This window comes from Agrobacterium sp. CCNWLW155, assembly GCF_036888815.1.
In the GTDB taxonomy this organism is placed as follows: Bacteria; Pseudomonadota; Alphaproteobacteria; order Rhizobiales; family Rhizobiaceae; genus Agrobacterium; species Agrobacterium radiobacter.
This window is the reverse complement of the sequence record NZ_JBAKFW010000008.1, coordinates 56,248-112,323: the sequence shown is the minus strand read 5'-3', so window position 1 is coordinate 112,323 and position 56,076 is coordinate 56,248. Positions and strand designations below refer to the sequence as shown.

Below are 56,076 nucleotides of genomic sequence, written 5' to 3'. Positions count from 1 at the left end.
TGACCGCGAAGGCCTCAATGAACTGCTCGGCGGTCTCTCCGTCCCGGCTCAGGGTTATCTGCCACCCGGGCATCAATGGTTCGGCAAGCCGACTTTCAAGCTTGAGTATAATGTCGAGGAAGCAAAAAAGCTGATGGCCGAAGCTGGATACGGCCCGGACAAGCCCATCACCACAAAGGTTGTGATCTCTTCATCCGGTTCGGGTCAGATGCTGCCGCTCGCCATGAACGAATACATCCAGCAGACCCTGTCGGAAATCGGCATCAATGTCGAATATGAGGTTGCCGACTGGAACACGGTTATCAACATCTGGCGCGCCGGTGCCAAAGACCCGAGCGCAAAGGGTGCCAGCGCCATCAACTACAGCTACTTCATCCAGGACCCTTTTACGGCATTGATCCGCCAGTCACAGTGCAATCTGGCGCCGCCAAACGGCACCAACTGGGGTTTTTACTGTGACCAGGAAATGGATGCCCTGTTCAGTCAGGTGCGCAACACCTTCGATGCGGCTGAGCAAGACAAGGTACTCCAGAAGATTCATGAGAAATATGTCAATGACGCGCTCTTCCTGATGGTGACGCATGACGTCAACCCGCGCGCCATGTCCACCAAGGTCAAGGGCTTTGTTCAGGCACAGAACTGGTTCCAGGACTTTTCGACGATCTCCATGGATCCCTGATTTTTGCACAGCGACAGGGCGGGAATGACCCCGCCCTGTCATTGCCGATGCCCGATCTGACTCTCACGAGGACATCATGCTGCTCTACGCCATAAAACGACTGTTGCATGTCATTCCCGTCGCGATCGGCGTGAGCATTGTGTGCTTCATGCTGATCCATATCGCCCCTGGTGATCCGCTTGCCGCGATTTTGCCCTCGGATGCCTCTGCGGAAATGCAGGCCCAGATGCGGGCGTTTTACGGCCTCGACCGTCCCTTGCCGGCGCAATATGCCCTTTGGGTGTGGCATGCCGTGCAGGGTGATCTTGGGACGTCGATAGCGACAGGGCGTCCCGTTCTCGCCGATATCATTGATGCGTCGATCAATTCGATCATTCTTGCCCTGTCTGCGGCGGTGATCGGTTTTGTTGGCGGAGCAACATTGGGATTTCTTGCCGGTGTCTTTCGCGGTGGATGGGTCGATCGTCTGTCATCGGGAATATCGATGCTTGGCGTCAGCGTGCCGCATTACTGGCTCGGCATGGTGCTGGTCATCACCTTTTCGGTCACGCTGGGCTGGTTGCCGGCGATGGGGGGCGGCCCTGGAGGGTCTTCCGGTCGAAGCTTCGGCTGGGAATATCTCCAGTATCTTGTTCTGCCGGCAGTCACGATGTCGGTCATTCCGATGGGGATTATCGCCCGCACGATCCGTTCGCTGGTAGCAGACATTCTTGCCCAGGATTTCACCCAGGCGCTTGCGGCCAAGGGGCTGATGCGAGGTCATATCCTGCGCCATGTCGTGCGCAACGCCGCGCCCACTGCACTTTCCGTCATGGGCCTGCAACTGGGATATCTTCTCGGCGGGTCAATTCTGATCGAGACGGTATTTTCCTGGCCCGGTACCGGCTTTCTTCTGAACGGTGCAATCTTCACCCGTGATTTGCCGATCCTGCAAGGCACCATCCTGGTGCTCGCGATGTTCTTCGTTGTCCTCAATCTTTTGGTCGACGTGTTGCAGAGCGCCATCGATCCCCGCATCCAGAGGAGCTGACAATGGCTGCCATCACCATAGCGTCCGAAATTCCCATCGAGAAAATTACCAAGTCTCCCGGCTTCTGGAGCGGCGTTTTGAGACGTCTCAGTCGCGATCCGGTCGCGATGGTGGCGCTGGCACTCCTCGTTCTTCTCATCCTTATTGCCATTTTCGCCCCTTATCTTGCGCCTTACGACCCGGCAAAGGGCAGTGTGATCCGCCGCCTGAAACCGATTGGAACGGAAGGATATATTCTCGGAACCGACGAACTCGGTCGCGATATGCTGTCACGTTTGATCTATGGGGCACGGCTGTCGCTGATCATGGGGGTCGTGCCGGTGCCTATCGCGTTTGTTATCGGCTCGGCAATCGGCATCATTGCCGGTTATACCGGCGGCTTAATCAACACCCTGATTATGCGCACGGTCGATGTTTTCTACGCTTTTCCGTCGGTTCTGCTTGCCGTCGCGCTGTCAGGAGCACTTGGGTCCGGCCTCACCAACGCGCTGGTGTCTTTGACGGTGGTGTTCATTCCGCAGATCGCCCGTATCGCCGAAAGCGTGACAACGCAGGTGCGAAAGCTGGATTACGTTGATGCGGCACGCGCATCGGGTGCCCCGGCCTTCACCATCATTCGTGTTCATATCCTTGGAAACGTGCTTGGCCCGATTTTTGTCTTCGCCACAAGCCTGATTTCGGTGTCGATGATCCTTGCATCAGGCCTGTCGTTCCTGGGGCTGGGTGTACGCCCGCCCGACGCAGAATGGGGGCTGATGCTCAATACGCTGCGCACGGCGATTTACACCAATCCCTTCGTCGCGGCTCTGCCCGGCGCGATGATCTTCATCACTTCGATCTGCTTCAACCTTTTCTCAGACGGGCTGCGCACAGCCATGGACGTGAAGTCATGATCAACATCGTTGGAAAACCGGCTTTCGAACTGCCTGTTGGTGAACGGGGTGGCCCTGCCCAGCCGTTGATCTCCGCTCGCGGGCTGCTCAAGCATTTCCCGGTCAAGGGCAGCGGCTTTCTCAAGCCGAAGAAAGTGGTGCGCGCTGTAGACGGGGTCGATTTCGATATTCTGAAAGGAGAGACGTTGGGTGTGGTCGGTGAAAGCGGCTGCGGCAAGTCGACGACGGCACGACTTTTGATGCAACTGATCGAACCGGACCAGGGCGAAATTCTCTTCGACGGTGAAACGGTTGGAAGCGCACTGCCGCTTTCGGCCTATCGCCGTCAGGTGCAGATGGTTTTTCAGGATAGTTATGCTTCCCTCAATCCGAGACTGACGATCGAGCAATCCATAGCATTTGCTCCACAGGTTCATGGAACGCCAGCCGCAAAGGCCATTGCGAGAGCACATGATCTGCTTCAACGCGTAGGTCTGGAGCCGTCGCGTTTTGCAGGCCGTTATCCTCATGAATTGTCCGGCGGCCAGAGGCAGCGCGTCAATATTGCCCGGGCGCTGGCGCTTGAGCCAAGGCTGGTCATTCTGGACGAGGCGGTCTCGGCCCTCGACAAGTCTGTGGAGGCGCAGGTTCTCAACCTGCTTCTCGACCTCAAACGCGATTTCGGCCTGACCTATCTGTTCATCTCACACGATCTCAATGTCGTGCGCTTCATGTGCGACAGGGTCATGGTCATGTATCTCGGCAAGGTAGCGGAAGTGGGCAGTCGCGATGCGATTTACGGCAATACGATTCACCCCTATTCGGCGGCACTTTTGGCCTCTATGCCGAAGATGGACCCGGCCGAGCGAACCGAAGCGCCGCCGTTGACGGGTGATCCGCCAAACCCGATCGATCCGCCCTCCGGTTGTCGCTTCCACACCCGCTGCAGTTTTGCGGAGGATGTCTGCCACCGGACATTGCCACCGTTGACCGGCATTTCCAGTGATCAGGCCGCAGCCTGTCTCATGGCGGTACCTGGTTCCGGCCATAGCCGCGCCCCTGTAATGATGGAGGCATGACCATGCAGAATGATGCGATGATCGATATCAGCAATCTTTCGGTAACGTTTCGGCGTGGCGGAAAGGCGGTAAAGGCCGTCAACGGTGTCAGCCTTTCCGTGAAGCCTGGAGAAGTGGTCGCCCTGCTCGGTGAATCCGGTTCGGGCAAAAGCGTGACGATGCGCTCATTGTTGCGGCTTCACCCCAAGGGAACCTTGATCGAAGGCGGCATGACGGTTGACGGGCATGATATCATGTCGCTTTCCAACCGTGCGCTTTCCGATCTGCGCGGGGCTGTCGTCTCCATGGTTTTTCAGGAGCCGCGTCTGGCGCTTGATCCCGTCTATACCGTTGGTCGGCAAATCGAGGAAACCATCATGCGGCATGAAAAGGTGTCGCGCGGTTTAGCTGCCGAACGGGCGCTTGCCTTGTTCCAGAAAGTCCGTATTCCCTCGCCAGAGCGACGCCTTTCCAATTATCCTCACGAAATGTCGGGCGGTATGCTTCAGCGCGCCATGATCGCGATGGCGCTTGCGTGCAATCCCAAAGTTTTATTGGCCGACGAACCGACGACAGCACTGGATGCCACAGTCCAGATTCAGATCCTGCTGCTCATTCGCGAGCTGCAGCGGGAATATGGTCTGTCAGTCATCTTTATCACCCATGACATCGGCGTGGCGGCCGAGGTGGCTGACCGTATTGCAGTCATGTATGCAGGTCGTATCGTCGAGGAGGGGCTGGTTGGCGATATCATCCGGAATCCGCGTCATCCCTATACAAAAGGCTTGCTTGGCGCGCGCGTCGAACTGGCCGAAGGACGCGACCGACTGGTCACCATTCCAGGCGCCCCACCCGATCTGGCGGCAATGCCACCGGGTTGCGCTTTCGCGCCGCGATGCGTGCAGGTGAGCGATCTTTGCCAAAAGCAAATCCCGCCACTCCTTCCGCTTTCCGGCGGTGCGGGTGTTGCCTGCCTTTTTCCCGATTGAACACCCTTGAATCCAGGCGCTACCCATAACAACCGAGCAGGACAAACAAACCCTCGTGGTCATGCAGGAACGATGAAACGCATAGGATTGATCAACCCGAATACCTCGCAAGCGACGACCGCGATGATGACAGATATCGCCCGTAGCTACCTTCCGGAGGGGTTTGCAATCGAAGGGCACACCGCGGCACATGGTGTACCCATGATCCTCAACGACGTCGAACTGGCCGCTGCCGCCGACAGCGTCGTGGAGACAGGGCGCAAGCTGGCCCGCCGGAACGACGGCCTCATTGTCTGCGCTTTCGGCGATCCAGGGCTGGAGCGCCTCGCTGTTACATCCGGCGTTCCCACCGTCGGCATCTGTCAGGCCAGCATGATGGAAGCCGCGGCCGGTGATCGTCGTTTCGGGATCGCCACCGTGACCCCCGATTTGGTGGGTAGTTTTGCTGCAAAGGCGCAAACACTCGGCGTGGTGTCGCTTTTTACCGGTACACGACTAACCAGGGGAGATCCACAGCACCTGGCTTCAGACCCGGCAGCATTGCAGACAGCGCTGGAAATCGCTGTTCGGGAGTGTTTCGAGCGAGACGGCGCCGATGTCGTCATCATAGGTGGTGGCCCACTGGGACAAGCGGCTGACAACCTGCAGCGTATCGTGTCCATGCCAATTATTGCACCAATCCGGTCAGCTGTGGAGCTGCTCATCCGCACAATGGAGCTTGATGGAGGGACAAACCCCGCGCAACGGTAACGCATATCGGCTTGCCAGTCATGCAAACTGTCGCTTTTTCTATTGCAAGCCGCACCAGGGCGACTGAAGATTGTGGCGTTGAGATTTCACCGGAGCATCGTGTGCCCAAGGAAAGATCATTCCTGTTCCGCGTTAGGCAATCCCTGCCGGATCTTCACCCCGCAGAAAAGCGGATTGGAGAATTCGTTTGCGATTTTCCCGGCGAACTCGCCAGTTATTCTGCCCAGGAGCTTGCAGCACTGGCGCATGTTTCCAAGGCAACCGTGACACGTTTCATCCGGCGGCTTGGCTACGAAAATTATGAGGAAGCCAGACGACACGCCAGGGCGGAGAAGCAGACGGGTTCGAGGCTCTTTCTGGCGCGGGCTGCCGATGCTGGAGCCAGACAATCGATCAAGGCGCATGTCGCACAGGCTCTCCTCAATATCGAAGCCACATTTTTCGGAATTTCGGAAAACCAGATCGACGGTGCCGTCACAGCACTACTTCTTGCACGCAAGGTCTGGGTGATAGGCTTCCGCAGCAGCTACCCCTTTGCAGCCTATCTCCAATGGCAGCTTACTCAGGTCATCGAAAGCATTATCGTTATCCCGGGTGCCGGGCAGACCATGGGCGAGCATCTGGTCAGCATTGGTGAAAATGACGTCGTGATTTTCTTCGGACTGCGTCGAAGAACCAGCCAATCCGATGGGATCGTCGATCAGGTGAGACACTCGAAGGCAAAGCTTCTTTACGTGACCGACGAGGGCGCTCCCTTTGAGACGAAGGCGACGTGGCACTTTCAGTGCCAGACGCTCGCGCCAGGACCGCTCTTTAATCATACGGCGGTGATGGCTCTCTGCCATCTTCTCATAACCCGTTGCCTTGAAAAGGCGGGGGCGACCGGTCGCACCCGCCTGCGCAATATAGAGGCCCTTAACGAAACACTGGACGAACTGTGAGTGACTTGCCTCTTGGCACAGATCGAACAGGCGTGGCTATCCGTCACCGACTTGGTCGGTGGCGTCGCCACCTACCGCACGTTTGGATTTTTGTCGCGAGGCTTCCTGAATGCAACAAGAGAATTGCAGTCAGGGGCAAGTAGGTCATGTTTCTCGGCAAAAGCGACAAAAAGGCTCCGCGCGGTCTCGGCTTCAATTTCATCGGACAACGCTGCCCGGCACGCGTTGACAGCGACAGCGTGCGCTCTGTCTCTGAGGGCCTGCGGCCACTCGCACAGATGCCGGTACGCCTCCGTCACCCCGCGTATCTCGACCGGAAAACCCAGCCCCACAAGAACGGTGACCGGTTCATGAAACATTCCTGGTTTCATTTTTCTCTCCTTCCCAATCCTGACACATTATGGAGAGCCGTCTGAGCGGCTCTCCTGGACAAGGTCCGTTTAAGCTGCCTCCTGCGCGTCGATCTGGACTGATGCAGGCGATGCAAGCGCGGGTGAGTCCGCTCGGATCTCGATTTTTCGCGGCTTGAGCGCTTCCGGTATCTCCCTGACAAGACTGATTGTCAGGAGACCGTTTCGGAGATCGGCGCTGCTGACCCTGACATGGTCGGCAAGCTCAAAGCGATGCTCGAACGGACGGCCTGCGATGCCGCGGTGCAGATAGCCGTTCCCGGCGTTTTCCTGCCTCCTCCCGCTGACCTTCAAGAGATTTGACTGAAAGGTAATTTCGAGCTCATCGGGTGAAAAACCGGCTACCGCAAGTGCGATGCTGTAGGTTTCTTCGCCAGTCTTTAGAATGTCGTAGGGCGGCCAGTCGTTGAGCTGGCGCGCGCGCTGTGCATTTTCAAGCAGATTGAACACCCTGTCGAAGCCGATCGTCGACCGGAATAACGGTGCATAGTCAAAAGAGGTCGTCATAGCCATATTCTCCTTGAAGCAACATGGGCATGGAAGCGCCGTAAGACAGCGCCTCCATTCGGCCGGTCCAACTTTCAGCAACCGGCGCATAACGATTTGGTTTTCAGATCCCGTTGTTCAAGAGGGAAAATAAAAAAATCCGAGCCGGGCGAATGAGCGCGCATCTCGGCGTCATAAAGCGCTCGAAAAATGACGACTAGCGGCCAGCGGGCTGTGAGGTTTCCGTTCCCAAGAGAGGGAATGGCGTAGAATCGAAGCGCCGGCGCGCGGTAATCTGGGACACTTAACTTCTTCCAGGTGTTGGTAGAGCCCGTCGTATCAGTGAGACGGACGGAATGGAGCATGCACGGTTCACGGACGAGCAGATCATCGGGATACTGAAACACCAAGAGCGGCCTGAGGACGGCCGTGATCGCGACCTCAGAGCCTCCGCAATGGCTACGACGCAACGGGAAGCACGTTCTCGCTCGGCCCTTGTCATTCCCACGGAGCTTTCCCGACCGTATGATGACCTATTTTTTGTGGTTGCCCGAAAGAGCAGCCGTCATGCCAAGACCGATATACACGAAACCACTGACCCAGCGTTCAGCTTTCAGGTAGACAGGACTACGCTTCAGCCAGTTGCCCGCCGTGCCGGCAGCAAGTGCATAGGCGCCATCCGTGAGCACGCCGATCGCTGTGTAGAGAATCCCGAGGAATGCGACCTGCATTGCCACATGGCCACGGTCGACCTCAACGAACTGCGGCAGGAATGCCAGAAAGAACAGCGCGGTCTTCGGATTGAGGAGGTTGACTATGAAACCCTCACGAAAGATGCGCATGCGGCTACGCGCTGGCACCATCCCTTCTATGTCCGGAAGATCCGATGGGCCGAAGAGCTTCTTGAGACCAAGCCAGATCAGATAGGCCGCGCCCGCATACTTTACCACGCTGAAGGCGAGAGCAGACGACGCCAGAAGCGCCGACAGCCCCACAGCGGCTGCGACGACATGAACCAGCGTGGCCGAATGTATGCCGAGAATCGAAACGAGACCGGCGGAACGACCTTGCTCGACGGAGCGCGCGAAGATGTAAAGAACCGCCGGTCCCGGCACGAGAAGCAGCACCAGCGTGGCGCTGACGAACAGGCTGAGATTGGCGGTGCTGGGAATTATCAAGTCCATGGTTGTCCTACTCCCCTCTTTGCTACAATAGAGATAGCATCGGACCGTGTCCGATGCGAGATCAGCTTGCTGTGTCGTCGCCGGGAATTTCCGCGATCGAGCCGCCTGGATTTTTTCACTGTAGCTGGGTCTCGCCAACCCCGTCCAGAGAATTGTCCGGATCTTCCGGCGCGTTGGCGGGACCTGGCGCTATGGCGCCCAGGCCTTCGCGGATGGAACGTCCCGCTTCCTTATCCGGAGGAACGCACCATCCCTTTTAATGGAGCTGATGGGTTCGACACGCTACTGGCAACGTCTCGCTGCAACATCAGCGTGAGGATCCACAACGACGTATCGGTGTGCCGCCGGCGTCAAATACCGGTCTCGCGGCATATCACCACACGCCAGCCGTCAGGATCCTGATAGGTGAAGCTGCGCTCGAGCCAGTATGGATTTTCCGGTTCCAGGGGCGCATAACCCATTCCTTGCATCCGCTCGTTGAGGCGATCATAAGCATCAGGCTCGGTGATGTATAGCACCAGCAGATTATCGAAGCTTGGAGCGGGACACGAACTGCCCTCTGCGTGTCGGGTAAATTCAAGATGCACAGACTTGCCGGGTAGGCCGAGCATGATGCCATCGTAGCCGGCGTGAGCTTCGAATCGGGCGAGCTCCGGCAGGCCCAGGCCACCGCGATAAAACGCGACTACGTCCTCAAGCTTGTCGGTCGGCCTGGCAATGCGCACCTGCACCGGTACAGCGTCACCGCCCAGCGAATATACGCTCGGGAAGGTTCTGTCGTGATTATCCATGGTATTTCTCCTGCTGGTCAGGATTGAGTGGGAAGTTGCGACACCTGGCACACCGTTCGCCAAAGAACTGGGCTCTGCATGACCAGGACACCGGCGACAACCAGCAGCGCTCCTGCGAGACGATATCCGGAAATCGGCCTTGCCGTAAAACCGACAATACCGAAATAGTCGATCGTGATCGAAGCGAGGATCTGGCCCGCAATGACTGCCGTCATGAAGCCCGCAGCCCCGAGCTTCGTGGCAAGAAGGAGCGCCACCGTGATGTAGGTCACTCCGGCAATGCCTCCGATCCAGATCCACTTCGGCTGGACGGAGAGATTTGCGATCGTCGGCGCGGAAACGCGCAACGCAATCATCAAGGGTACGACGAGGATGGCGCTTGTCACAAGCGATACCACTGTCGCCCAGAGGGGGTGGCCAAGAGCGCGGCCGAGCGCCGCATTCGCGCCGGCCTGGAAGGGGACAAGAGCGCCAGAGATCAGCGCTGCAACGAGGAAAGCCAAAGGCTGCATGAGAAGATGTCCTTTCGCGACTTGAACAGGCTCTTCTTCTAATTATGCATCTGGACTATGTGAAATTCAGATTACGGCGGGTATCATGCACAGCATGAATAATCTTCGCGGTGTGGACCTCAACCTTCTGGTAGTACTCGATGCGTTGCTATCCGAGCGCCACGTATCACGCGCGGCGCTGCGGCTGAACATGAGTCAGCCGGCGGTCAGCCACGCGCTGGCGAGATTGCGCGTGCTTCTTGAAGATCCTCTCTTTACGCGCCACAGCGGCGGTCTGTCACCGACCATCCGCGCGCTCGAACTCTCACAGCCGGTGAAGGAAGCGCTTGCCCAGATACGCGCGGTGCTTGGGCCCGGCGGGTTCGATCCGGCGCGAGGCCGGCACGTTTTCAGGTTGGCAATGTCGGATTACGGCGCCAGCATCATCCTGCCCGAACTGATGTCGCTGATAGGGCGATCGGCGCCGGGCATAGATCTGTCAATCACTCAGCTGAGCCGGGAAGGAATGGTCGCCGGGGTGGTCGACGGAGATATAGATCTGGGCCTTGGCGTGTTTCCGCACCTGCCTGCCCAGATTCACTCCGAGTTATTGTTTTCGGACCAGTATGTCTGCCTTGTAGATCGCGCTACTCTTCCGCCATTGGCCGACCGGATTGACCTGGATGCCTATCTCGCCCGCCCCCATGCGCTGGTCGCCGTTCATGGTGAGGCATCGACAGAGATTGATGAGACCATTCACACGGCAGGATTCAGTCGCCGGGTGGCGCTGGTGCTCCCGCACTGGAGCGTCGCGCCAAATACAATTATCGGGACCGACCTCATTCTCACAGTCGCCGCGAAAAGCCTGGAGACGCTTCGGCGCCACAAGAGATTGGTCATACTGCCTTCGCCAATCGAGTTCCCTCCGGTCCCGTTCACGCTGATCTCGCACAAGAGGCGACAGGCCGATCCCGCACTCCGATGGATCCGGGCCGCGATCAGTGCGATTGCGCATCCAGTTTCGCCGGGCAATAATCAAAGAAGTCGACCTAGAGCCAGATTTCTGGCGATCCGAGATGTCCGTTCGACCTTGACGTGCGATTGAACTACTGTTGTTCCGACCCCGAAAGGACGTCGGCGCATATAAGTTCTGAGTGAAGGGTGGGGCGGGAGTTCGAGGGGCGGGGCGTCAGGGGAGCCACCTCGAAGGTGGCCAGGTTCCTCGCAAAATCCGGTCTGTGGTTTCACCGCATCTCCCGGCGTTGCCATTGGTGGCATCTAGCAAACAATTTCAAGCGTCAATCCACTCAGGGCGCAAAGTTGTGAGGCAACACGACTGGCGCTGTTAGAATCAGGGCAATCCGTGATGGCTTCGCAACCACCCTCTTTGAGGCGCCCATAAATTGTGAAGAACGAAGCCTCTTTGGGAGAATATCCGCCCTCGATACAGTCCGCACCCTCGTCAGCAGCTTCAAGAGTTGTGAACCTGCTCCAATCCGTCTCCTTCAAAGCCGTGCAGCAATTGAACAGCTCCGCCGAAAAGAGTGACGAGGCGGGGCGCATCAATGTGCACCCTTCAGCCTGGCCTTCTCGGCTCCAAGGAGCCAGAGCGCCTTGTTGAGCTTGATGTCCTGATCGATGCCGGTAAACGGCGCGGGATGTGACACGCCGGCGGCGGCCATGAATTGGCCGGAAGCGCTCTGATCTGCTTTCGTGTGCCTACGTTGCGAAGATCGATGGCGCGGTCTTGCGCAGTTCGTCTTCGGTCAAGGCGCGGCCGGTGTCGAAACATGCGGTGCTGGGGTATACGGTCATGACAGGCTCTCCGTTGTTGCCACAGTTCAGGAGCAAGCCCCGCAGTGGGTGAAGCCTTTACCCACCGTTCCGGTGGATGTGCTCTCACATCCTCCGGAACGAAGGGGGAGGGCGAAGTCCGCTCCCCGGTGATCGGTGGGGCTGGTCGTGGGTCCGGCGACTGAAAACCGGTTTTATGATGAACGGACAGGCGCGAGCCTGCTTGCCCATTGGCGAGATCAACCGAGCATCGTAGGGCGGGAAGACAGGAATGGGCAATGCGCCTTGTGGGATGGACGGCCTGGGCAGTCCTGTTCAAACGCGGCAATCAGGGCGGCCTTGGGCCGCCCGGCAATCCATTAGCCCGTCAGACGCAGACGCGCGTTTTCAAACGGATAGCCATCATCGTCGACAGGACGGCGTGAGAGCTCCCTGAAACCCAGTCCGGTATAGAAGGACATTGCCTGCCGGTTTTCGATGTAAACATCGAGAGAAAGTTCTCCCCTGAGACCGAGAGCATGAGCAATGAGCCGGCGTCCGATTCCACGGCCCTGACGGTTTGGAGAAACAAATATTCCTCCGACGAATGTGTCGAGCAGGCTGATGAAGCCGCAGGGCAGATCGTGAATGGTCGCCACCCAGGTTTCGGCGCTGGGCAGATATTGATTTTCAATGAGCGCTCGCTGCTCGACCAAACGCGCTTCGCCTATAAACGGATGGACCACGCGTGACGCCTCCAGCCAGATGAGTGAGAGCTCTTGTGTGTCCTTTGCCGGCGCATAAGGCCGGATCAATACATCATGGTTCTTCATGAGAACTCCGAAGAAAAATATGCCAAGAGGTCCGGCAACCTCTACGGTGCCGGGCAAGACCGCTACGTGCGGCTACAATGGCTGCCTCTGCGCATAATCCTCCTTCTGCTGATGAGCTCTTCTAGAGCCCTGAAAGATGATGGTCAATTTCCATGTCGGGTCGCCGGATCGACACCGCCAGCAGTCCTCGTGATGAGTCACCACAACCCGGGCCGGGGAGAACCGACAATATCAGGCGAAGGCACTGGCCAGATCAACAATCGTTGTCGCCGCAAAACGGGTTCGAAGGGTGTGTTCGGCGTCTGTCATCGCCTCGCCCAGAAACATATTCACAGCACCCTCGACAGGACAGGCGCTATGGTCGTTCGAAAGGGCAATCGAAAACGCCGATCCGATCGTCAGCGCATCGTGGACCTGCTCGACGGTAATCTGGTCGGCTCCCCTTGCAAACCGCCAGCCACCGCTTCGCCCTCCCGCTGATTTCACGATCCCGTACTCCTTCAGGGCAGCCATTGTCCTGCGCACCACGACCGGATTGGTGTTCAGCATTTTCGCGATTGTTTCGGAAGTTTCACTCCCGCCGAGCAGATGCATGTGAACAAGTACGTGAAGCATGCGGGAAAGTCGGGTGTCTGACATTTCGTAACTTTCCTTGTTTCGGAAACTTGACGTGAAGTTTTCCGTAACATAAATTGTTTCGGAATAACAGAGGAGCTCGCCATGCCGTCTCGCAAGCTGGTCGCCAACGGACTCAGGATGCATGTTGAGGAGGAGGGGGAAGGACCGGTTGTCCTTTTGGCTCACGGATTTCCCGAAACCTCCTACGCCTGGAGACACCAGCTTGTCGCACTGGCAAGAGCTGGCTTTCGCGCCGTCGCACCTGATATGCGGGGCTATGGAGAAACAGAAAGTCCAACGTCACTCAGCAGGTATTCCATTTTTGACCTGGTGGGCGATCTTGTGGGCCTGCTCGATGCACTGAACTGCGACAGGGCTGTCATTGTGGGCAACGACTGGGGAAGTACAGTGGCCTGGCAGGCAGCCCTTATGCGCCCGGACCGCTTCAGAGGCGTTGTTGCAATAGGCGTTCCCATGATGGGCTCCCCGCCGGTACCGCCGACAAGTCTCTTTCCACAATCCGACACCGAATTGTTCTACACCCTTTATTTTCAGGAGCCCGGGATCGCCGAAGCTGAATTTGAGCGGGATATCGGCGCGACGCTTCGCAAGATTTTGTTTTCCGCATCGCGGGAGGCGGGAGCACGCGAGGAAGGCGACGGGACGCCTGATCCGTTCGGCATGGTATCGCCCATGAAGGGGATGCTCGCGCCCTTGCCGGCGCCCGACATCCTGCCGCAATGGTTGAGCGAGACTGATTTCGCCCATTATGTCGACGCCTTTGGCCAAACCGGTTTCAGCGGCGGGCTTAACTACTATCGCAACCTCGACGCCAACTGGAACCTGCAACGTTCGCTTCACGGTCTGAAAGTGGAGGTTCCGGCGGTCTATATGGTGGGAGAGCAGGATCCGGGATTGAGCATGCCTGCCATGCGACAGATCATTGACGCCATGCCCGAGCTTGTTCCCAACCTGACGCGGAGCTTCATAATACCGGATTGCGGACACTGGGCACCTCAGGAGAAACCGCATGAGGTTAGTGAAGCGATCATTGCATTTGCGAGGTCCTTGCAAAATTGCAAATAACGATGCCGCCCAAACCCGTTGGCCCTTTGCGCCAGGACCTCACCCGGTGCAACAGGTGATGACTGCAGCCGCCAGCAAAGCGCGGAGGGATTGGGTGGGAGACGCTGGCCGTCACCAGTTCTTCCGACGGCTCGCTAAACCCACGCGCCGGCACCCCTCAGCCGATCGCAATATGACCGGTCGGGGTTAACGCCCGTGACCAGGAACACCCCGCCCGAAGATGGCACGATGCTGTGTCCGGTCACTCATCCGGCCTCTTGCTGCTTCGTCCTTTCGTGCGATCTGTCGCGGTGGAAACCCAGCCGGTTCAGTCCGGCTATGACTTCCGGCGCGTTCATGAACAGTTCCCAAATCAGACCGCTCCGGTCGTTCTCCATCATGGCGACGACTGGCCCCTGATTGATCGCAAGATGCGTTTTGGAGACCCAGCCTGTTGATGGCTGAAAAGAATCCATCAGGCCAAAGCGGCCGACGAGCGCCCCGCCATGCCATCGCAGAAAGCGCAGCGCCGCCTGGCGTGCACGCTGCGGCAGGAACGGCATGCTTGAGAGGGCAGCCGTTGTTGCGATGATGCCATGATCATCGGTTGGAGAGTTCACGAGATAACCTTTCGGCCCGTCACAGGCGGACAAGCCCCATCCTGCTTCACCTGCATAGCGCGTGCGACAGTACCGGTAATTGATCAGGCAATGTGCGTGAACCTGTTCCAGATAGTCGCTGCAATAGGCATCACCGAGACCTCTCGGATCAAGCGTGCAGAACGAATAGTGCGACAGGAAGAGCGGACCTCCAAAAGGCTCGCCAAGCGGGAGCCGCACACCGAAATATGACGATCCGTTCCTGATTGCGCCATCGCGTGCCCACCCGGAATGATAAGTTTCCCGGCCGACCGGATGCGCCGTTGAACCTGCCGCCAGCACATAACAAACCAGAGCCTCGTTCCAGCCGGCGATCGGCAGATTTTTCGACCATGCATATCGCGGGCTCCAGTGCCAGAAAAGCGGCCCGGTCTTACCCCTGGTAAACCAGCTCCACTCCACCGTTTCGACGATTTCTTCAATGGATCGGCGAAGCTTGATCTCGGCGGATGTCTGCCCGCCAAAGAACTCACGCACGCAGATCAGCGCCTGAACCAGAAGCGCGGTTTCAACGAGATCACCGCCGTCGTCGAATTTCGCGAAGGGAAGCGTCTTTCCGCTGGACGCGTTGACGAAGTGAGGAAAAGCGCCATGGAACCGCTTGACCGCAGCCAGCGATTCCAGCATGCGGCCGGCCCGCGCAATAGCATCCCGGCGTGTTATCCAGGTACGATGAACGCCAACGATGAGCGACAGGAAACCAAACCCCACCCCGGAGATTGATGTGATCTCATGGATCGGCAAACCGTCGGCTCGCATCCGGTCCCTTGGCAGCCCGCTTTCGGGATGGCTTCCGGACCAGAAATAGTCGAAGGTACTGCGATGCAAGCTGTCAAGTTGACTGGATAATTCGTCTGTCACTTCCGACCTCGGGAGAACCCTGTGATCGAGGGCAATACTCGGCCAAGGCTTATCCGACTCGGCCTCTGTTTCCAACCGGAGGCAGATTGAGCGGGTATGCACATCGGAATAGAACCTGGGAGAACCTTGGCAGCTCCACGGGAACACCGGAAATTTTGCGTGGTGAAATGGGCAGGGCGAACAAGAGACAGAAGACCAATGATCCTCTCAATGTCCAACATCAGGAAGTCCTATCAGACAGCGGAAGGCAACGTCCCGGTGCTGAAGGGCGTTGATCTTTCGCTACAGGCCGGCGAAAGCCTGGCCCTGACAGGAGAATCCGGCAGCGGCAAGAGTACACTTCTGCATCTGGCCGGCGGACTCGATCTGCCGGACAGCGGCACTATTGCGGTGAGCGGCAGGTCTGTCAGCGGCCTCGATGATGCAGGTCGCGCAAGTTTCCGGCGCCGGGAGGTCGGGCTTATCTTCCAGCAGTTTAATCTCATCCCGAGCCTTAATGTCAGCTCGAACGTCTCGTTCCACGCGAGACTGGCAGGGCGGTTCGACCCGTCATGGCAGGAAGAACTCGTCGGGGTACTGGGAATCGGAGAGTTGCTCGGGCGTTACCCCGAGCAACTCTCCGGCGGTCAGCAGCAGCGGGTTGCAATCGCACGCACACTTGCGGCAAGACCGTCCCTCATCCTCGCCGATGAGCCGACCGGCAATCTCGATGAGGCGACGGCTGACCTCGTCATAGAAATCATGCTGAGCCTGACAAGATCAGCAAGGATCGCGCTTCTCCTCGTTACCCATTCAAATCGCCTGGCGGCAAAACTCGATCGGCGCATCATCCTCAGCGGCGGGAAGGTTTTGCCATGAACCATACCGCCTTCCGGGCGCTGCTCTCCCACTGGCGCTACAGGCCGCTCCAGTTTTTCACCCTCATTCTGGGTGTTGCGCTGGCGACCGGCCTTTGGTCGGCCGTCCAGGCAATCAACGCCGAAGCGCGGGCAAGTTATGACCGGGCAGCCTCGGTCCTGGCACAGAACCAGCTTGATCAGCTTGTGGCGAAGGACGGCGGGAAGATTCCGTTGCAGACATATGTCCGGCTTCGCAGGGCGGGTCTGGATGTCTCCCCGGTGATCGAAGGCGAGTACAGGTTTGGTACGACGCGTCTCAGGCTCGTCGGTATCGATCCATTGACAATGCCCTCGGGGCAAATCGTTCTTCCGCCCTCCGACCCGTCGGCTCTGATTGATTTCATGCGGGAGCCCGGCCAGATGATTGTCTCGCCGGCAACGGCTGCCAGACTCAACGATACCTCCGGCCTTTTAATCAGGACGGCGAAAGACATCCCGGACGATGCAGCTTTTGTCGATATTTCAACGGCGGACCGACTGTTGAAACGAAATGGCGACCTGAGCAGGATCGTCATTGTCGCTTCGCGAAACGCCGATTATCAGACGCCCGGGCCCCTTCCGCCCGACCTTTCCCTGAGAAAAGCCGGCAGCCGGTCCGATATCGCAAGGCTGACCGACAGCTTTCATCTCAGTCTCACAGCATTTGGATTTCTTGCCTTTGTTGTCGGTCTTTTCATCGTCTATTCCGCGACAGGCCTCTCGTTCGAACAGCGGCGCGGTACATTCAGAACCATGAGATCGCTTGGGGTTTCGCACAGTTCCCTCATGGTGATGCTCGTGATCGAGACAACGTTTTTTGCGCTGGTGTCGGGTGCCCTTGGTGTTGTGCTCGGTTATGTCGTTGCGTCGGCACTTTTGCCGGGTGTTGCCGCGAGCTTGCGCGGCCTTTACGGCGCAACTGTCGCCGGCTCATTGTCATTCCGTCCGGAATGGTGGCTGGCGGGAATTGTCATTGCATTGATCGGGACGCTGCTATCCTCGCTTCAACATTTCTGGCACGTCTGGCGCATGCCGCTTTTGTCGGCGGCACAGAGCAGGGCCTGGACCATGGCATCTACCCGAGGGCTGACGTTTCAGGCAGGCGCTGGAATGTTGCTGCTTATTTTGTCCGGCGTGCTTGCATCGCTGGGACACGGGCTCGTTTCAGGTTTTGCGGTATTGGGGACACTGCTTCTCGGCGCAGCATTCATTCTTCCGGCCCTTTTGGCGCTCGGACTGAAAGTCGGCGAAGATGTATCCCGACATGTGTTGGCGGGGTGGTTTTTTGCCGATACACGCCAGCAACTGCCCGGGCTTTCTCTCGCCCTGATGGCATTGCTGCTGGCGTTGTCAGCCAATATCGGCGTCGGGACCATGGTTTCCAGTTTCCGGCAAACATTCCTGGGCTGGCTCGACCAGCGCCTGGCGGCGGAAGTCTATGTGACGGCGCGCGACGAGGGCGAAGCGGCACGCCTGCGGCAATGGTTTCCGGACCACACAAGAGCGGTTTTGCCTGTCTGGAGCACGAAAGGTGAAATCTCCGGGCAACAGGTCCAGATTTTCGGCGTGGCTGATGACGCTACATACAGGGATCACTGGCCGTTGATCCTGGGCTCCGCCGCGACCTGGGACGAAATCGCGGCAGGACGAGGCGCACTGGTCAACGAGCAGTTCTGGAGGACAGGGAAGGCCTCGCTCGGCGAACAAATCGAATTGCCCGGAGGCTGGAGCGCTACGGTCGTTGGTATCTTTTCCGACTACGGCAACCCGACAGGCCAGGTTATCATCGGTATCGATGCTTTGGTTCAGCATTATCCGGACATCGAAAAACTTCGATACGGCCTCCGCATGGAACCGGGAATGGTCGAGGATTTCAGGCGCCGCCTGATGAAGGATTTCGGCCTGCCGGACGCGAACATTGTCGATCAGGCTTCGCTGAAACGTCAGTCAGCCGCGATCTTCGAACAGACATTTGCGGTTACCGGCGCGCTCAACGTCCTGACGCTTGCGGTGGCGGGTTTCGCCATGTTTTCGAGCCTGCTGACGCTTGCCTCGCTCCGCCTGCCCCAGCTTGCCCCTGTCTGGGCGCTTGGCCTTCGTCGTCGCCATCTTGCCATGCTTGAGGTCCTGCGAACGCTTGCCTTGTGGCTGGCCACCTTTGTCGCGTCCATCCCGGTCGGGCTGGGACTGGCCTGGGTTCTGCTGGCGATCATTAATGTAGAGGCCTTCGGATGGCGATTGCCCCTGATCCTGTTTCCGCTGGACTGGCTCAGGCTCGGCTTCACCGCTCTGCTTGCGGCCTTTGTTTCGGTTCTGATACCGGTCCGCCGGCTGGCCAAGACGGAACCGGCCGACCTTCTGAGGATATTCGCCAGTGAACGCTAAAATTCTCCTTCTGCTCCTTTCCGCAAACTGCATTTTGGCGCCGACCGGCATACTGGCCCAAGGCTTTGCGGGCCTGGGGTCGAATGCCGAAGGCTTCAGTATTCCGAAACGCGGGGTGCCGCTTGTTTTTCCAGGAGATCACGGGGCGCATCCTGATTTCAGGATCGAATGGTGGTATGTTACCGCAAATCTCCAGAAGGCAGATGGACAACGGATGGGCGCTCAATGGACGCTCTTTCGTTCCGCGCTTCAACCAACCGAACGCGCGGGGTGGACCGATCCGCACATATGGATCGGGCACGCAGCCGTCACCACTGCCAGTGGTCACTACCTTACCGAAAGGCTGGCAAGGGGAGGGGTCGGCCAGGCGGGTGTCGACGTTGAACCCTTCGAAGCCTGGATTGACAACTGGCAAATGAAATCGACGGGTACGGATCTCCACGACCCACTCGACCAACTGGAACTCAACGCTGACGGCAACCACTTCCAATATAACCTGAAGCTTCGGGCGCTCGGGCCGCTGATACGCCAGGGAGACGGTGGATACTCCGTGAAATCGGCGGAAGGGCAGGCAAGCTATTATTATTCTCAACCCTTCTACGATGTCAGCGGCAGCGTTCGTGTCGACGGCGATATTCAAAAGGTAACCGGCAAGGCATGGCTCGATCGGGAGTGGTCGTCCCAGCCACTTGCTGCCAATCAGACGGGCTGGGACTGGTTTTCGCTCCACCTGACGTCAGGCGAAAAACTCATGGCATTCCGGCTGCGCGATGACAATGGCGGCTATATTTCCGCCAACTGGATTTCAGCAGATGGCAAGACGACAACCATCGATCCGGGGGACATCATCCTCACCCCTTTGCGGACCGCTGACGTGAAGGGCAAGGCAGTCCCGGTCGAGTGGAGCATCAGGATACCGGGGCGCGGCCTCGACATTAAAACACTGCCCCTTAACGAGCAGGCATGGATGGCGACATCGACACCCTACTGGGAAGGACCGATAGAGTTTAAAGGGAGCATTTCGGGACAAGGCTATCTGGAGATGACCGGTTATTAAACCTCACGACCTCCCGGGAGATGATGGTCTTCGTTTTGAGCGATGCCTCCGGTGCGAATGCCGTATGCGGGACAGATAGCGGCGGGGCCAGAAAAAGGGAAAAGTGTTGTGTGGGGAGGTTCGTTGGTCGCCGCCAGGCCCGCGTCCAGCGCGTGCACCGGTTCCCGGCCCCGCGGAAAAGTCCGACACGTTTCAGCCCGCTTTTCATTGTTTTCGGAACATTGGGCGCCGATGCTGGTTAGATGATTCCCGCATGGCGATCCGGTCAAAGCCCAAACATGGTCAGGCCGGGGAAGTCTCTGCCGGGAGCAAACTTTAACGGAGGTTGAAATTGAACAAATTTCTCGTCATCGGATGCGTAGGACTGTGTCTGACAGCTTGCGCATCGACAGAAAAAGGTGCCGGGATTGGCGCTGCAACAGGCGCCGTCGTCGGTGGCGTAGCCACAGGCAACGTTCGCGGCGCCGCAGTCGGTGCTGCTATCGGTGGCGTATCCGGCGCCTTGATCGGAAACGTAGCAGGACAGCCCGGCCGTTGTTACTATCGCGACAGCGACGGAAACCGCTACGTTGATCGATGCTGATCTGTCCGGCCTCTATCATCGAACATAGCTGACGGTCGGCTACGAAGCCGCGCCGTATGACAGCGGCTTGTAGCCTTGATTTTTATATCTGTTGGCTTCAATCCCCGGCCTGATGGGTGCTTCGGAGTAAGCTAGTGTGGGCGTGCTCGTCGATACCGGAATGGCACCAATCGACCGGCCCGGGGGCAACGCCATAGAGCGTGCCAGTGACCCGCATGCGCTGTGACGGCAAAGGACGCATCGCTGTCTTTCGGTGAATGCTTGCTGGATCGTCTGACAAAGGTTCAGCTGGCGGCAAGATTCTCTGCTGAACCATTCTCCTTGCTCCTCAGATTTGTCAAATCCTCATCCAGTTCGCTAAGCCGCATCATATGTGCCGCGACCTGCAAGGAGATAGTACGCGGATCATCTGGCGAGAAACGTTGCCAACTCTTGAGACTGTCGACGACCTCAATGAGATCGCGGCGTTCTTTTTCAAGCTTCCTCAGGTCCCAGATCATTGTTACTCGCCTCCCGTTTCCACGTGGTTGAACGTAGCACGGCAGGATCAGTCCAAATCCCTAAGATTTAGCGTAAATTTTATCTAAATTGCCACTCCCGCCGGAGACTGGGTTCGGGCCCGTATATCGGCAGTTGCGCTCGGCCTGTTGAAGGAGGCCCGAAAGAGGTCCTTTATGCTCGGTCCTGCTGAAACTCGCCTGTTTCACCGGAGCGGTGACGGAACCTGTCACACCCGGCAAATCGATGCCATTCGATCCGCTCACCTGACTGCCGGAGGTTTCCGCACCGCCAGTGCTTGTCGGCTGCTTTCGCAGACTTGAACCGTTTGCACAACCGGTTACCAACATGCCTGCGGCAAGTATGCAAACGAGGGCTGGAGACCGCATTCGACGTTCCACTTTCACGCGAGGAGTACAAGCAACGTGCCAGAACGCGAAACGAAATCGTGGCCTTGGTGCGCCGGGGGTCAAGCTCGGCTCATGAGTCATAACTAGGCCAACATGGTTAACAGTTGGTTAATTGCCAAACCCGGATCTGGTGTTCCTTCCTCGGATCAGCGCCGCGCCCCCGCAGTTACCTGATAACAATATTGACCTGTGAGATTGAGACCCTAGAATCGCCAGCAGATTCTTTTGAGGTGTCGTTTTGCCAAAGCTCGAGCTTGTTTTTGTTATAGGCGCTTTTTTGGCTTTGGGGACATGGCTTTACTCGGACGAGTATCGGGCGCATGGCGCTCTTGTGACAATAATCCTTCTCGCGGTCGCATCAATCTATATCCTCTTGACGTCCAAGGAGAGAGTGTACCGGTTATATGCATGTATATCGCTGACCGTAATTTCCGCGGCAATCGGGGTCGTATTGCTGCGATTGTCAGGAATGCTTGGCTGATTCCGCGACGCAGGAATCAATATGCCATCGCGAACTGACGCGTCACGACAATGGGCGGGCATGAGACCTCTGCCGGGCCTCCTTCAGCCTTTTCCTTTCCTGCAAACGCCGGCACAGCGATAGCTCGTGCGCCGGATTTGGAAAATACGACCGTTCAATGGTCGATTTAGCAGCATAAAAATGTGGCGGCAGCGACGATGGCGTTCCGGGGCTATGGATTTGCGAGAGCAACTGCGGGCGTTCGATGCGATCCGCACGGTCAAAAAAATCGAAGCAAATACGGCAATCAGCGACCTGCGGTGTGAAGGAACTGGTCAGCGAAACCGGTTGCTCGCTAGAATCTGGTTTCGATTTTTATGCGGACCGCATGGTCCCGGGTCCCGGAATCATCGAAGCCGGTCCGGTACTCCAGGCCAGCGGACCACACATTGAAGATCGCATCAAGCGTAAGCCCGATGTTGCCATAACCGGAGATCTCATCCTTTCTGTCGAGCGCATAGGGAAGCCCGCCAGATGCGGCATAACCCATTATGGCACGGCCGGAATCCTTGAGGTCGAGTGCATATTCAGCCCTGACGCCTGGGATCAGCCTGCCCCATTCATAGTCGAACGCGTAACTGGCGCGCAAGCCCAGAACGCCCGCTACATTGTCGACCGTCTGGTCACCGTAAGTGAGGCGATAGGTGCTGTCACCTGCTTCGGAAAAGCCCTGAAGCCAGGATCGTGACATCTCCACCCGGCCGTAGGGCGATACCAGCCACGATTCGTTACGGAACTCGTAAGCGGCCGTCAGTGAACCAAACAACTGACTGCCGTTACGTCTTCCGCCTGTGAAATTGCTGTCGGCCGCAATGAACCGTACCGAATTGAAATCCAGGACGCTACCGCCGAGAAGCGCGTCAATAAACAGATTCTCGAACGGTGTATAGCTGCCATAGAAAGCGGCGCTGTAGGCGTTGGCACGACTTTGCGTGCCATTGTTGCCAACATCTGTGCTATCACGTCCATAGCCGACGCCAACACCTGCGATGAGCTCTTCCGAGAAACGGTAGTCAATGCCACCGCTGACGCCCGCAAGCGTGTAATCGAGATCGAGCCTGCCATCTTCCCGCTCACCGAAATTGACGAAGCCGCTCGTCCAGACAGCGAAAGGACCGGGGTCAAAATCTCGCTCCGGGAATTGATATTCCCCGGGAGCGACGACTTTCTCAGGAAGCCCTTGCTTGTTCTCGGTCGCATAACCGAGCGATGCAATGCCGGCGCCACCCGGATCCGGCTCGGGCTCCACGGGCAAACCGGAACCGCCGCCCTTCGACTGTCTCCCAAAACGTATACCGAAACTCGACTTTCTGCGCTCGCCCTCGTTATGAAGTCGCTCAAGCCGATTTTGGAAATTGCGTATCTGAACCTGCGCAAAACGTCCTGCGGCGCTCGTCTGCGCGTTGAGCAAACCAACAACGTCGGCGTCCATTGTTGGATCCGGAAAAACCAGTTTCTCCCTGTTGACGGAGATCGTGTAGGAACGTGCAGCTCCGTTTTGCGCCGTCACCAGCACGGATACGGTGTTTATACCCACGGCCAGTTCGATGGGCGGGCTCATATTCCCCGATGAGATCACATTGCCATGTATCGTGACGGCAGCGAAAGGGTCGGCGGCTGTCGGCATCACCTGAAGCGTAGCGGTGTCGAAAGGAAGGGAAAGCATATAATTAGCGACGCCCGGCGAAAATGCCGGTTCAAGACTTCCGACCGACGTGACCAGCGCAGCAAGACTTGTATTTCCGGACTGAGCGCGGACGATATTGACGCGGTATGTATTTGTGCTTACCCCGTCCCGGGCCGTGACGGTTATGTCGGCCGCATTGTTGCCGATGGCGAGTGGTATTGCCGGGCTCGGAAGACCGCCCGGGACGGGCGACCCGTTCAGCGTGATTGTTGCTGCGGCGTCGGCAGCAACGGCTGTCAGGGAAACACGCTCTATATCGCTTCCGACACTCACGACATAAGAGGTTATGGATGCCGAGAAGGATGGGGTGAGGGTGCCGGCGCTCGGTCTGATGTCTTGCAAATCCGCATTTATCGAAGAGCCGACTCGCCAGGTCAGAGTGTTGGACGCGAGGTTGCCATTTCCGCCCGTGTTGATTGCGGAATTTGCCGGCAAGCGAAGACTGAAAGTACCCGCACCGGAGGTGTAAAATACCAGAACGTCGTAGGTAATATTATCGTCGGTTCGAAGCCCCGTAACAGAACCGACCGCCGACCCGGTCGGGATCAAACTGAAATCCCCCTGCGTCAGTCCGGTAACCGCTTCCGAAAACGTGACTGTTATACGGCGAATGGAATCATCAGGGGAGGAAGAGGTAGAAAGAGTGACCGTTGGGGAATTTGCATTGACGAGTATCTGGCCCGTCGGGGGAACGCTGTTCAGGGCAAGTTCGGCTGGCTCGCCAACGGAATTTGCAATTGTGCCACCATTTAATGCGATGGATGTGCCAAGAGCAATTCCGTCCATATCCACATCGCCGGACTGGACAGTATATGAAAATGTGAGGACGCTGGAGCCGGTACCGGATCGATAGGCGGCTTGCCGGGTGGTCGCGCCGATGATGAGTTGAATAGCGGGAGTACCGGTGATCCAAACACTCTGGTCCATGTGAACGTGGAAACTCAATGTTTGACCGGCGTTGTAGTGTCCGTTCGCCGGCACGTCGACGGTTCGCACCCCCGGCGCGACAGCGGAAAGGACCGTCAAGGACGCCGGAGCGGAGTAAACGGTGCTACCTGCCAGCGTTGCCGCAACTCGATAATAGGTGCCGCTGTCAGAAAGCCTGACGTTCGGCAAGTGGAGTTCCGCTCCGTTGCCGTTGCTGACATTGGAAAACTGCCCGCTCGGGCTATAGGCCTTTTGCCATTGTATCGAGGTGGCGGCGTCCTGAACCTCGACGCTGAAAATGGCGCCCCGGCCTTCCGAAACGGAAACCGCGACCGGATGTCGGGTGACAACGGGCACCTGTGCCGAGGCGGCAACTGCCGTCAGAATGCTTATGAAAGCGGTCAGTATTACGATTGACAAATACCGGCGCGTTCCATCCAGCGTAAGTGTAGACCTAAAAAATGGCGGCATAGGTCAGAACTTTATGCCTGGGCCAACCCTGACCGTGTGCTGGCCGGTATCGACAGCGACGCCCTGAAGGGACTTGTCTCCATAATCAGTATAACGGTATTCGATACGACTGAACATATTGTCGGTGAAGGCATAGTCCAGCCCGGCGCCGATCGTGTAACCGCTGAATGTCTTTTCCTGTTTGTCCAATTCCGGCGCGTCCACATAGGCCCGCGTTCCGGCCCATCCCGCCGTAGCGTACGCAAGGACGTTGTTAAAGGTGTAACCGACACGGCCACGCAGCGCCCCAGCCCAGTCCAGACCGAAAACAGCGCCAAAGACTTCCTGTTCATTCCAGTGGCGTTCAATATCGCCCTCTACGGCGACAACAACATTGTCGCCGGGCTGGTAATGGTAGCCTGCAAATCCACCGAAGAGACTGCCATTGGCGTTTTCAGTTCCGGCGACACCGAAGCCTGAAAACGCGCCGTTGGCCCAACCTCCACCGGCATGAACTCCGAAATAGGTTCCGGACCAGGTGAACTCCGGTTTCTCCGCAACGGGCTGCGCGGTGTCCTCAATGGTGACATCCGCCGCAATCGCTGCGGATACGGTCAATGCTAGAGCGGCAGGCAGAAAGAATATTTTCATGGTGTGAAGCCTGATTGGAGACGACGATGTGGCGCTCGTTGAAACTCCGCTCTGCGCCGCCGACGCCCTGAATTGACGGCGCGCCGGAAACGCCTGGTGTGTGCGCCCACAGTGCAGACAATCGAAATTTCACAGGGGATAGAAGAGTTTTCGGACCGGCAGTGGCAAATCTATCCCTGCGCGCAAATGGCACTGGATAAAACAATCATTAAACGCAAATCCTGCAGACCGCGGATTGCGGTTATCGTCCCCATCTAGAGGCGTGATCGAACCAGGTTTGTGACTCGCCCTGTCTCGCCAGCGCGTTTTGCTGCGCAAGGGCACGCATCTCGCGCGGGCTCAATCCGTAGATACGCTGGAACGCGCGCGTAAAATTATGCGCGTACAGGAAACCGTGTTCCAAACCGATATCGGCGATGGACCTGGAGCTGTACGCCGGATCGCGAAGCACCTTGCGCGCCATTTCCAGCCGCCGTTTCAGAATATAGGAAGCCACACCGCCGTCATCGGAAAAGAGGTAGGTCAGTTTACGTATCGATATACCGAAGGTTGCCGCAATTCCGACAGGGGACAATTCCGGGCTTAGCAGCTTCGCATCAATATGGCGGCGGATTTCCTCACGCTGCACGTGAACGAGGCCCTTGGCCAAATCCTCTCTCGGAGCCCCGTTAAGGGTGGCAGCGACGAGTTCGATCGTCGGCTGAACCAAAGCCGCGGCCTGTCTTTGATTCAGAAGTGGAAGAGTGTGAAAGATATTATCGATGTGTTTGCGAAGCAGTACCACCATCGGCTGATGCGCTGAAAGGACCCTCATATTCTGCTCGTCGGGATGGTTTAACAACCCCACCAGCATCTGGCGAGGAATGAAGAGAGTAATATTGGAAAAATCGTTCGCTGATCCGGCATGGGCCTGGGCCGTATCATGAACGATCAGATCTCCGGGAGCGGCCTCGGCTTCCGCACGACCGTCCTGTCGCCGCCACCATCCACTGGTGAAAAACTGCACTTCGAAATGTTCGTAACCATCCGCAGCAATCCGATAGCTGGACCGGCTGAGCGTCTGTCCGACACTCTCGCAGTGGGTGAGCAGAAGGTCGCCCAGACGAAACGTAAGATGCCGGGTGTAAAAGCCGCTCGGATCGGTGAGTTTGAAATCATACAACGAACCTGCCGATTCCTCCCAGAAGGCGAGAGCCTTTTTAAGAGTGGTGCCGCGCGTATCCGTTTTGAACAGGAGCGTCGGCGGGTTGATTTTTATTACATCGCGTGCAGGGTCGACGGTCATATCATCTTCTTTTGTCGGATTGGGGCCTGATACGCACGTTTGCCCACCTGCGTGTCAGTAAAAGACTGTCAGGGTGTTTTCGACAACCGGGAGGCATCACCTCGTCAGGCGAAGACAACGCCTGTCGTGGCCGGAAGCCCGTCGTTCCATAAACTGGTTGCCGGCACTGAACCTGATTTGCGTGAAACATCCTCAAAAAAATCCCCGGTGCGCGGTAAGAGAAGGCAATGAAGAGCTGCGAACTACGCGGCCAGATTGGGAACCTGCCATCGCGAAATTCGTTAGCGCCCAAGGCCCCACGAAACCATATCAGGAATTTCGCAATGCCAAGGTACTTTTTCCATGTGCGTGACGCGCAGGGGCTCTCCGTGGATATGGAAGGAGCTGTCCTTTCTACGGATGAGCAAGCAAGGCGTGAAGCCGTTCAGGCTGCGAAGGAAATGTTAGCCGAGAAAATTCTCAAAGACGAAATTCTGGATGGCAACGCGTTTGAAGTGGTGCGTAGTGATGGATTTCTAGTCGCAAAAATTCCGCTAAAATCCGTAATCCGGTTCAAGTAGTTCGAATACGACCTACGTTCCTGTATTTATCCTCGACCTAGAGGCGGTCACGAGCGGCGGTCAGCCGGATGACCAAGCCGTCAGAATTCCAGTCTCGATGAATTTCTCCGCCAAGCTGACTACCAACGGTTGCGCGGCCGAGAATTGTCCCAAAACCTTCCCCGTCGGACGTCCGCTTGACCGGCGGCCCACCTTTCTCGGCCCAGATGAGGGTGAACAGCTTGTCGTCGCTTTGACATGTGATTTCAACACGTCCTTGCTCGGTTGACAGCGAGCCGTATTTTGCTGCGTTGGTCGCGAATTCGTGTAGCAGAAGCGCATAACTCGTCAGAGAACCGCCGGTAATTGTGATATCTGGACCACTAATTATCACGTGAGGAGCCGCGCCCTGACCATAAGGGGCGAGGATTGTTTCAAGCAATGCATGAAGTGTTGTCGCCCGAGCAAGGCGATCTGATTCTTCGGAGGTGTGCGGAACTGTCAACGTATGTGCCCGCGAAAGAGCGCCAAGCCTGTCTCGCACTGCGGCTGCGAGCTCGGCTGTCGTATTTGCCGTTCTTGCACTGAGAGACACTATGCTGCTCGCCACAGTGAAGAGGTTTTTTACCCGATGGTTCATTTCGTGGATCAACAGATGTTGTTGCTCCTCAGCGCGCCGGCGTTCCGTTATGTCGCGTGCGATCTTGGAAGCACCTATGACCTGACCTGACCGGTTTCTGATTGGCGAAACAGACAGGGAAATATCAACACGTGTGCCGTCCTTGCGCTGGCGGACCGTTTCATAGTGATCGATCTTCTCGCCGCGCCGAAGGCGCGCAAGAATGCTGGGCTCCTCATCGGTTCGATCCGGCGGGATCAACATCGTGACGGAGCGGCCAACGGCTTCTTCTGCAGTGTAGCCAAACAACTGTTCGGCGCCTCGATTCCAGTCCGTGATAATGCCGTTCAGATCTTTTGCCAGAATTGCGTCATCCGAGGACTGGATTATGGCCCTCATACGTTGTGTGATCTCGTTATCGAATTGATCATCGGGTTCTTCGACAAGCATGTTGATCCCACCGGAGATCGCGCCCCCGGCATCGAATATCGGTGTAGCGAACGCACGCACCGGAACCTGGCTTCCATCGGCTCGCTCTACAAGCATCCGATAATCTCGCACCGCTTGCTTCTCGCGCAGGGCCATCGCCATCGGGCTCTCTGCGTGTGGCAATGGCTTGCCATCGGGTGTGCGAAGCCTGAGGGATCCGCAGTATCTGATTTCCTTTAGATGGGGCTTGAGCCCCCATATGTCGGTAGCCAACTCGTTGTAAAATGTGAGGATGCCGGCGTTGTCGGTGAGATAACCCGCAATCGGCGAAACCTTCAGAAAATCGCGCGACGCCAGATGTCCGTCCAACATCTCGCTCGGCGACCCGCGAGCGAGATTGGAACGAAACGCTCGATTATCATCATCATCGGTGTGTCCGGACACTTGATACCTCTGACTCGCTCGTGTTGATCCGGGAGGATGGCATATAGCTTCGCTTACGTTGGAGTCCTGTTGTCAAGGGACAGGAAGCTATCTTGTGGAAGACGACCTGACAACCCGGAACATGGCCGCTCCCTTGATCCCTTTGGTCTTCACCCACGTGGCCGCCCGGGCTTCGTGCAGTCTGAGATTGTCGCGTTGCCCGCAGCGTCAAGCGCTTGGCTGCGGAGATGCAGCGGCGGCGACCTCGGGCTGCTCTCGAAACGGCGACAGCTCCATTGTCGGGAGATCAGCCCCATCGAAGGACTGAAGCTCATGACGTGTATGGATGCAATATCAGCCCTCAGTGCAGCGAGGATTTGTGTTCATTAAAAGAAGCATGGCCTCTATCTGCTGTGAGGCCTCGCTCAATATTTTATTCAGTTCAGTTTCTGCATGCCGGTCACGCCCGGTTTTAGCCCCGGCGCGTAACCGTGCCAGACCTCGTTGGTATATTCGGGAAGTTTGATCCGGCCGATTTCCGTCTTACCGTGACCTGCAACCAGACACAGTTCCATCCGCTCTGCATGGGCTCTGAACAGCGCGAAATTCACGCCGTATTATCCGCAATCGCGCCCAGCTGACGATGGTCGCCGGAGCCGATTCGGGAAAGTCTGCCGGTCATTTTTGCCTCTGAAAACACTGATTGGATAAGGGGTGGTTGTCGTAACCATTTCCGGGAAAAACGCCGTCGTTTATTGCCGAGAAAACAATCGCAATGCGATCGAAACGACTTCCGCTGCCTCGAACAGTTTCCCCTTATGAGGATCCCGAGAATTCTTTCAGCTGTTCATCAGAATTGTCCGCAGCGATGCCGTTTTGAAGCGGTGCGTCAACGGGTCCGAATTCAGCCTCCCATTCTGCACTGGCAGGTGCCACTGCTCTTCGTCGTGTCCGTCAGGCCTGCCTGCCTGCCTCCTCCCGGAGTTCATAAGAGCGCTTTGATATCCATTCCTCGCGATCGGTACCCATTTTTTTCCCGTGGTAGTGAACATCGATGTTGTGCCCAACACTGCTCCCCGACGAAAGTTCCAACGGGATCGGTCTTCGTCGCAGGCAAGCGGGATATCACCGGCCGTACCTTATCGGTGATTTCGTTCAGGCCTGCCGCGTGCCAGGAGCTTTTTGAACAGGATAATACCGGACAGGCAAAAGCAGATGGAGTTCGTCATGATGATCGGCCATTCGCCACGAAGGAACCCGAACCCTGCCCAGAGCGCAAATCCGGTCACACTCAGCATATACATGCGCGCCGAAATCGCTGCTGTATCACCCGTCCTCATCACTTTCCAAACCTGCGGGATGAAGCTAGCCACAGAGCAGATGGAAGCGAGATAGCCAACAACCAAACCTGCATCCATGAACATATTTCCTTTTTCTGCAAAGTTCCCGCGAACGACGTCAAATGATCAGGACATCGCGTTAACTGCCGGGAGAACCTCTCGTGCCATGAAACGGATAAAGCCCTGCTGGTCGCGAGAGACGTTATGGATATAAATTTCCGTGATTCCGCAGGAACGGCATTCGGCAATGAGGTGAAGAACGTCCTCCCCTTCTGTAACGAGGGGGACGAACTGTCCCATGTCATCCGGGAGGACCTCACGAGTCACATTGTCGAATGCGGCGGGGCTTTTAAGGTTGGCGAGATGATCTGCAGGCACTGCTGCCGTTCGCCATTGATCCCATGCGGCGGCGCGAGCGTCATCCCTCGTGGTGCCCCAACTGAGCTGAAGCTGAAGCGCAAGCGGCTTTCCCGAGCCTCCTTCCGCCCTGAACCGGGTAATGATCTCTGCCAACTCCTTCTGCGGCTTGCGTACGGTAACCAAACCATCGGTCCATCCTCCCATCCATGCGGCAGTCCCGGCCGAGAGCGCAGCACCGAAATCCGCGGGAGGCCTTCCGGGAAGTGACCAAAGCCTGGCGTCCTCGACCGAAAACCAGGGCAGCGCACGGGAAACCGTTTCGCCTCTCAGAAGCCTTCGCATAATGTCAGACCCGGCCTGCAGGCGCTGATCGCGCTCCGGTTTGTCCGGCCAACGCCCCCCTACAACATGTTCGTTCATGGCTTCGCCGCTTCCGACGGCAATCCAGCGTAACCGGTCTGGAAACATTTCCGAGAGAGTGGCAATCAAATGCGCGAGAACCACAGGGTGATATCGGAAGCCTCCAGGAATGGCGAGACTGCCGAAGGGCAGGGACGTCGCTGCCAAGGCAGCTCCCAGCCAGGCCCAGTTATTGCCGGAGTTCCCTTGGCGCGCGCTCCATGGGGTGATGTGATCCGAGGTCATGACAGCTTTGAAACCAGCTTCCTCGGCCTGCCTTACGAAAGCAAGCAACTCGCTTGGCGGGAACTGCTCATGAGACGCATGGTATCCAATAATCATGTCGTCGCTCCTGCGCCCGTTACAGACGTTCAAACGGTATCGCACGCACGACGATTTCCTCTTGGGAAAGCATCAGCGCCAAGCGTTCGCGATACTGCGCCCACCAACTGCGGTTAATTTCGTCCGTCATGACCTCGACGAGAAAAATATGGTCATGCTCCACCTTGCGACCGTCCTTCCAAAAACCTTCAGCGGGGGCTTTCTCATGAATAGTCACGCCGCCGAACTGCTCGGTCAAATCGGAACAGATGGTGTCGAGTACCTGGCTGACCATGTTGGCGGTGACTGGAAGCAATATTTCAACGAGATATGACATTATAGCCTTTCCGAGCGAATCGAGGTCCGAACCTCGTGGTCAGGGACTTGTTCCGTTGAACCCTGAGAACTCATTTGACCAGCATGATCACTTCGCTATCTCGTCCCGACGATAGTCGTCTGCCCTGGCAATGACTGCAGGATCTCTCCACCCGCTCCTTGCGAACAATCGGTGTAGCAAGCCAGAGAGAGATCCCAGTCAGGACTACGCGGCCGGGCTTCTTCAACTCGAGATCCCGGTCCTGATGATCGGGGATTTCAATGTGATGCCAACCGACCCTGACGTCCACAAGCCAGAGCGTTGGCGTAAGGACGCTCTCGTCAGGCCGGAAGTTCGAAGAGCCTACGCCGATCTTGTAACCAAAGGATGGGCGGACGCGATAAGACATCTGCATCCGTACGAACGAATCTACACTTTCTGGAAATACTGGCGAAATTCCTTCGAACGCGATGCCGGGCTAAGAATTGATCACATCCTTCTCAGCCCGGTTGCGGCACCATGGTTGAAATCAGCAAGCGTCCGCCGCGAGCCACGAAGCTGGGCCCACACGAGCGATCATGCGCCAGTGATGATCGAGGTTGACGTGCCGGAGGACAGAAGCGGCGCATAGGAGCGGGATGGCGAGCCGGAATTCGCTGCAATGCCGGAGAGGCCGGTGGAAATATCAGTGTGCGGACGTGTCAGCGTTGAAAACAGTTCCACCTCGACTGCCCAAAGAAGCAGTGCCGAAGCTCCCGGTTCAGCAACGCCGCTGTCTCAAGGCCGGGTTCACAAGGAACAGCTTCCGGCTGCTATGTCCCAGCGTCCACTGGGAGCGCGAACGAAGGAGACCTCGCGGTACAAATCTTGCCAGTTTCTCCGAGGGGTTAGATCGAGCTGCCGCAAGGCCGTGTACCTGTCCAAATCTGATCGCTGGTTGCAATGTCGCCAGTCGGATCGGGATAGATGTCGGTCACCGATTTTCCGAAGCACCAAACGAAGAACTTGTCCAAGAAACAAAGGGCGCCTGCCCGGTTCTCCTTCGGCAGGATACCAGGCTATTTACGAGCATATTGCCAGCAGACTGGATGACAGGAGGCAATCAAGGCACACCGCAGCGAGCAGGGCGGACGGGACGGGTATCTTCACCAACGGCGACGAGCGCAGTCCGCCGATAGCTGCCGCAGGCATCCCGCTCCCGTTCCGTGATCGGGGCAAGCAGCAACATTCACTCATCCGGTTCTTGAGTTGAAGCGCCGGGTGTACAGGGCCGGTTCAGAGTGTCCGCGCCGCCGAATCCATCCACGCCCGGTGTTTTTCCTCGTCCTGGTGAGCGGTCAGGAAGAAGGCTTTTGTGGCCGGGATCGCGCCTTCGTGTCGAGCGGCACGCTCGTAGGCGGTCACGGTGTCATCCTCGTTCGTTTTCATTGCCTTCAGGATCGCCCGGTCTCCCATCAAATCCGCCAACGCAATTTTACCGGTGGTCAACATTTGCTTCAAGTCACCTTCAATCGGCGCTTTGATACCGAGTTCAAGCGCGATTTCTGTGAGAACCCGAACGTGCTGCAGCTGATCTTCTTTAAAGGCTGCCATCTGGCTCGCAAGCTCCCGGCTCTCGAGCCTTTGCGTGCAGGAATCGTATGCGGCGATCGCGTCGTGTTCCAGATAAAGAAGGTTCCTCACCAAGTCCTTGATGTCTGCTTCATTTCCTACCATCGTAACCATCATGTCCTCCTCGGGTGGCTTCACAGGACGTGGAACGGAAGTGGCCTGCCTGAGTTCCATTGGCAACACGCCGGTCCGGTTTCGTACATTGAGGAAGTGCCGCCCGACGGACTGAAGGGCACGCGCGCTGACCGCGGCCGCCGAAAGAAAATCACGACCTTTTATCCGTTCGGCAGCGGGAGCTCTCGCGGCAGGAACGGGATCAGGCATGGAACGATTCCCTGTCTCCAGAAACTCGCCGTAGAAAGTTCAGCCAGCCACCTTTCGAAGGGATCGCTCAATCTCTCCGCCACAATAGGCCTCGCCATAGTCTTCAAAACTCCGACGGCTCAGGCCCGCCAGGGGAGTTCCACCATCCACTCGCGTTGAAAGGCCCCAGATGACCGGCGAGGTGTCCTCTATTATCCGCCTGATGGTCGGGAAGCGGCTGGCCATCGTCCTCCACAGAATTGCGGTTACGATATCCGCGACGCCTGGGCTTTCGGTGCCGAGCAAAAAACCGGTGCCCGCGCTCAGGCCGTGCCTTGTTCCCGTGTCCTCGAAAATGCGCACCCACTTCTGCAAGCGCGGAACGAACTCCCCCCACTTTTCCGGCGTCCACATCTCGCGCCCGCCGTCGAGCGTCAATTCGTCAAGGACGTCGTTGGCATCGTTCACGAGTTTGGCGCTGAGCGCACGGCCCTCAACAGTTTTAGGCAAGAGATCCAGCCGCTCACCAAGATACATGGCGATCGCAGGCATCTGGGAAATTGCAAAACTTCGTTCGCGGTCAATCAGAACCGGTGGTCCCATGAAAGCAACCGGCTGTTTTCCGGGCTCGCGGCTCATAATCTCTTCGACACCATCTGCGCCGTGTTCGTCCCAAGAATATTCGCAGTGCGCCAGAATTCCACGAATGAACTGACCCCGAAACGGAACTGGCCAGTAATAGAGTTCGAAGTTGCTCATGACGTATTCCCTTCCCATGCGAAGCACTAACGGCGCAGGCCGTTGCCAGTTCCTTTGTTTGACGATCGGCCATCATCCTTCGCCACCGTCTCTGGTCACATCTGCATTGAGAGGCAGTTCAGCCGCAGTCAACGCCCATCGGGCGCTTGGGACGGGCCAAAACCTTCGCCTTGTCGTTCCCCTGATCGCCACCAGCACACCCCAACCGACAGGAGGTCATACGGGTTTGAATCCCGTGAACCCGACAGACCGGCGGCCGTTCTGTTCGATCCATAGCTGTGCACCTGCTCTGGCCCTGACACGGAAAGCATTGTGGCGAGGGCAATCGACGCGCAGTATTCAAAAGCATGGTCGTACGTCCACTGTGGCCGCAGGCATGTACATCCCGGCGTGGTGTGATCGTGTCCCGGCGAGCCGGCGGCACCTCACCAACGCGGCACAAGTCTTTCGTACTGCGGATCAAACAGCTTCATGTAAGCTGTATCATCGCGCTCCTTCAAACGGCTTTCCTCGTAAAGTGCAGCAAGAGACGCGACTTTTTTCCTGTCCAGCGAAACGCCAAGCCCCGGATTTGCCGGCAGGCCGAGTTTCCCCTCACGGAAAGTGAAGGGCGTCCCCTCGGTTACGTCGGTAGCCGTCCAAGGGTAGTGCGTGTCACAGTCGAAAGTAAGATTTGGTGTTGCTGCCGCGGCGTGGACCATCGCAGCGAGGGTGATCCCCAGATGTGAGTTGGAATGCATCGAAAGGCCGAGGCCTAGAACTTCGCAGATTTTTGCAAGATGGGAAGAGGCCCGAAGTCCCCCCCAGTAATGATGGTCCGAAAGTACTATCTTCACCGCATTTTTTTCAAAGGCGGCGGCAATGTGATCGAACTCCAGTACGATCATGTTTGTCGCCAAGGGGATTGAGGTTGCAGCGGCCACTTGCGCCATCTGCTCCATGCCCAGGACAGGATCTTCCAGATATTCCAGAATATTTTCGAGTTTGCGCGCCACATAGATTGCAGTCTCGACGGTCCAGGCGCCATTCGGGTCAATGCGCAAAGGATGGTGCGGGAAGGCTTCCCGAAGTTTCAGCATTGTTTCTATTTCGAGGTCGGGGTGGAGTACGCCTCCTTTAAGTTTTAGTGACTGGAAGCCGTATTTTGCAACCATCCTGCGGGCTTCGCCGACCATCTGGTCCGGTGTCAGGACTTCCCCCCATTCGTCCGGGTCCTCACTGATATGCCCGGCAAACTTGAAAAACAGATAGGCACTGAAAGGGACACTCGTCCGGACTGCACCTCCGAGGAGGTCGCACACCGGGCGCCCGAGGAGTTTGCCCTGAATGTCGAGACAGGGAACTTCAAAGGCGGACGCGACCACATCTGTCAGCTTGTGATCGGCCACCGCCGATTTGGCATTGATGCCGCCACTACCGGGCAATGCGGTCATGACGCGCGATTTCAACTCGTGAAGGCGAAACGGATCGAGCCCGATCAGGGCAGGAGCCGCGCGTCGCAAACCATCCAGCGCCTTGATGCTTCCGTAACTTTCTCCAAGACCGACCGTGCCGTCGTCGCATACGACTTCGATAATGGTGCGCAACGCATGGGGCTGATGCACCCCCTTGCAGTTAAGCAACGGCCGGTCGGGAATGGCGACCGGTGTGAGGTGAATTTCGGCTATGCGCATCAAAAAGCTCCTTTTCGCCACCAGCCGCGCGCAGCCTTTAGCGCATCGTCCAGCGGGGGCAGTTCGGGATGCCAGTGGCGCTCCCATTCCAGACTGAGGGGGATGTGTCGTTCATCTGACTGTAAAACCGAAACCAGTTCCGCCATGGGAAAATCGCCGTGGCCGGGCAATACATAGCGTCGTCGGCCATCGTTGCGCGTCGTGCTGTCCTTGACGTGCAGATGGACGACATTTCTTTCGATGTGTTGCCAAAGGGTTTTGAGATCGCTGCCTTTGGTCCAGGTGTGGTGGGTGTCCCACAAAATCCTGGCTGCCGGCAAGCGCGTGATGAAGGCGAGAAGCTGATCGAAGTCCGCCAGCGAGTCGTGTGTCTCGATCATCAGGTCGACATTCAGCCCGCGTGATTGTCGCAGCGCCTGCCAGCCGTCCAACAGGCCCGCCGCCTGTGCCATCTCATCCTGTCCCAAATGTTTGCCGCCGTCGAAGATGCGCAAATGGGAAATGTCTGCCGCTTCCGCCCAGTCAATGAAAGGCTCGACGGCGGAAAGATCGGTGCTGCCGAACAGCCGAATGGACGTGTTGAGGGCAGCAACCTTGAGATCGCGTTCGGCCAGAAAGGCTGCAAATCTGGAAGGAGTGGCAAATTCGGCAGTGAGCGCCGGGATCAGGTCGGCCGTACCGGACAGCGCGCGCAACTCCACGGTTGCGATGCCATGACACTTGGCCAGATCTGCGGCCTCGTGCAGACTGAATTCGGAGCAGCCGAGCGTCGAAAAGCAATAGTTGAAAGCGTTCATGCCATCCGCTCCATATCCCGCTTGTGAACCGGGTGAAGCGGGGCAAGCCCCGCGACGAAACGTTCGATCTCGGTAATGGCCAGATCGGAAAGCGCCCGCAATTCATTGCCCAGTGCCCCGGCAATGTGGGGGGTGAGCACAACATTGGGCAAATCGTAGAAAGGGCTATCCGTCGGCAAGGGCTCCGGCTCCGGAGTATCGATCAGAATACGCAAACGCCCTGAAACTGCTTCGGCGAGCAAGGCATCGTGATCAACCAGCCAGCCGCGTGCCGTATTGATGAAGATCGCATGATCGGCCATCAGCGCCAGTTCACGGGCACCAATCATGTGGCGGGTTTCGGGCAGGATCGGCGCGTGCATGGTGACCACATCGGACCAGGCGAGAAGCTCGTCGAGCTCCATTTTCGTAGCACCAAATGCGGCCGCGTCTTCCACCGAAAGAAAGGGGTCGTAGACGGCGATCTGGAATTTTCCGCGTGCCAGCATCTCCATGACCAGCCGACCAATCCGTGACGCGCCAACAATGCCGACTTTGCGCGAATAATTGCCGAGACAGGGCAGGCTCATGCCACGCCTGCTGCCAAAACCGCCCGTGCCGCGCTCTGCCCGGTGTTCGTCTCGCAGACGAAACACATCCTTGCCGCACATGATGATTGCCGCACAGGTAAACTCCGCAACCGGCACGGCCATGGCGGATGCCGCCGTGGTAATGAGAATATCGGATGTTTCCCAAAATTCGGCAGGTGCGACCGTGCGCACCGAGGATGCGGCATAGGCTACCATCCTGAGCTTTGGCGCACGGGCGAGGCGCGCGCGCGTCAGGGGCGGCGTGCCCCAGGCGGCCAGCAGAATATCCGCCCCGGCCAGCGCTTCGGCGCCCGCTTCCGTGTCGAAATCCGTATAGGGGAAACCCGGGATGATGTCGGTAATTGCATTCAACCGCGCCCATTCGCGCGAACCAAAGAAACCTTCGGGAAGTTCGTTGCGCATGGCGATCAAAAGCCGTGGTTTGTCTTGGTATTGTCTCATGGGCGTACCGGACTTGAAACAGGGCGAACCTCGATGCGGGTGACGCCGATTTTGAGCGGTCGAGAACCGGGCCGCAGGATCACATCGAAAAAAAGTTCGGGAGGGACTTCACCTGGCCTGAGTTTCAGGGGAGGGGTTCTGAGCGCCCCGTGCCATTGGGTGGCTGGGAAAAGAAAAAATGTGCCGTCCACCGAACGGAACGGCGCAAGTGCAACTGCCTCCTGCCCCTCGGCTGCAGCATCTTTCAGACGGAGCGATATTCCGAGCACGTCGCTATGCGCCGGCACATCTACATCGCATATGGCCTCGATCCAAAAACCTGCGCCCGGATGGACAAGCCGCCCGCCGAGACGGTGGCTCTGCTCACTCACTTCCGTGACTGTCAGAGCTGAAAAATCCGATGCCAGATTGCCCGCTGGATTGTTCACCGGGTCAAAACGGTCGTCTTTCGCCACTATACGGGCCGGCGCGCGCGGCACGATCGTTTCCAGATAGGTAGCAAGCAGCTTTCCGACGGCAAAGGCGCCTGTCACCGCAAAATGGGTGCCGTCGTCGGAATAGCCGGGATAGGGCTCGCCGAATTCACTTTCGGGATCGACCCAGGCCGAGTTCCAGTCGAAGACATGGCAATTGGCGTGAGCCGCAGCAAATTCGATGCTCTGCCGGTTGATCCAATGCGCCTTTGCCCGCTCCGCACCGCCGGCCGGCCATTTCCCAATGCCACGGGCGAGGATCGGGAGAAGGATGACAGTCTTGCCCGCATCGAGCAAAGCCGAAACGATCCGCGCTCGTGTATCCGCAATCGTCTGGCGTGTTTCCACCATCATGTCGTTGGTGCCGGCATCAACGATGATCAGATCGAAATCCGATTGCAGCAGTCGCGGCAGCCGCCGTTCAATCTCGATTGCCTTCTGACCGGAAACCCCGAAATTGAGGCCGGAAAAGAACCGGCTGACACCCGGCCGATTGCTCGGCTCCCAGCCGGGCGGCACGGATGGATCATGGTAGACAGGGCAGCAAAGCCTGCCATGCGACAATACCTCGGCCCAGCTCAACCAGCCGCGTGCCGACGTGGCAAGCGAGGTTGCGTCGCCAATATGGTTCTGCTGGACGAGCGAAGTGCCGAGAACGGCAATCCGGCTCGCCCTTGGTAACGATACGGACATGGTTCTTACCGGTTATCAGGAGAAGAGGATGCCGCCATTGATGTCGTAGCAGGCGCCGGTGATATAAGCGGCATCGCCGGACGCAAGGAAAGCCACCAGACCGGCAACGTCTTCACTCGATCCTTCCCGCTTTAGCGACGTGGCGCCTGCCACCCTTTCACGCACTTCGGGTTTGGTGAAGGTGTCGTGGAAGGTGGTCGAGATCATGCCGGGGCAAACGGCGTTGATCCGGATATCAGGGCCGACTTCCTTGGCAAGTCCGCGGGTAAAGGTCATCACGGCACCTTTGGAGGTGGCATAGGCGAGGGCTCCTGGACCGCCGCCGTCCCGGCCGGCCTGCGACGAGAAGGTAACGATCGCCCCGCCCTTCGCCATTTTGGGCAATGCGGCCTTGGTCATCAGGAAGAGTGACGTCAGGTTGACGTCGAGGACCTGATGCCAGAAGGCTTCGTCCATATCCGTGATTGTCTTGCGGGCGATAAGGCCGCCGGCAACATGGACGAGGCCATGGATCTCGCCGAATTTGTCTGTGGCGGCAGAAATCGCGGCCTCGATTTGGCTTGCCTTTGTCAAATCCACCTTGATTGCCAGAGCCGAACGGCCACGCTTTTCGATTTCGGCAACCGCCGTGACCGCACCCTCGGCCGCACCATTATAGGTGAGAACGACATTGGCACCTTCCTGGGCAAAACGTATGGCGCATGCCCGGCCGATATCCCGGCCGGCACCGGCGACAACAACGGTCCTGTTGGTAAAACGCTGCATTTGAAAAACCTCGTATGGTTAGAATTGCTTGGGAAGGGAGAGCTTGAAACGCTCGTCGTCGACGTCGCTGAAATAGATGTCGGTCGAAAAACCCTGGTCGTCGATGAAGCTGAAGATGCGCTTCGGTTCCTTAAGGCTGTACGGCACCAGAAGCGTGACCAGCCGATGCCGGGTGGCCGCCGGAACCGTGGCGCAGACATGATAGTGGATGTCGAGACCCTCGAACTCCCTGGGATCGATGTCGGGAAAACCTTCGACGGCCGCGATCTGCGGTGTGCCGGCTGACGAGAAGACAAACTGGCCATAAAAGCCCGCCTTTTCACCATTGTAGCGAAAGCTCGATCTGCCGGTCTGCGGTGCCCCTGCCGTGTGGCAAAGCCATTGCAGTTCCTGGGGTTCCGAACATTCCACCTCATCGACAATCACGAAGTAGCTGTCGTTGAGAAAGTGAATTTCGCGCTCAGCCTTTAGAACCAGCGGGTTTGCCACCTGATACGCAGCTGACGCATCGCCGAGAATACGGATATGCCCGGGCTCTTCCTCAACCGAGACGATACGGCCGGCGGCACGGCGCGCCAGCGCCTTGTCCTTTTCCGCATATTGTCCCTTTCCGCCGATCAGGACGGCGTTTTTCGACCGTGTCTGACGACGCCAGTTCAGATGCATCTGCGAATTGAACGCCACGTAATAGCCGGACTGGATCGCCAGATCCTCGCCGTAGGCATAGAGAACAAAGGCATTCTGGTCGCCATGGCTATGGCTCAGCGAACCGTAAGGGCTGGATTTGAAGACGAATTGCAGATGCCGTTCCGGGTCTTCCATATGTTTCTGGATAGTCGCCCAACCGATGTCATCGAAAACGGCGAGTGCCGGCAGGTCGCCAGGTGACGCGGCTTCCACCTGCTGATAATCGTGGCGATAGACGAGATCATCGAAGTTCAGGTCCCACCAGCCGTAATTGTAGAAGGCCATTTCCGTGCCCGTCGCATCAGCCTTGATGTGATCGAAATACCATTGGTAATGGCCGTCGCCTGTGACGCCGGCGAACTGCCGGACGTTGTAACCCAGCTTCAGGCCGGGAAGATCGCCAAGCGTGGAGTCGTCGCCAAAATTGGCGCGGCGGGTTCCCGGCGCCTTGGTGTAAAGCGGGAAGCGCCCCGTGTTCTGGAAAAACGGCCGTTGATAGAGGTCGTAACCGATATAGGAACGGATAAGATTGGCGGCCTCTATGAGATAGGCCATGCCGGTCATCCAATAATGCGGCCCCTCCGCCCAGCCGCCATCGGTTCCAGCCCATGGGGAATAGAGGGTGGCGAGGAATTCAACGGTGTAATCGAACCATTCGCCCGCCTCGTCGCTTTCGCCCTGAAGCGCGATACAGGCCGGTGTCAGGACTGCCGACAGCGAACGCACCGCGTGGCTGTCATAGGGAAACACATGAATGCGGGCATGCGCAATGACATGGTCGGCAACCTCACGTGTCCGTTCGAGAAGAATCGACCGCACGACCTCGCGCTCGTCCCCGCTCAGATGGTCGTATAGCCAGTCATAGCCCCAGGCGAGTGCCACGACGACACGGAACCCCGCCTCGTCATTATAGGCCCGGGAGGTCGTGCCTTTCGGATCCCACCCGGCAACGGCCAGCAGCCACTTTCTGGATGCATCGAGCAGATCGTCGCGTCCGAGCACGCGGCCGGCGATGGCCAGATGCCGGATGGCATAGATCACTTCCTGGCAGTCGATATACATTTGCCGCCAGAGCGTCGCGGTGCGCGTATTGTCGGGATAGGGCTGTGGTTCCGGCATCACCGGCCGCTCCAGCCAGGGCTTTACCGATTTTTCGTAGAATTCGGACCAGCCGCAATGACCAGGGTCCTTTGCTACGGTCTGCGAGAAGGAGTTCAATTGTTCCGGATTGAGCCAGAGCCGCGGATGGCCGGCATGCGCGGCTGCATGACGGGCTGGCCTGCCGGGCAGCGGCGTTTTCGGCAGCGAAGCGCCGATCTCGAAGCTGCGCGCGGCACTCCAGTTGGAATCCGGCGTCGCGGACTTCTGGTCCCACAGCGCATAACACCAGTTATAACGGCCTTCCGGCAAGGCTTCGTCCGGCGTGAAAAAATTCCAGGCGAGATCTTCAAAGACGAGCGTCTTTTTGTCTGCAAAGCCGGGATCGGTGGAAATGCGCAGCACGTAATGCGCGCCGTCGTCGATGTCGGGCAGCCATGAAAAGCGCGGAGGGTTCTCCGTGGGCGGTACTTCTTCGCTCGGCTCGTAGCCAATGGTCAATGAACCCGGCCGGGGTTCATCGAGAAGTGTCTGTCTGGAGATGGCCGGGGCAGAGGGACGCATTGCGCTCTAACTCCTATGAAAACAGAAGGGAAAGGATGGCGGCCACAAAGCCGCCATCGTCGTCGGGGGATTTATTGCGCCGCTTTGTACTGGCGGTCATAGGCGGATTGCATCATCTTGATGACCTCGTCGTAACCGAGGGCAGTGAGGTGCTTTTTGTAGGCGTCCCAACCGGTATCGACGTCCTGCGCGCCGAGGATCCAGGTCTGCTGCATCTCAGTCATGTAGGTAAGGATGCTTGGCCAGTAGCGGTCGAAGGTCGCCTTTTCCTCGGCGTTCAGGGAAACACCCATGAACTCGTCCTTGAGGCAACTGCACTTCTCATACATGTCGATGCCTTCAAGCGCGATCTTGTTAGTCCACTGGCGTTCATATTCGTAGTCCATCCAGTACCCGCGCGGGATCGCCGCACCGACTGCCCACAGCTGGGCATTCACCGGATCCTTGTTGTCGAGGATTTCCTTCTTGAACTGCGGCTTGCCGTCGACCATCTCGTAGGTCAGACCCTCGACGCCGAAATTCGACAGGATTCGGCCCTGCTGCGAGAACCAGAAATCGAAATATTTTATGGTTTCGACCGGGTATTCATTGGTCGCCGAAATAGCCCAGCCAACGGGCTGGACACGCAGCCGACGGGAGTCCTCGAACCGCTGGCCCGAGACCGTCTTTGGCGGCAGCATCGGCTTCAGTGCGAAGCCGTCGATCTTCGGCGACAGGGCGTCGTTATAGGTCGAGGTACTGGCGAACCAGTCATGCGTCATGCCGCCGAGATTGTTGCCCAGAAGATATTCACGCGAGCGAGCGCCGCGGGTGAAAATCTCCTTGTCGATCAGGCCTTCCTTGTACCATTTGGCGACATTGGAAATTCCGGTCTTGTAGTTTTCCTCGGCCCAGGGATGACGCAGTTGCCCATCATAAACGGCAAAGTCGCCATAACGTTCGGACCCGGACACGCGCGCACCCCACAGGTTGATGAGGCGGACGGCATCGATTTCCTCACGGGCAAAATAAGGAACTTCATCTTTGAGGCCGTTGCCGTTCGGGTCCTTGTCACGAAAGGCTTTCAGAACCTCGTAGACCTCTTCCGGCGTTTCCGGCTGCTTAAGGCCGAGCTTGTCGAGCCAGTCCTGGCGGATGAACCAGCCGCGCGAGAACTTGCCATCGGGCACATAGGGAATGAAATAAAGCTTGCCATCCGGTCCGGAGATGGCGTTGCGGATCTCCTTGTGGCTGTCGAAGAATGCCTTGAGGTTGGGGGCATTTTCCTCGATCAGGTCATCGAGCGGAATGAATGCGCCCTCCAGCCCGTAGCGAATGAAGTCTTCCTTCAGCCCGCCGGTGGCGTCGCCACCGACGATGTCAGGAAGGTTACCTGAGGCGATCAGAAGGTTGAATGCATCGCGGCTGCTGGTGGTCGCCAAGGACGCCACGTTGCGGACATGGATGTTGGTGATTTCCGCGGCCTTCTGCTCGACGGGCCATTTTTCCGAGTAGACGTATTTGTCGCGGAAGTGGAAATGGATGGTGAGCTCGAGCGGATCCTCGGAAATTTTCCCTGAATCCTGCGCCGATACCGGCAGGGAAAGGGTTGCGGCTGCCATCAACGCCAGTAGGGGCGCGCCTTTTCGTAGTGCTCTCACAGGTTCTCCTCCCTTGTGCTGCTACTCTTTCACTCCGCCCAGCAGAATTCCTTTGGTGAAATACTTCTGCGCGTAGGGGTAAATGATGAGGACGGGAATGATGGAAGCGATCATGATCGCTGATGTCACCGTCTCGAACGAATAGTGGGCGGTGAGCAGGCTCGAGGCGAATTCGTCGTTCGAGTTCAGATCGACGATCACGCGCTTCAGATAGACCTGAAGCGGGATCTTTTCCTCGCCGCGCAGCAGTACCATTGCCCAGAAGTAGCCGTTCCAGCGCGAAACGATGCAGAACAGCGCAACGGTAACGATTGCCGGTTTGGAAAGTGGAATGAACACCTTCCACAGCAGCTGCAATTCGCTGGCGCCATCCATTTTGGCGGCTTCTTCGAAGGACTTCGGCACGGCCTCGAAAAAATTGCGCAGCAGAATAACATTGAAGGCGTTTGCGGCAAAGCCGAGGATGATACCGAAGCGGCTGTCGAGAAGTCCAAGATCGCGCATGTTCAGAAAGAAGGGGATCATGCCGGCGTTGAACCACAGGGTGAAGGCAATGGCGATGTTGAAGAAGGTGCGGCCGCGCAGGCGCTTGCGCGAAAGGGCATAGGCCCCGGGGATCATTATCAGCAGGCTCATCAGCGTGCCGCCGAAGGTGTAGATGAAGGTGTTGCCATAGGCGACCCAGAACATCCTGTCGGACAATACCCTGTCGTAGGCGGCAAGCGTGATATCGACCGGCCAGAAGGTGACGCGGCCAGCCGTGACGGCGGCGCCTGAAGACAACGAGACTGACAGCACATAGATGAAGGGATAAAGCGTCGACAGGACAAAGAGGCCCAGAAGAATGGCATTTGCCCAGCCAAAAATCCGGTCGCCGCGAGAATACAGATTAAAGTTTGCCATGTTTCAGCTCCTCACCACAGCGACGTCGACGAGACTTTTCGGCTGATGCGGTTTGCCGAATAGACGAGGACAAAAGCGATGACCGCGTTGAACAGTCCGGCGGCCGTTGCAAGATCGTATTGGGTGCCCTGCAGGCCGGTGCGATAGATGAAGGTGGAAACGACGTCCGCTGTCTCGTAGGTGGATGGGCGATAGAGCAGAATGATGTATTCGAACCCAACCTCGACCAGATTGCCGATGCGGATGATCAGCATAATCACGATTGTCGGCAGAATGCAGGGCAGGGTAATCCGCCACATCATCTGCCAGCGCGATGCCCCGTCCACCCGTGCGGATTCATAGAGCGTCGGGCTCACGCCGGCGATGGCGGCGAGATAGACGATGGATTCGAAGCCCGCCTCTTTCCAGACCGACGAGCCTATATAAATCGGACGGAACCATTCCGGCTGGGTCAGGAAGTAGACCGGTTCAAATCCAAGGCCTTTCAGCAGAAGATTGACGATGCCGATCGAGGGCGAGAGGAAATTGATGACGATGCCGGCGACGATCACAACCGAAATGAAATGCGGCAGGTAAACAACGGTCTGCGCCCAGCGGCGGGCAACGACACTTTGAACCTCGTTGAACATCAGGGCCAGTATGATGGGGACGGGAAAGGCGAAGATCAGGCCAAGGCCACTGATCTTGATGGTGTTCCAGAAGGCGCGGATGAACATGTCATTGTGAAAGAGCTCCGCAAAGTTTTCAAAACCTACCCACGGGCTCTTTGCAATGCCGCGAAAGATCGAGAAGTCCTGAAACGCGATGACCAGCCCGTACATGGGCTTATAGAGAAAAACGGCGAACCAGATGAGCATTGGCGCCAACAGCAGATAGAGCTGCCAGTCGCGGCGCATGTCTTCCTGAAGATTGTGAAGGCGCCCTTGAAATCCCTGTTTCATGGTCGCGCTCCATCTCGATCTTTGAGCGATCTGCCGGTCGCGGCATCGAAGACATGGACGCGCGCTGTATCAATGGAAAGCCGGCTGACGCCAGCGAGCGCATGATCGCCATAGAGGGTTTCCGCCTTGGCGATAAACGGCTGGCCATCCGCCGTTCCATGCAGCAGCGCTTCAGCCCCGAGAGGCTCCACCAGGTCGACGCTGCAATTGAGAACCTCACGACCCTCGCCAGCTTCTACCGACAAGATTTCCGGCCGCAGGCCGAGCTGGACGGTCTGCCCTTCCGTTGCATTCTTCGCAAAGGCATCGGGAATACTGAAGCGCTGCCCTGAGCCGCCTGGTAGCCTGACCTTCACCGTGCCATCGTGCTTTTCGATCATTCCATCGAGAAGGTTCATCGGCGGCGAGCCGATGAAGCTCGCGACAAATGTGTTTGCCGGTTCGAGAAACACCTCCATCGGCGAGCCGACCTGTTCGATATGGCCGCCATTCATGATGACGATGCGGTCGGCAAGCGTCATCGCCTCCACCTGGTCGTGGGTGACATAGATGCTGGTAGCCTGCATTCGCTTGTGCAGCAGCTTGATCTCGGCGCGCATATGGGTACGCAGCTTGGCGTCTAGATTGGAGAGGGGTTCATCGAACAGGAAGATTTTCGGCTGACGCACGATGGCGCGGCCCATGGCGACGCGCTGGCGCTGGCCACCGGAAAGATCGGCCGGCTTGCGGGCCAGATATTCGGTAAGCCCCAATATCTGCGCGGCTTCCGCAACGGCCTTGTCGATGACGGCTCGTTTCTCGCCCCTGACGCGCAGGCCGAACGCGATATTCTCCGCCACGCTCAGATGCGGGTAAAGCGCGTAATTCTGGAATACCATGGCGACATCGCGGTCTTTCGGGGCGATCTTGTTGACCACGCGGCCGTCCATCGAGACCGTGCCATCCGAAATATCCTCCAGCCCGGCGAGCATGCGCAGCGTGGTGGACTTTCCGCATCCCGAAGGACCAACGAGGACAACGAATTCCTGCGGCTGTATGGAAAGATTGATACCATGGACGACTTCAAGGGCACCATAGCGCTTGACGACGTCGTTGATTTGAACTGCAGACATGAAAGGCCCCTCCTCAAAAGCCTTGAATGTTCAGTCAGGCGTCTTCGGCCCCCGTGAAGCGCGCTTCCTCGTGACGCGCGTGTTGACCTGCTCGATGAAGGTCCAGATTTTCGGGTTCCTGGAGAGTTCCGCGATTTTGGTTTCGAGTGATCCGAGGTGGCGCTGGACGGCTTCGCGTGCCGCTTCGACATCGCCTGACTCAATTCCATCCACGATTGCCTCGTGTTCCTCGATAACCTTTTCTGTGCGTCTGACTGCAAATACGCGCTTCAGATGCCGCATGCGGTCCATTTCGCCCTTGGCCTGGTTGACAACACTCCACGCTCCCGGAAGACGAGCGGCCGCAAAGATGTTCTTGTGGAATTCCTCGTCAAGCAGGAAGAAGTTTGTGAATTCTTCGTCTTTGGCAGCAATGCGCTGATTTGAAAGGCAGGTCTTGAGGCGCGCAATGTCTTCGAGCGAATGACGTTTGGCTGCCTCTATGACCGCGCCCTCTTCCAGTTTGAACCGTATGAAGCAGGCTTCCATATACCGCTGCACATCGATCGGCGAGATGTACGTACCACCCTGCGGAACAACAGTGACGAAGCCCTCTTCAGACAGACGGATGATCGCTTCGCGTACCGGCGTTTTGCTTACATTCAAGAGGGCGGCGATCTCTTTTTCTGACAGTGCGCGTCCTGGAAGCAGCTTGACTTCCACGATCAGCTTGCGGAGCAGCGCATGGATCCGGTTGGTCATGTTGCCGCCCTTCGGTAGCTCGCCAGGCGTGACGAGCTCGACCAAGGGCAGGGATGGAAACTCGTAAGTTTCAGACATATCAAATCCATAACTGAGATATCAGATTAGTTTCTGACATATCGGCATTGCCGGGCCGTGTCAAGCGATCCGTCCAGAGCAAATATAGAGCGGGTGATACCAGGGGCGTGGGTAATCAGTTTGAGGAGCAGAGTGCACGGACAGCACAGACTTCGTGAAGCTTGCGAAATGGCGACGAATGACCCAGCGAGCTCGATATTCATGCTCAGTTTCGGGGCAAGTCGACGATATGGCGCGGCGGATTAAACCGAAATGTCACACCCGTTGCGCATCAGTCGCGAGCAAACGAAAGGGTCCCCGGTGATGGGACTTTACTTTCCCGTCGATGTTACGGAGGTCTTTCCAGCCCCCCAACAATGCTCAGGTCCAGTTTTCAAACCTCAGCCAGAAGAGCGTCACAAGCCAGGCAAGGAGATCAACATCAAAGATGCGGGCAAAAAGCCGGCTCGAGGTTCCATCCCGCTTAGAAAACCACCACATGTCCTGCTCAAAGCAGACTGGCCGTGTATTTTGGTTATACCTCTGTTGCAGGCACTTGCGTTCACTTCTCCCGCTTTCGATTGCCCCAGAAACACCGACAACTCTCAGCCGTTGATTTAGCTTTGTCCTCAAAACATAAATGAAGTTGGAAACTGCTTATGTTCGCCTGCCGCTAACCGCGGAACCTTCGTGTGCTTCCTTTGTTAGTGGAACTAAAACACGGCGCATAATGCGGAACCGGTCATTTTTTGGCGGAAAGACAGGTGCGTTTTGCGTCGTCCCCGGTGTCAGCGGCGAGGTCAGCGCGCTATGAACAAGTTCTTCACAAATTTTGCGAGCCGCACAGCGTCGTTTTCCGGTTCGTCCACTGCGTTTGTCGTCGCGCTCGGCACAATTATCGTCTGGGCGGCAAGCGGGCCGCTGTTCGAATTTTCGGAAGTCTGGCAACTGGTCATCAACACGGGCACGACGATCGTGACATTTCTCATGATTTTCCTCGTGCAGAACTCGCAGAACCGGGATTCTGCAGCGATGGAAGCAAAGCTGGACGAACTGCTGAGGGCCGTAGAGCAGGCACGCGCAGATTTTATCGGGATCGAGCATCTCACAGAAGAAGAAATCGAGGATATTCGCGCTCGGCTGGAAAAGGAAAACGGATCTAAAGGCGAGAAGCCTTCTCCCCATCACGCCATGACGCGATTGCTTTCCCGGCGTTAGGTCAGTCGTTTTTTCTCATAGAGGCGGCGGTGGCCGTGTGCTGTCGCCGGACAGGTCACCCAAAACCAACTGCGACAAAGTTCGCTGAAAGAAGGAACTGCCGTGTCTCTCACGGCTCTGGCATTGAATGCGACACTCAAGTCTTCCACGTCGGCGGAACCATCGTCGACGGAAAGAATACTGGCATTGATCCTTCAGGAACTCGGCAATCATGATGTGCAAACCGAGATAGTCAGGCTTGTTGATCATGACATCAAGGCTGGCGTCACGTCCAACGAGGGCGAGGGGGGCGCCTGGCCGGCCATCCGCGAAAAGATCCTTGCTGTCGATATTCTTCTGATTGGAACACCGATATGGCTCGGGCAGCCCTCGAGCGTGTGCAAAAGAGCATTGGAGCGCATGGATGCATTCCTGGACGAAACCGATGAACAGGGACGTATGGTTTCATACGGAAAGGTCAGCGCCGTCGCGGTTGTGAGAAATGAGGACGGCGCTCATCATGTGTCGGTGGAACTTTTCCAGTCCCTGAACGATGTCGGCTTTACCGTTCCCGCAAATGCAGTTGCCTACTGGGTTGGGGACGCAATGGGTTCGAGGAATTTCGTCGATCTCGATGAAACGCCTGATGCCGTTAAAACCATGGTCACCATGCTTGTCCGCAACACAGTACATCTGGCTCGGCTTCTGAAGAACAGTCAATATCCGCGCGGTGAGTCCTGAGAGCGTTTGGGCTCACTCTGCCGGCTCTTCCTCGCTCCTGGTCACAAAGGGGCCGCGTGTAAAGGCGCCTGTCACCCTTTTGTACCGTGCCCGGCCTGATGTCACCACTACGGCGGTCGTCACCTAAGGCGACATTTCCCCTGCCAATAATTATTTTCGGAACTCTCTGCGCGTCTGCTGGTTCGAAGGACGTTCATGCCGGCCCGAGACTGGTTTCCCTCGGAGCAATCTCCCGAAAGGGAGGCTCGCAATCCATGATCATAGCGGAGGAAAAATCCAAATGAAGAAAACTGTTTTCGTTGCGTTGCTTGTCGGTGGCGGTGCGCTGTCGGCTTTCGCCCAGCAGGCTCCAACCGCCAACCCGGGTGGCGATACGCCGGCTGTCGCCACACCAAACGCCAATAATCCCACGGCTCCGGTGGAGGGTGCCAACAGCTTCACCGAAGCGCAGGCCAGACAGAGAATGGAAGATGCCGGTTACACGCAGGTCAAGGACCTGACGAAAGACGACAAGGGTGTGTGGATGGCATCGGGCATGAAGGGCGGCAAGACCGTGGCCATAGCGCTCGATTATCAGGGCAACGTCGTCGCCAAGTGAGGCGCGCGGGATTTGGGAGAAGTGACATGAGAACCTTGACTGGACTTTTTGATGATTATGATGATGCAAGCGCCGCTGTCTCCGAACTGGAGAGAGCAGGCGTGCCGTCAAGTGATATCAGCGTCGTGGCAAGCAACGCCGACAGACGACATGCAGAAGATTCCGATTCCAACGCTGCGGAGGGCGCAAGCACCGGTGCGGGCATCGGCGCACTTGTCGGTGGTGCCGGCGGCCTGCTGACGGGGCTTGGATTGATGGCTATCCCGGGAGTTGGGCCGGTGGTAGCAGCGGGCTGGCTTGCCGCGACCGCTGTAGGAGTAGCGGGCGGTGCCGTCGCCGGTGGCGCTGCTGGCGGGCTGATCGGAGCCATGACCCGCTCGGGTGTTTCCGAAGAGGACGCCAATTTCTACGCGGAGGGGGTGCGCCGGGGCGGTACGCTCGTAACCGCACGCGTGGAAGACAATCTCGTACCGGAGGCCGAAGCCGTGCTCAAGCGGCAAGGCTGGGTCGATCCTGAAGAACGCCGTGCCGCCTATCGTGAACAGGGCTGGACGGGTTTCGATGAAATGTCGAGGCCCTATGCGCCGGAAGACGTTGAGCACGAGCGTAGCCGCTATCGCCGCTCGGCAATTTGACGAGACCGCCCGCCATCCAGGGGCGTGGTCCGCCATCGCCCCCGGTCAACGCCTTGCAGGAGCTAACATGGCCCAAAAACCAGATTCCACCTCATCATCATCCGGCGCCGCCACCATTCACGACCAGAAGCTTGTTCGGGGGGCAGGTGGGGAACTGCACCAGACTGCATCCGGCGACGATCCCGTGCTGACGACCGCCCAGGGTGGGCCAGTTGCGGACGACCAGAATTCGCTTCGGATTGGTCCTCGCGGGCCGCTCGTTGTGGATGATTTTCATTTCCGCGAGAAAATCTTCCACTTCGACCATGAGAGGATTCCCGAACGCGTTGTTCACGCCCGCGGTTATGGCGCGCATGGCTATTTCGAGACCTATGAATCCCTTGCCGCTCACACCAAGGCTGATCTGTTTCAGCGGGCGGGTGAAAGGACTCCCGCTTTTGTGCGGTTCTCGACGGTTGCCGGCAACAAGGGCTCGGCCGACCTCGCGCGGGATGTGCGCGGTTTTGCCGTGAAGCTCTACACCAAGGAGGGAAACTGGGACCTCGTCGGCAACAACATTCCGGTATTCTTCATTCAGGACGCGATCAAGTTTCCGGATCTCGTCCATGCTGCCAAACAGGAACCCGATCGCGCCTTTCCGCAGGCGCAAACGGCGCATGATACCTTCTGGGATTTCATTAGCCTCACGCCCGAAAGCATGAACATGGTCATGTGGATCATGTCCGACCGGACCCTTCCACGTTCCTTCCGGTTCATGGAAGGGTTCGGTGTGCACACTTTCCGCTTCGTCAATGCGAAGGAGCAATCGACCTTCGTGAAATTTCACTGGAAGCCGAAGCTCGGGTTGCAGTCGGTGGCGTGGAACGAGGCGGTCAAGATCAACGGCGCCGATCCCGATTTTCACCGGCGTGATCTCTGGACCGCGATCCAGTCAGGAAATTTTCCGGAGTGGGAACTGCAGGTTCAGCTTTTTGACCAGGATTTCGCCGACAGCTTCGATTTCGACGTTCTCGACCCCACCAAGATCATCCCCGAGGAAATACTTGCGCCGAAACCGGTCGGACGTCTCATCCTCGACCGCATGCCGGACAACTTCTTTGCCGAAACCGAGCAGGTGGCGTTCATGACCCAGAACGTTCCGCCCGGCATAGATTTCAGCAATGATCCGCTGCTGCAGGGAAGGAATTTCTCCTATCTCGATACACAGTTGAAGCGGCTCGGCGGGCCCAACTTCACGCACCTGCCCGTCAATGCGCCCAAGTGTCCTTTCGCAAATTTCCAGCAGGATGGCCATATGGCGATGCACAATCCGGCAGGACGCGCCAATTATCAACCGAACTCCTTCGGGGAGGGACCAAGGGAATCGCGCATGCGTGGTTTCCAGCATTTCCCCGCTGAGGAGCAGGGCCCCAAGGCAAGGTTGCGGCCGGAAAGTTTCGCCGATCACTACAGTCAGGCGCGCCAGTTCTACATCAGTCAGACGCCGGCCGAGCAACGCCATATCGCATCGGCGCTCACCTTCGAACTCAGCAAGGTGGAAACGTTGGTCATTCGTGAGAGGATGGTTTCGCATCTTCTCAATATCGACGAAACGCTTGCCGCGACCGTGGCACAGAAGCTCGGCTTTCCGACCATGCCGAAACCGGCAGACGCGGCCATGCCCACCCGTCAGGATCTCGATCCGTCGCCGGCGCTCAGCATCGTTCAACGGGGTCCCAAACGGTTCGAAGGTCGCAAGCTCGGCATTCTTATCGCCGATGGCGTGGATGCTAAATTGCTAAAGGGGCTGACCCAAGCGGTAACAGCCGAGAAAGCCGTCTTCGAGTTTATCGCGCCCAAGGTTGGCGGTGTAACTGCATCTGACGGCACCTTTATCGAGGCACATCACATGATTGATGGCGGCCCTTCGGTGCTTTTCGATGCGGTGGCGCTGCTGCCATCGGCAGCGGCCATCGATGAGCTGATCAAGGAGGCAACCGCCCGGGATTTCGTTGCAGACGCGTTCCAGCACTGCAAATTCATCGGTTACGACCAGTCGGCGCTGCCGCTACTGGAAAAAGCGGGAATTGCAGATGCCATGGATGAAGGGGTGCTCCCCTTGCCGGGCGAAGGGGGGCTAGCGGCTTTCGTGTCCGAACTCGGCAAGCTGCGGGTCTGGGCGCGCGAGCCGTCACTCAAACTCGGCAAGGCCTCTATTCCTGTCAATAAGCAATGAAGAAACCCTGACTCCCACTCACCAACCAAAGCAACAGGAGACTAAAAATGGCTGAGAAGACATTGGAAGACCTTTTCCTCGATACGGTAAAGGATATTTATTTCGCCGAGCGCCAGATTCTCAAGGCGCTCCCGAAGATGGCACGCGCTGCACAGTCGGCGGATTTGAAGGCCGCATTTGAAAAACACAGGGACGAGACCGAGGTCCATGTGGAGCGTTTACAGAATGTCTTTGAACTGCTCGGAAAGCCGGCGCGAGGCAAGACCTGTGAGGCGATCCAGGGCATCATCGCGGAAGGGGAGGAGATCATGGAGGAATTCAAGGGCTCGCCAGCGCTCGATGCCGGGCTGATTTCTTCGGCCCAGGCGGTGGAACACTACGAGATCACCCGTTACGGCACTTTGAAAACCTGGGCGGTTGAACTCGGCATGAAAGAAGCAGCCAAGCTGTTCGAACAGACACTGGGCGAAGAAAGCGCAACGGATACGGCTCTTTCCTCGCTTGCCCAGGCACGTGCCAACATCAAGGCCAAATCCAAGGCGGCATGATCCGCCACACGGACGTGCCGCTTAAACCGGCGGCACGTCCGGTTTTGCCGTTGTCTCTTTCATGCGAGGCTGAACCATGAGGCTGTTACGCGACAATGGATTGACGATTGTCCTTGTCCTGACTTCCCTGTTAACGATTGGTGGCATGCTCGCGACCGGCTGGGCTGTTTACAACGAGGAGCTTGTGCAGCATCAGGCGACGCCGCTCACGCTTTTTTCTTACGCAAAGAGCGGCCATTTTCTTTCCGCCCTGTTCGAAAACTGGGAGAGCGAATTTTTGCAGATGTCGGCGTATGTCATGCTGACCGCTTTTCTGTTTCAACGAGGCTCGTCCGAATCCAAAGACCCCGACGAGCCAGCGTCACAGGATGAAGACCCTGCGCAAAAAGCAGATGATCCCGAGACACCCCGGGCAGTGAGAGCAGGGGGATTTATCCGCGCCATCTATTCCTACTCCTTGGGGCTTGCCCTGTTCTTCCTTTTTATTGTCAGTTTTGTCTTGCATCTGAAATACAGCGCCGACGCGGCTGCTTTGGAGGCTGCCATGCACGGCGATCCCGAGACAACGCTGTTTGCGCATCTGGGAAGTGGAGAGTTCTGGTTTGAATCGTTTCAGAACTGGCAATCGGAGTTTCTTTCGACCGCCGTTCTTGTGGTTCTTTCGATCTTCCTGCGCTTCCGTGGATCACCGGAATCGAAACCCGTTGCCGCGCCTCACAGTGAGACCGGCGGATAGGGAGGAGGAATGATCGAGTTTTCTGCGGAGGGAGACTGGCGGCACCTGTGCGTCGATATGCAGCGTGTCTTCGCTGAAGATACGCCATGGCATGTCGAATGGATGGACCGCATCAGTGAAGAGGTAGAGGCTGTGGTTCAGGGCGACCCCGAGCGATGCATCTTCACCTGTTTCGTGCCGCCGAGGTCTGTAGAGGAGGCCCCCGGTGCGTGGCGAGCTTATTATGAAAAATGGCCGATGATGACACAGCAGGCGCTGGCTCCCGAACTCATCGGGGTTATCCCCTCGTTATCGCGCTACATCCCGCCCGCCCGCATCTTCCGCAAAAGTGTCTATTCGCCGTGGCAACATGGAGGCCTGGGCGAAATCCTGCGGCAGGAGCAGGTTTCGACCCTGGTGATTACCGGCGGGGAAACAGATGTCTGTGTTCTCGCTACCGTTCTTGGGGCGATAGACCAGGGTTTTTACGTCATTCTGGTCGAGGATGCACTTTGCAGCGGACGGGATGCGACACACGATGCAGCCTTGAAGCTGCTCTCGGATCGTTTTTCAACGCAATTGCAGGTATGCGATACGGCAACGCTTCTTGTAGCGCTCCCATCGAAGAAAGGAACAAGACTGCCTGAGCGAAGTTAGGCCACCTGTTCCCGCCACCCGGAGATCAAGCGATGACCGAAACAGTTGATCATCAAACCAGCAACAGCCTGAATATCGAAGCCGCGACCCCGAAGGTAATCAAAATCATTGTGGGCGAGCGCACGGTACTTGAGGGTGTCCTCAACACCGGCAGCGTTCTGACGGTCAAGACACGAGAGGGCGCCGAATCTCAATCCATCGAACTCACGATCGACGACCTGGCGCAGTAGGGTAGGGACTTGGGACCGGGGTTAACCCCTGAAATCACCCTCGTTAATGTCTCGCTCGTCGTAGTTCAAATCCCAGTCTTTTTCGGGCTTTTTGGCACCGGGCGGCAGCTTGTTGGCTGTTGCGTCGTCAGACCCTGTGATTACCCTCGGCTTTGCGCTCACGACGCCGTTGTTATCAGAGGTTTTTTTGCCGCGCGCAAATTGCGGTTCGCTGTCCTTGTGAATCTGCTTCAGCTTTTCGTCCTTTTTCATGGTATCCTCCTTGGTCCTTTACTAACCGTTTTCCCGCGTCACTGTTCCCTCAAAGCCCTTGTCAGGCTGGAACCGCCTTCAGATGCCGCAGTTAGATCCCGGGATAGATCCGTCATTCCCGGATCCACAAGCGGAGATAAAGCGATGAATCGACCAGACGAAGATACCAAGCCAGAACCCGGTACAGATGATGCCCGCTCCGGCGATGGCGACGAAAGCCGCCAGGACAGGGAACAGACGAGAAAAAACGCGGAGCATATGATCGAGCGGAGGCAGCGGAGGCACCCAACCGGCGGCCCGGAAAACGCCTGATCAATTGTGGGGCTGGGAGCGGTTCAACTGTTCGGATCCCGACGCCGGGACAGTTACTGATTTTGCGATTGTACGTTGGCGTACGGCAACCAAGCGTCTCGCGAGACATTTGCCCATCGTGAAAGGATGGAAAAATGGCCAAGCACGCTGTGAGTGGAGTTTCCGGAGACAAATTGAGTGACGCGCAGCTGGAGGCGTTGCGCGTCGGTATTGCAGATCTTGCACCGGCCTTGACGGCTTTTGCCCGCCGCTTCGTCAGAAATGAGGAAGATGTCGATGACCTTGTTCAGGAGACGATGTTGCGGGGGCTTCGAGCTCTGCACGGTTTTACTCCCGGCACGGCGTTAAAATCGTGGCTTTTCACCATTTTGCGCAACACTTTCTGTACCCGCTACAAGGTGTCGAAACGCGAATGCATCGGTTTGCCTGTCGGTATCGAACAAATCATGTCTACCCCTGCTAGCCAGGAATGGCGTGTGCAGCATCAGGAAGTGATGCGGGCGATTCGCGATCTCGACAGGGATCAAAAAAGAGCTCTGCTGCTTGTGGCCGAAGGGACGA

At 57.4% G+C, this 56,076-nt stretch carries 57 protein-coding genes and 2 pseudogenes (2 of these 59 cut by a window edge); 25 read left to right on the top strand and 34 right to left on the bottom strand.

Annotation, left to right across the window (positions count from 1 at the left end; genetic code table 11):
* The 7 genes from V6S97_RS21405 to V6S97_RS21375 all read left to right on the top strand — a co-directional run.
* On the top strand, positions 1-679 hold the final stretch of the coding sequence (locus V6S97_RS21405) for an ABC transporter substrate-binding protein (protein ID WP_236760611.1). It extends 884 nt beyond the left edge of the window; only the last 679 of its 1,563 coding nucleotides appear in the window; the start codon falls outside the window, past its left edge; it ends in the stop codon at positions 677-679.
* Between the two features lie 76 nt (positions 680-755).
* Positions 756-1,709, top strand: coding sequence for an ABC transporter permease (locus V6S97_RS21400; protein ID WP_020808191.1), 954 nt, complete (start codon positions 756-758; stop codon positions 1,707-1,709).
* A 2-nt stretch (positions 1,710-1,711) separates the two neighbouring features.
* A complete protein-coding gene (locus tag V6S97_RS21395) occupies positions 1,712-2,602 on the top strand; it encodes an ABC transporter permease (RefSeq protein ID WP_087747324.1) in 891 nt (296 codons plus the stop codon).
* The gene (locus V6S97_RS21390; protein ID WP_111785267.1) at positions 2,599-3,660 is read left to right on the top strand and encodes an ABC transporter ATP-binding protein; all 1,062 of its coding nucleotides are present in this window, start codon (positions 2,599-2,601) and stop codon (positions 3,658-3,660) included. The genes V6S97_RS21395 and V6S97_RS21390 overlap by 4 nt, the downstream gene beginning before the upstream one ends.
* On the top strand, positions 3,657-4,628 hold the full coding sequence (locus tag V6S97_RS21385; RefSeq protein ID WP_111785266.1) for an ABC transporter ATP-binding protein: 972 nt from the start codon (positions 3,657-3,659) through the stop codon (positions 4,626-4,628). Before V6S97_RS21390 ends, V6S97_RS21385 begins: the two co-directional genes overlap by 4 nt.
* A 72-nt stretch (positions 4,629-4,700) precedes the next feature.
* Positions 4,701-5,378, top strand: a complete 678-nt coding sequence (locus V6S97_RS21380) for an aspartate/glutamate racemase family protein (RefSeq protein ID WP_111785265.1) — start codon at positions 4,701-4,703, stop codon at positions 5,376-5,378.
* Between the two features lie 101 nt (positions 5,379-5,479).
* A complete protein-coding gene (locus V6S97_RS21375) occupies positions 5,480-6,319 on the top strand; it encodes a MurR/RpiR family transcriptional regulator (protein ID WP_020808186.1) in 840 nt (279 codons plus the stop codon).
* A 71-nt stretch (positions 6,320-6,390) separates the two neighbouring features.
* On the opposite strand, the gene V6S97_RS21370 is transcribed toward V6S97_RS21375, so the two are convergent.
* From V6S97_RS21370 to V6S97_RS21350, 5 genes are all read right to left on the bottom strand, one after another.
* Positions 6,391-6,690, bottom strand: coding sequence for a DUF982 domain-containing protein (locus tag V6S97_RS21370; RefSeq protein WP_020808185.1), 300 nt, complete (start codon positions 6,688-6,690; stop codon positions 6,391-6,393).
* 69 nt (positions 6,691-6,759) lie between these two features.
* Positions 6,760-7,236, bottom strand: a complete 477-nt coding sequence (locus tag V6S97_RS21365) for an Hsp20 family protein (RefSeq protein ID WP_020808184.1) — start codon at positions 7,234-7,236, stop codon at positions 6,760-6,762.
* Positions 7,237-7,748: 512 nt separating this feature from the next.
* Positions 7,749-8,399 carry a LysE family translocator gene (locus V6S97_RS21360; protein ID WP_020808183.1) on the bottom strand — a complete coding sequence of 217 codons (651 nt, stop codon included), beginning with the start codon at positions 8,397-8,399 and terminating at the stop codon, positions 7,749-7,751.
* A 350-nt stretch (positions 8,400-8,749) separates the two neighbouring features.
* Entirely contained in the window at positions 8,750-9,190 is a 441-nt protein-coding gene (locus tag V6S97_RS21355; RefSeq protein ID WP_020808182.1) for a VOC family protein, read from the bottom strand.
* 17 nt (positions 9,191-9,207) lie between these two features.
* Positions 9,208-9,702: a DMT family transporter gene (locus V6S97_RS21350; RefSeq protein WP_111792139.1), complete on the bottom strand. Its 495-nt coding sequence runs from the start codon at positions 9,700-9,702 to the stop codon at positions 9,208-9,210.
* Positions 9,703-9,787: 85 nt separating this feature from the next.
* Here V6S97_RS21350 and V6S97_RS21345 point away from each other — a divergent pair, with 85 nt between their 5' ends.
* A complete protein-coding gene (locus V6S97_RS21345; RefSeq protein ID WP_111785263.1) occupies positions 9,788-10,786 on the top strand; it encodes a LysR family transcriptional regulator in 999 nt (332 codons plus the stop codon).
* Positions 10,787-11,400: 614 nt separating this feature from the next.
* Here the strand turns inward: V6S97_RS21345 and V6S97_RS21340 are convergent.
* The 3 genes from V6S97_RS21340 to V6S97_RS21330 all read right to left on the bottom strand — a co-directional run bounded on the left by V6S97_RS21340 (position 11,401) and on the right by V6S97_RS21330 (position 12,926).
* Positions 11,401-11,496 carry a phosphoribosylamine-glycine ligase gene (locus V6S97_RS21340; RefSeq protein ID WP_111785164.1) on the bottom strand — a complete coding sequence of 32 codons (96 nt, stop codon included), beginning with the start codon at positions 11,494-11,496 and terminating at the stop codon, positions 11,401-11,403.
* A gap of 338 nt (positions 11,497-11,834) precedes the next feature.
* A complete protein-coding gene (locus V6S97_RS21335; RefSeq protein ID WP_111785165.1) occupies positions 11,835-12,287 on the bottom strand; it encodes a GNAT family N-acetyltransferase in 453 nt (150 codons plus the stop codon).
* A 231-nt stretch (positions 12,288-12,518) separates the two neighbouring features.
* Positions 12,519-12,926 carry an RrF2 family transcriptional regulator gene (locus V6S97_RS21330; RefSeq protein WP_020808177.1) on the bottom strand — a complete coding sequence of 136 codons (408 nt, stop codon included), beginning with the start codon at positions 12,924-12,926 and terminating at the stop codon, positions 12,519-12,521.
* Positions 12,927-13,007: 81 nt separating this feature from the next.
* Here V6S97_RS21330 and V6S97_RS21325 point away from each other — a divergent pair, with 81 nt between their 5' ends.
* The gene (locus tag V6S97_RS21325; RefSeq protein ID WP_111785166.1) at positions 13,008-13,991 is read left to right on the top strand and encodes an alpha/beta fold hydrolase; all 984 of its coding nucleotides are present in this window, start codon (positions 13,008-13,010) and stop codon (positions 13,989-13,991) included.
* A gap of 245 nt (positions 13,992-14,236) precedes the next feature.
* Here the strand turns inward: V6S97_RS21325 and V6S97_RS21320 are convergent, their stop codons facing one another.
* Positions 14,237-15,388 (bottom strand): glucoamylase family protein, encoded by a 1,152-nt coding sequence (locus V6S97_RS21320; RefSeq protein WP_111785167.1) that lies wholly within the window; start codon positions 15,386-15,388, stop codon positions 14,237-14,239.
* A 300-nt stretch (positions 15,389-15,688) separates the two neighbouring features.
* Here V6S97_RS21320 and V6S97_RS21315 point away from each other — a divergent pair, with 300 nt between their 5' ends.
* The 4 genes from V6S97_RS21315 to V6S97_RS21300 all read left to right on the top strand — a co-directional run bounded on the left by V6S97_RS21315 (position 15,689) and on the right by V6S97_RS21300 (position 20,393).
* Positions 15,689-16,348 carry an ABC transporter ATP-binding protein gene (locus tag V6S97_RS21315; RefSeq protein WP_087747312.1) on the top strand — a complete coding sequence of 220 codons (660 nt, stop codon included), beginning with the start codon at positions 15,689-15,691 and terminating at the stop codon, positions 16,346-16,348.
* Positions 16,345-18,753: an ABC transporter permease gene (locus V6S97_RS21310; protein WP_111785168.1), complete on the top strand. Its 2,409-nt coding sequence runs from the start codon at positions 16,345-16,347 to the stop codon at positions 18,751-18,753. Before V6S97_RS21315 ends, V6S97_RS21310 begins: the two co-directional genes overlap by 4 nt.
* Complete coding sequence (locus tag V6S97_RS21305; RefSeq protein ID WP_111785169.1) at positions 18,743-19,810, top strand: lipocalin-like domain-containing protein; 1,068 nt, start codon at positions 18,743-18,745, stop codon at positions 19,808-19,810. The genes V6S97_RS21310 and V6S97_RS21305 overlap by 11 nt, the downstream gene beginning before the upstream one ends.
* Positions 19,811-20,141: 331 nt before the next feature.
* Positions 20,142-20,393: a YMGG-like glycine zipper-containing protein gene (locus tag V6S97_RS21300; protein WP_111785170.1), complete on the top strand. Its 252-nt coding sequence runs from the start codon at positions 20,142-20,144 to the stop codon at positions 20,391-20,393.
* Between the two features lie 284 nt (positions 20,394-20,677).
* Here the strand turns inward: V6S97_RS21300 and V6S97_RS21295 are convergent, their stop codons facing one another.
* The 4 genes from V6S97_RS21295 to V6S97_RS21280 all read right to left on the bottom strand — a co-directional run bounded on the left by V6S97_RS21295 (position 20,678) and on the right by V6S97_RS21280 (position 26,821).
* Positions 20,678-20,893: a hypothetical protein gene (locus tag V6S97_RS21295; protein ID WP_080865387.1), complete on the bottom strand. Its 216-nt coding sequence runs from the start codon at positions 20,891-20,893 to the stop codon at positions 20,678-20,680.
* Positions 20,894-22,116: 1,223 nt separating this feature from the next.
* A complete protein-coding gene (locus V6S97_RS21290) occupies positions 22,117-24,855 on the bottom strand; it encodes an autotransporter family protein (RefSeq protein WP_334427699.1) in 2,739 nt (912 codons plus the stop codon).
* 54 nt (positions 24,856-24,909) lie between these two features.
* Complete coding sequence (locus V6S97_RS21285) at positions 24,910-25,536, bottom strand: outer membrane protein (protein WP_111785172.1); 627 nt, start codon at positions 25,534-25,536, stop codon at positions 24,910-24,912.
* A 241-nt stretch (positions 25,537-25,777) separates the two neighbouring features.
* Positions 25,778-26,821, bottom strand: coding sequence for a helix-turn-helix domain-containing protein (locus V6S97_RS21280; RefSeq protein WP_111785173.1), 1,044 nt, complete (start codon positions 26,819-26,821; stop codon positions 25,778-25,780).
* Positions 26,822-27,144: 323 nt separating this feature from the next.
* Between V6S97_RS21280 and V6S97_RS21275 the strand changes: the two genes are divergently transcribed.
* Positions 27,145-27,381 carry a DUF6894 family protein gene (locus V6S97_RS21275; RefSeq protein ID WP_111785174.1) on the top strand — a complete coding sequence of 79 codons (237 nt, stop codon included), beginning with the start codon at positions 27,145-27,147 and terminating at the stop codon, positions 27,379-27,381.
* 37 nt (positions 27,382-27,418) lie between these two features.
* On the opposite strand, the gene V6S97_RS21270 is transcribed toward V6S97_RS21275, so the two are convergent.
* From V6S97_RS21270 to V6S97_RS21250, 5 genes and pseudogenes are all read right to left on the bottom strand, one after another.
* The gene (locus V6S97_RS21270) at positions 27,419-28,852 is read right to left on the bottom strand and encodes a PAS domain S-box protein (protein WP_284766552.1); all 1,434 of its coding nucleotides are present in this window, start codon (positions 28,850-28,852) and stop codon (positions 27,419-27,421) included.
* A gap of 443 nt (positions 28,853-29,295) precedes the next feature.
* Positions 29,296-29,513: pseudogene (locus tag V6S97_RS21265) on the bottom strand (glycogen debranching protein GlgX); the annotation flags it as partial.
* A 457-nt stretch (positions 29,514-29,970) separates the two neighbouring features.
* Positions 29,971-30,249: a SemiSWEET family sugar transporter gene (locus V6S97_RS21260; protein ID WP_049832250.1), complete on the bottom strand. Its 279-nt coding sequence runs from the start codon at positions 30,247-30,249 to the stop codon at positions 29,971-29,973.
* Positions 30,250-30,297: 48 nt separating this feature from the next.
* Complete coding sequence (locus V6S97_RS21255) at positions 30,298-31,272, bottom strand: TIGR03885 family FMN-dependent LLM class oxidoreductase (RefSeq protein WP_334427697.1); 975 nt, start codon at positions 31,270-31,272, stop codon at positions 30,298-30,300.
* 19 nt (positions 31,273-31,291) lie between these two features.
* On the bottom strand, positions 31,292-31,588 hold the full coding sequence (locus V6S97_RS21250; protein WP_111785177.1) for a hypothetical protein: 297 nt from the start codon (positions 31,586-31,588) through the stop codon (positions 31,292-31,294).
* 202 nt (positions 31,589-31,790) lie between these two features.
* Between V6S97_RS21250 and V6S97_RS21245 the strand changes: the two are divergent.
* Positions 31,791-32,198, top strand: a pseudogene (locus tag V6S97_RS21245) (exodeoxyribonuclease III); the annotation flags it as partial.
* Here the strand turns inward: V6S97_RS21245 and V6S97_RS21240 are convergent.
* The 15 genes from V6S97_RS21240 to V6S97_RS21170 form a co-directional block, all read right to left on the bottom strand.
* Positions 32,144-32,290, bottom strand: coding sequence for a hypothetical protein (locus V6S97_RS21240; RefSeq protein ID WP_162686285.1), 147 nt, complete (start codon positions 32,288-32,290; stop codon positions 32,144-32,146). The pseudogene V6S97_RS21245 and the gene V6S97_RS21240 sit on opposite strands and share 55 nt — an antisense overlap.
* Before the next feature lie 379 nt (positions 32,291-32,669).
* Positions 32,670-32,795, bottom strand: a complete 126-nt coding sequence (locus V6S97_RS21235) for a hypothetical protein (protein WP_334427695.1) — start codon at positions 32,793-32,795, stop codon at positions 32,670-32,672.
* A gap of 47 nt (positions 32,796-32,842) precedes the next feature.
* Positions 32,843-33,502, bottom strand: a complete 660-nt coding sequence (locus tag V6S97_RS21230) for a DUF2383 domain-containing protein (protein ID WP_442886081.1) — start codon at positions 33,500-33,502, stop codon at positions 32,843-32,845.
* A 39-nt stretch (positions 33,503-33,541) separates the two neighbouring features.
* Entirely contained in the window at positions 33,542-34,240 is a 699-nt protein-coding gene (locus V6S97_RS21225) for a glutathione S-transferase (RefSeq protein ID WP_080865393.1), read from the bottom strand.
* 425 nt (positions 34,241-34,665) lie between these two features.
* Positions 34,666-35,913: a glucarate dehydratase family protein gene (locus tag V6S97_RS21220; protein ID WP_111785178.1), complete on the bottom strand. Its 1,248-nt coding sequence runs from the start codon at positions 35,911-35,913 to the stop codon at positions 34,666-34,668.
* Positions 35,913-36,710, bottom strand: a complete 798-nt coding sequence (locus V6S97_RS21215) for a sugar phosphate isomerase/epimerase family protein (RefSeq protein WP_111785179.1) — start codon at positions 36,708-36,710, stop codon at positions 35,913-35,915. The genes V6S97_RS21220 and V6S97_RS21215 overlap by 1 nt, the downstream gene beginning before the upstream one ends.
* On the bottom strand, positions 36,707-37,741 hold the full coding sequence (locus V6S97_RS21210; protein WP_162686287.1) for a hydroxyacid dehydrogenase: 1,035 nt from the start codon (positions 37,739-37,741) through the stop codon (positions 36,707-36,709). Before V6S97_RS21210 ends, V6S97_RS21215 begins: the two co-directional genes overlap by 4 nt.
* Positions 37,738-38,907: an SGNH/GDSL hydrolase family protein gene (locus V6S97_RS21205; RefSeq protein ID WP_020808151.1), complete on the bottom strand. Its 1,170-nt coding sequence runs from the start codon at positions 38,905-38,907 to the stop codon at positions 37,738-37,740. The genes V6S97_RS21210 and V6S97_RS21205 overlap by 4 nt, the downstream gene beginning before the upstream one ends.
* A 15-nt stretch (positions 38,908-38,922) precedes the next feature.
* Entirely contained in the window at positions 38,923-39,672 is a 750-nt protein-coding gene (locus tag V6S97_RS21200) for an SDR family NAD(P)-dependent oxidoreductase (protein WP_111785181.1), read from the bottom strand.
* An 18-nt stretch (positions 39,673-39,690) separates the two neighbouring features.
* Positions 39,691-42,021: an alginate lyase gene (locus V6S97_RS21195; RefSeq protein WP_334427693.1), complete on the bottom strand. Its 2,331-nt coding sequence runs from the start codon at positions 42,019-42,021 to the stop codon at positions 39,691-39,693.
* 71 nt (positions 42,022-42,092) lie between these two features.
* Complete coding sequence (locus V6S97_RS21190; protein WP_334427740.1) at positions 42,093-43,622, bottom strand: sugar ABC transporter permease; 1,530 nt, start codon at positions 43,620-43,622, stop codon at positions 42,093-42,095.
* Between the two features lie 60 nt (positions 43,623-43,682).
* Complete coding sequence (locus V6S97_RS21185; protein ID WP_020808147.1) at positions 43,683-44,564, bottom strand: carbohydrate ABC transporter permease; 882 nt, start codon at positions 44,562-44,564, stop codon at positions 43,683-43,685.
* Positions 44,565-44,575: 11 nt separating this feature from the next.
* On the bottom strand, positions 44,576-45,505 hold the full coding sequence (locus V6S97_RS21180) for an ABC transporter permease (protein ID WP_060727473.1): 930 nt from the start codon (positions 45,503-45,505) through the stop codon (positions 44,576-44,578).
* The gene (locus V6S97_RS21175) at positions 45,502-46,617 is read right to left on the bottom strand and encodes an ABC transporter ATP-binding protein (protein ID WP_080865401.1); all 1,116 of its coding nucleotides are present in this window, start codon (positions 46,615-46,617) and stop codon (positions 45,502-45,504) included. The genes V6S97_RS21180 and V6S97_RS21175 overlap by 4 nt, the downstream gene beginning before the upstream one ends.
* A 30-nt stretch (positions 46,618-46,647) precedes the next feature.
* A complete protein-coding gene (locus tag V6S97_RS21170; RefSeq protein WP_307008641.1) occupies positions 46,648-47,436 on the bottom strand; it encodes a GntR family transcriptional regulator in 789 nt (262 codons plus the stop codon).
* A 789-nt stretch (positions 47,437-48,225) separates the two neighbouring features.
* Between V6S97_RS21170 and V6S97_RS21165 the strand changes: the two genes are divergently transcribed.
* The 9 genes from V6S97_RS21165 (at position 48,226) to V6S97_RS21125 (ending at position 54,951) form a co-directional block, all read left to right on the top strand.
* The gene (locus tag V6S97_RS21165) at positions 48,226-48,633 is read left to right on the top strand and encodes a low affinity iron permease family protein (protein WP_307008638.1); all 408 of its coding nucleotides are present in this window, start codon (positions 48,226-48,228) and stop codon (positions 48,631-48,633) included.
* Positions 48,634-48,735: 102 nt separating this feature from the next.
* Positions 48,736-49,353, top strand: coding sequence for a flavodoxin family protein (locus V6S97_RS21160; RefSeq protein WP_307008636.1), 618 nt, complete (start codon positions 48,736-48,738; stop codon positions 49,351-49,353).
* Positions 49,354-49,633: 280 nt separating this feature from the next.
* Entirely contained in the window at positions 49,634-49,951 is a 318-nt protein-coding gene (locus tag V6S97_RS21155) for a hypothetical protein (RefSeq protein WP_087747281.1), read from the top strand.
* 26 nt (positions 49,952-49,977) lie between these two features.
* A complete protein-coding gene (locus tag V6S97_RS21150) occupies positions 49,978-50,586 on the top strand; it encodes a general stress protein (protein ID WP_087747279.1) in 609 nt (202 codons plus the stop codon).
* Positions 50,587-50,653: 67 nt separating this feature from the next.
* The gene (gene catE / locus V6S97_RS21145; RefSeq protein ID WP_334427691.1) at positions 50,654-52,801 is read left to right on the top strand and encodes a catalase C; all 2,148 of its coding nucleotides are present in this window, start codon (positions 50,654-50,656) and stop codon (positions 52,799-52,801) included.
* A gap of 47 nt (positions 52,802-52,848) precedes the next feature.
* Positions 52,849-53,349 carry a YciE/YciF ferroxidase family protein gene (locus tag V6S97_RS21140; protein WP_020808138.1) on the top strand — a complete coding sequence of 167 codons (501 nt, stop codon included), beginning with the start codon at positions 52,849-52,851 and terminating at the stop codon, positions 53,347-53,349.
* 76 nt (positions 53,350-53,425) lie between these two features.
* A complete protein-coding gene (locus tag V6S97_RS21135) occupies positions 53,426-54,085 on the top strand; it encodes a DUF6766 family protein (protein WP_334427690.1) in 660 nt (219 codons plus the stop codon).
* A gap of 9 nt (positions 54,086-54,094) precedes the next feature.
* Positions 54,095-54,721, top strand: a complete 627-nt coding sequence (locus V6S97_RS21130; protein ID WP_307008632.1) for a cysteine hydrolase family protein — start codon at positions 54,095-54,097, stop codon at positions 54,719-54,721.
* Between the two features lie 32 nt (positions 54,722-54,753).
* A complete protein-coding gene (locus tag V6S97_RS21125) occupies positions 54,754-54,951 on the top strand; it encodes a hypothetical protein (RefSeq protein WP_307008631.1) in 198 nt (65 codons plus the stop codon).
* Between the two features lie 21 nt (positions 54,952-54,972).
* Here V6S97_RS21125 and V6S97_RS21120 read toward each other — a convergent pair whose 3' ends face one another.
* The gene (locus V6S97_RS21120; RefSeq protein ID WP_307008629.1) at positions 54,973-55,203 is read right to left on the bottom strand and encodes a hypothetical protein; all 231 of its coding nucleotides are present in this window, start codon (positions 55,201-55,203) and stop codon (positions 54,973-54,975) included.
* A gap of 446 nt (positions 55,204-55,649) precedes the next feature.
* Here V6S97_RS21120 and V6S97_RS21115 point away from each other — a divergent pair, with 446 nt between their 5' ends.
* Positions 55,650-56,076 carry the 5' portion of a sigma-70 family RNA polymerase sigma factor gene (locus V6S97_RS21115; protein WP_020808132.1) on the top strand. Its footprint extends 98 nt past the window's final position, so only the first 427 of its 525 coding nucleotides appear in the window; its start codon is at positions 55,650-55,652; its stop codon lies beyond the right edge, outside the window.

What these genes read in the sequence shown, in the direction of transcription:
- V6S97_RS21400 (WP_020808191.1), top strand. Translation starts at nt 756, where the DNA reads ATGCTGCTCTACGCCATAAAACGACTGTTGCATGTCATTCCCGTCGCG.
- V6S97_RS21395 (WP_087747324.1), top strand. Translation starts at nt 1,712, where the DNA reads ATGGCTGCCATCACCATAGCGTCCGAAATTCCCATCGAGAAAATTACC.
- V6S97_RS21390 (WP_111785267.1), top strand. Translation starts at nt 2,599, where the DNA reads ATGATCAACATCGTTGGAAAACCGGCTTTCGAACTGCCTGTTGGTGAA.
- V6S97_RS21385 (WP_111785266.1), top strand. Translation starts at nt 3,657, where the DNA reads ATGACCATGCAGAATGATGCGATGATCGATATCAGCAATCTTTCGGTA.
- V6S97_RS21380 (WP_111785265.1), top strand. Translation starts at nt 4,701, where the DNA reads ATGAAACGCATAGGATTGATCAACCCGAATACCTCGCAAGCGACGACC.
- V6S97_RS21370 (WP_020808185.1), bottom strand. Translation starts at nt 6,690, where the DNA reads ATGAAACCAGGAATGTTTCATGAACCGGTCACCGTTCTTGTGGGGCTG.
- V6S97_RS21365 (WP_020808184.1), bottom strand. Translation starts at nt 7,236, where the DNA reads ATGACGACCTCTTTTGACTATGCACCGTTATTCCGGTCGACGATCGGC.
- V6S97_RS21360 (WP_020808183.1), bottom strand. Translation starts at nt 8,399, where the DNA reads ATGGACTTGATAATTCCCAGCACCGCCAATCTCAGCCTGTTCGTCAGC.
- V6S97_RS21355 (WP_020808182.1), bottom strand. Translation starts at nt 9,190, where the DNA reads ATGGATAATCACGACAGAACCTTCCCGAGCGTATATTCGCTGGGCGGT.
- V6S97_RS21350 (WP_111792139.1), bottom strand. Translation starts at nt 9,702, where the DNA reads ATGCAGCCTTTGGCTTTCCTCGTTGCAGCGCTGATCTCTGGCGCTCTT.
- V6S97_RS21345 (WP_111785263.1), top strand. Translation starts at nt 9,788, where the DNA reads ATGCACAGCATGAATAATCTTCGCGGTGTGGACCTCAACCTTCTGGTA.
- V6S97_RS21340 (WP_111785164.1), bottom strand. Translation starts at nt 11,496, where the DNA reads ATGACCGTATACCCCAGCACCGCATGTTTCGACACCGGCCGCGCCTTG.
- V6S97_RS21335 (WP_111785165.1), bottom strand. Translation starts at nt 12,287, where the DNA reads ATGAAGAACCATGATGTATTGATCCGGCCTTATGCGCCGGCAAAGGAC.
- V6S97_RS21330 (WP_020808177.1), bottom strand. Translation starts at nt 12,926, where the DNA reads ATGTCAGACACCCGACTTTCCCGCATGCTTCACGTACTTGTTCACATG.
- V6S97_RS21325 (WP_111785166.1), top strand. Translation starts at nt 13,008, where the DNA reads ATGCCGTCTCGCAAGCTGGTCGCCAACGGACTCAGGATGCATGTTGAG.
- V6S97_RS21320 (WP_111785167.1), bottom strand. Translation starts at nt 15,388, where the DNA reads ATGCGAGCCGACGGTTTGCCGATCCATGAGATCACATCAATCTCCGGG.
- V6S97_RS21315 (WP_087747312.1), top strand. Translation starts at nt 15,689, where the DNA reads ATGATCCTCTCAATGTCCAACATCAGGAAGTCCTATCAGACAGCGGAA.
- V6S97_RS21310 (WP_111785168.1), top strand. Translation starts at nt 16,345, where the DNA reads ATGAACCATACCGCCTTCCGGGCGCTGCTCTCCCACTGGCGCTACAGG.
- V6S97_RS21295 (WP_080865387.1), bottom strand. Translation starts at nt 20,893, where the DNA reads ATGATCTGGGACCTGAGGAAGCTTGAAAAAGAACGCCGCGATCTCATT.
- V6S97_RS21285 (WP_111785172.1), bottom strand. Translation starts at nt 25,536, where the DNA reads ATGAAAATATTCTTTCTGCCTGCCGCTCTAGCATTGACCGTATCCGCA.
- V6S97_RS21280 (WP_111785173.1), bottom strand. Translation starts at nt 26,821, where the DNA reads ATGACCGTCGACCCTGCACGCGATGTAATAAAAATCAACCCGCCGACG.
- V6S97_RS21275 (WP_111785174.1), top strand. Translation starts at nt 27,145, where the DNA reads ATGCCAAGGTACTTTTTCCATGTGCGTGACGCGCAGGGGCTCTCCGTG.
- V6S97_RS21260 (WP_049832250.1), bottom strand. Translation starts at nt 30,249, where the DNA reads ATGGATGCAGGTTTGGTTGTTGGCTATCTCGCTTCCATCTGCTCTGTG.
- V6S97_RS21255 (WP_334427697.1), bottom strand. Translation starts at nt 31,272, where the DNA reads ATGATTATTGGATACCATGCGTCTCATGAGCAGTTCCCGCCAAGCGAG.
- V6S97_RS21250 (WP_111785177.1), bottom strand. Translation starts at nt 31,588, where the DNA reads ATGTCATATCTCGTTGAAATATTGCTTCCAGTCACCGCCAACATGGTC.
- V6S97_RS21235 (WP_334427695.1), bottom strand. Translation starts at nt 32,795, where the DNA reads ATGTTGCTGCTTGCCCCGATCACGGAACGGGAGCGGGATGCCTGCGGC.
- V6S97_RS21230 (WP_442886081.1), bottom strand. Translation starts at nt 33,502, where the DNA reads ATGCCTGATCCCGTTCCTGCCGCGAGAGCTCCCGCTGCCGAACGGATA.
- V6S97_RS21225 (WP_080865393.1), bottom strand. Translation starts at nt 34,240, where the DNA reads ATGAGCAACTTCGAACTCTATTACTGGCCAGTTCCGTTTCGGGGTCAG.
- V6S97_RS21220 (WP_111785178.1), bottom strand. Translation starts at nt 35,913, where the DNA reads ATGCGCATAGCCGAAATTCACCTCACACCGGTCGCCATTCCCGACCGG.
- V6S97_RS21215 (WP_111785179.1), bottom strand. Translation starts at nt 36,710, where the DNA reads ATGAACGCTTTCAACTATTGCTTTTCGACGCTCGGCTGCTCCGAATTC.
- V6S97_RS21210 (WP_162686287.1), bottom strand. Translation starts at nt 37,741, where the DNA reads ATGAGACAATACCAAGACAAACCACGGCTTTTGATCGCCATGCGCAAC.
- V6S97_RS21205 (WP_020808151.1), bottom strand. Translation starts at nt 38,907, where the DNA reads ATGTCCGTATCGTTACCAAGGGCGAGCCGGATTGCCGTTCTCGGCACT.
- V6S97_RS21200 (WP_111785181.1), bottom strand. Translation starts at nt 39,672, where the DNA reads ATGCAGCGTTTTACCAACAGGACCGTTGTTGTCGCCGGTGCCGGCCGG.
- V6S97_RS21195 (WP_334427693.1), bottom strand. Translation starts at nt 42,021, where the DNA reads ATGCGTCCCTCTGCCCCGGCCATCTCCAGACAGACACTTCTCGATGAA.
- V6S97_RS21190 (WP_334427740.1), bottom strand. Translation starts at nt 43,622, where the DNA reads ATGGCAGCCGCAACCCTTTCCCTGCCGGTATCGGCGCAGGATTCAGGG.
- V6S97_RS21185 (WP_020808147.1), bottom strand. Translation starts at nt 44,564, where the DNA reads ATGGCAAACTTTAATCTGTATTCTCGCGGCGACCGGATTTTTGGCTGG.
- V6S97_RS21180 (WP_060727473.1), bottom strand. Translation starts at nt 45,505, where the DNA reads ATGAAACAGGGATTTCAAGGGCGCCTTCACAATCTTCAGGAAGACATG.
- V6S97_RS21175 (WP_080865401.1), bottom strand. Translation starts at nt 46,617, where the DNA reads ATGTCTGCAGTTCAAATCAACGACGTCGTCAAGCGCTATGGTGCCCTT.
- V6S97_RS21170 (WP_307008641.1), bottom strand. Translation starts at nt 47,436, where the DNA reads ATGTCTGAAACTTACGAGTTTCCATCCCTGCCCTTGGTCGAGCTCGTC.
- V6S97_RS21165 (WP_307008638.1), top strand. Translation starts at nt 48,226, where the DNA reads ATGAACAAGTTCTTCACAAATTTTGCGAGCCGCACAGCGTCGTTTTCC.
- V6S97_RS21155 (WP_087747281.1), top strand. Translation starts at nt 49,634, where the DNA reads ATGAAGAAAACTGTTTTCGTTGCGTTGCTTGTCGGTGGCGGTGCGCTG.
- V6S97_RS21150 (WP_087747279.1), top strand. Translation starts at nt 49,978, where the DNA reads ATGAGAACCTTGACTGGACTTTTTGATGATTATGATGATGCAAGCGCC.
- catE (WP_334427691.1), top strand. Translation starts at nt 50,654, where the DNA reads ATGGCCCAAAAACCAGATTCCACCTCATCATCATCCGGCGCCGCCACC.
- V6S97_RS21140 (WP_020808138.1), top strand. Translation starts at nt 52,849, where the DNA reads ATGGCTGAGAAGACATTGGAAGACCTTTTCCTCGATACGGTAAAGGAT.
- V6S97_RS21135 (WP_334427690.1), top strand. Translation starts at nt 53,426, where the DNA reads ATGAGGCTGTTACGCGACAATGGATTGACGATTGTCCTTGTCCTGACT.
- V6S97_RS21130 (WP_307008632.1), top strand. Translation starts at nt 54,095, where the DNA reads ATGATCGAGTTTTCTGCGGAGGGAGACTGGCGGCACCTGTGCGTCGAT.
- V6S97_RS21125 (WP_307008631.1), top strand. Translation starts at nt 54,754, where the DNA reads ATGACCGAAACAGTTGATCATCAAACCAGCAACAGCCTGAATATCGAA.
- V6S97_RS21120 (WP_307008629.1), bottom strand. Translation starts at nt 55,203, where the DNA reads ATGAAAAAGGACGAAAAGCTGAAGCAGATTCACAAGGACAGCGAACCG.